Source organism: Clostridium sp. 10cd*, from assembly GCF_044336395.1.
In the GTDB taxonomy this organism is placed as follows: domain Bacteria; phylum Bacillota_I; class Bacilli_A; order Erysipelotrichales; family Erysipelotrichaceae; genus Clostridium_AQ; species Clostridium_AQ innocuum.
Window position 1 is genome coordinate 2,017,548 of record NZ_CP172347.1, and the last position, 57,671, is coordinate 2,075,218.

General features: G+C 45.1%; 55 protein-coding genes, 2 tRNA genes, 1 pseudogene and 1 other annotated feature (2 of these 59 cut by a window edge). Of the genes and pseudogenes, 47 read left to right on the forward strand and 11 right to left on the reverse strand.

The window, feature by feature from the left end; translation table 11 throughout:
• From ACG3M1_RS09895 to ACG3M1_RS09940, 10 genes are all read left to right on the forward strand, one after another.
• On the forward strand, positions 1-1,013 hold the 3' portion of the coding sequence (locus tag ACG3M1_RS09895) for a PTS system mannose/fructose/sorbose family transporter subunit IID (protein ID WP_008819448.1). It extends 622 nt beyond the left edge of the window; the window shows 1,013 of its 1,635 coding nt (coding positions 623-1,635); its start codon lies off the left edge, out of view; it ends in the stop codon at positions 1,011-1,013.
• A 27-nt stretch (positions 1,014-1,040) separates the two neighbouring features.
• Entirely contained in the window at positions 1,041-2,063 is a 1,023-nt protein-coding gene (locus ACG3M1_RS09900) for a dihydroxyacetone kinase subunit DhaK (protein WP_021420248.1), read from the forward strand.
• On the forward strand, positions 2,060-2,686 hold the full coding sequence (locus ACG3M1_RS09905; protein WP_008819446.1) for a dihydroxyacetone kinase family protein: 627 nt from the start codon (positions 2,060-2,062) through the stop codon (positions 2,684-2,686). Before ACG3M1_RS09900 ends, ACG3M1_RS09905 begins: the two co-directional genes overlap by 4 nt.
• On the forward strand, positions 2,676-2,948 hold the full coding sequence (locus tag ACG3M1_RS09910; RefSeq protein WP_008819445.1) for a hypothetical protein: 273 nt from the start codon (positions 2,676-2,678) through the stop codon (positions 2,946-2,948). Before ACG3M1_RS09905 ends, ACG3M1_RS09910 begins: the two co-directional genes overlap by 11 nt.
• Before the next feature lie 4 nt (positions 2,949-2,952).
• Positions 2,953-3,909 carry an alpha/beta hydrolase gene (locus ACG3M1_RS09915; RefSeq protein WP_395815365.1) on the forward strand — a complete coding sequence of 319 codons (957 nt, stop codon included), beginning with the start codon at positions 2,953-2,955 and terminating at the stop codon, positions 3,907-3,909.
• A gap of 4 nt (positions 3,910-3,913) precedes the next feature.
• On the forward strand, positions 3,914-4,777 hold the full coding sequence (locus ACG3M1_RS09920; protein WP_008819443.1) for a class II fructose-bisphosphate aldolase: 864 nt from the start codon (positions 3,914-3,916) through the stop codon (positions 4,775-4,777).
• 16 nt (positions 4,778-4,793) lie between these two features.
• Positions 4,794-5,294 (forward strand): PTS system mannose/fructose/N-acetylgalactosamine-transporter subunit IIB, encoded by a 501-nt coding sequence (locus ACG3M1_RS09925; RefSeq protein WP_055200621.1) that lies wholly within the window; start codon positions 4,794-4,796, stop codon positions 5,292-5,294.
• Between the two features lie 8 nt (positions 5,295-5,302).
• A complete protein-coding gene (locus ACG3M1_RS09930) occupies positions 5,303-5,605 on the forward strand; it encodes a cupin domain-containing protein (RefSeq protein ID WP_395815368.1) in 303 nt (100 codons plus the stop codon).
• Between the two features lie 277 nt (positions 5,606-5,882).
• On the forward strand, positions 5,883-6,203 hold the full coding sequence (locus tag ACG3M1_RS09935; protein ID WP_055200618.1) for a hypothetical protein: 321 nt from the start codon (positions 5,883-5,885) through the stop codon (positions 6,201-6,203).
• Positions 6,200-6,451: a hypothetical protein gene (locus tag ACG3M1_RS09940; protein WP_009269330.1), complete on the forward strand. Its 252-nt coding sequence runs from the start codon at positions 6,200-6,202 to the stop codon at positions 6,449-6,451. Before ACG3M1_RS09935 ends, ACG3M1_RS09940 begins: the two co-directional genes overlap by 4 nt.
• A 556-nt stretch (positions 6,452-7,007) precedes the next feature.
• On the opposite strand, the gene ACG3M1_RS09945 is transcribed toward ACG3M1_RS09940, so the two are convergent.
• Positions 7,008-8,672, reverse strand: coding sequence for an Rqc2 family fibronectin-binding protein (locus ACG3M1_RS09945; protein WP_055200616.1), 1,665 nt, complete (start codon positions 8,670-8,672; stop codon positions 7,008-7,010).
• A gap of 852 nt (positions 8,673-9,524) precedes the next feature.
• Here ACG3M1_RS09945 and gmk point away from each other — a divergent pair.
• Entirely contained in the window at positions 9,525-10,097 is a 573-nt protein-coding gene (gene gmk, locus ACG3M1_RS09950) for a guanylate kinase (protein ID WP_002608607.1), read from the forward strand.
• A 66-nt stretch (positions 10,098-10,163) separates the two neighbouring features.
• Here gmk and ACG3M1_RS09955 read toward each other — a convergent pair whose 3' ends face one another.
• The 3 genes from ACG3M1_RS09955 to gdhA form a co-directional block, all read right to left on the reverse strand.
• Positions 10,164-10,388: a hypothetical protein gene (locus ACG3M1_RS09955; protein WP_002608608.1), complete on the reverse strand. Its 225-nt coding sequence runs from the start codon at positions 10,386-10,388 to the stop codon at positions 10,164-10,166.
• 95 nt (positions 10,389-10,483) lie between these two features.
• The gene (locus tag ACG3M1_RS09960) at positions 10,484-10,753 is read right to left on the reverse strand and encodes a hypothetical protein (RefSeq protein ID WP_055200614.1); all 270 of its coding nucleotides are present in this window, start codon (positions 10,751-10,753) and stop codon (positions 10,484-10,486) included.
• 181 nt (positions 10,754-10,934) lie between these two features.
• Positions 10,935-12,266 (reverse strand): NADP-specific glutamate dehydrogenase, encoded by a 1,332-nt coding sequence (gdhA, locus tag ACG3M1_RS09965; RefSeq protein WP_395815371.1) that lies wholly within the window; start codon positions 12,264-12,266, stop codon positions 10,935-10,937.
• A gap of 187 nt (positions 12,267-12,453) precedes the next feature.
• Here gdhA and ACG3M1_RS09970 point away from each other — a divergent pair, with 187 nt between their 5' ends.
• The 8 genes and pseudogenes from ACG3M1_RS09970 (at position 12,454) to ACG3M1_RS10005 (ending at position 20,241) form a co-directional block, all read left to right on the forward strand.
• The gene (locus ACG3M1_RS09970; protein WP_009269328.1) at positions 12,454-12,681 is read left to right on the forward strand and encodes a FeoA family protein; all 228 of its coding nucleotides are present in this window, start codon (positions 12,454-12,456) and stop codon (positions 12,679-12,681) included.
• Positions 12,678-14,788 (forward strand): annotated as a pseudogene (feoB, locus tag ACG3M1_RS09975) (ferrous iron transport protein B). The gene ACG3M1_RS09970 and the pseudogene feoB overlap by 4 nt, the downstream one beginning before the upstream one ends.
• Before the next feature lie 207 nt (positions 14,789-14,995).
• Positions 14,996-15,469 carry an LURP-one-related/scramblase family protein gene (locus ACG3M1_RS09980; protein WP_008819434.1) on the forward strand — a complete coding sequence of 158 codons (474 nt, stop codon included), beginning with the start codon at positions 14,996-14,998 and terminating at the stop codon, positions 15,467-15,469.
• Positions 15,470-15,880: 411 nt separating this feature from the next.
• A complete protein-coding gene (locus tag ACG3M1_RS09985) occupies positions 15,881-16,507 on the forward strand; it encodes a cysteine hydrolase family protein (RefSeq protein WP_257339359.1) in 627 nt (208 codons plus the stop codon).
• Positions 16,508-16,509: 2 nt separating this feature from the next.
• Positions 16,510-17,991 (forward strand): nicotinate phosphoribosyltransferase, encoded by a 1,482-nt coding sequence (locus ACG3M1_RS09990; protein ID WP_008819432.1) that lies wholly within the window; start codon positions 16,510-16,512, stop codon positions 17,989-17,991.
• Positions 17,981-18,646 (forward strand): hypothetical protein, encoded by a 666-nt coding sequence (locus tag ACG3M1_RS09995; protein ID WP_002608617.1) that lies wholly within the window; start codon positions 17,981-17,983, stop codon positions 18,644-18,646. The genes ACG3M1_RS09990 and ACG3M1_RS09995 overlap by 11 nt, the downstream gene beginning before the upstream one ends.
• Before the next feature lie 179 nt (positions 18,647-18,825).
• Positions 18,826-19,188, forward strand: coding sequence for a TM2 domain-containing protein (locus ACG3M1_RS10000; RefSeq protein ID WP_008819431.1), 363 nt, complete (start codon positions 18,826-18,828; stop codon positions 19,186-19,188).
• Positions 19,189-19,200: 12 nt separating this feature from the next.
• Positions 19,201-20,241, forward strand: coding sequence for an SPFH domain-containing protein (locus ACG3M1_RS10005; RefSeq protein ID WP_009269326.1), 1,041 nt, complete (start codon positions 19,201-19,203; stop codon positions 20,239-20,241).
• Between the two features lie 190 nt (positions 20,242-20,431).
• On the opposite strand, the gene ACG3M1_RS10010 is transcribed toward ACG3M1_RS10005, so the two are convergent.
• Positions 20,432-21,319, reverse strand: coding sequence for an alpha/beta fold hydrolase (locus ACG3M1_RS10010; protein WP_002608620.1), 888 nt, complete (start codon positions 21,317-21,319; stop codon positions 20,432-20,434).
• 94 nt (positions 21,320-21,413) lie between these two features.
• Between ACG3M1_RS10010 and ACG3M1_RS10015 the strand changes: the two genes are divergently transcribed.
• The 9 genes from ACG3M1_RS10015 to ACG3M1_RS10055 all read left to right on the forward strand — a co-directional run bounded on the left by ACG3M1_RS10015 (position 21,414) and on the right by ACG3M1_RS10055 (position 31,643).
• The gene (locus tag ACG3M1_RS10015; protein ID WP_416329306.1) at positions 21,414-22,154 is read left to right on the forward strand and encodes an imidazolonepropionase; all 741 of its coding nucleotides are present in this window, start codon (positions 21,414-21,416) and stop codon (positions 22,152-22,154) included.
• 57 nt (positions 22,155-22,211) lie between these two features.
• Complete coding sequence (locus tag ACG3M1_RS10020) at positions 22,212-22,676, forward strand: DUF4352 domain-containing protein (RefSeq protein ID WP_008819427.1); 465 nt, start codon at positions 22,212-22,214, stop codon at positions 22,674-22,676.
• Positions 22,677-22,762: 86 nt separating this feature from the next.
• Positions 22,763-23,012 (forward strand) — a binding site (T-box leader).
• A 42-nt stretch (positions 23,013-23,054) separates the two neighbouring features.
• Entirely contained in the window at positions 23,055-24,089 is a 1,035-nt protein-coding gene (locus tag ACG3M1_RS10025) for a methionine ABC transporter ATP-binding protein (RefSeq protein ID WP_008819426.1), read from the forward strand.
• Positions 24,083-24,763 (forward strand): methionine ABC transporter permease, encoded by a 681-nt coding sequence (locus ACG3M1_RS10030; RefSeq protein WP_008819425.1) that lies wholly within the window; start codon positions 24,083-24,085, stop codon positions 24,761-24,763. The genes ACG3M1_RS10025 and ACG3M1_RS10030 overlap by 7 nt, the downstream gene beginning before the upstream one ends.
• Positions 24,764-24,933: 170 nt before the next feature.
• Positions 24,934-25,770, forward strand: coding sequence for a MetQ/NlpA family ABC transporter substrate-binding protein (locus ACG3M1_RS10035; RefSeq protein ID WP_008819424.1), 837 nt, complete (start codon positions 24,934-24,936; stop codon positions 25,768-25,770).
• Between the two features lie 186 nt (positions 25,771-25,956).
• Entirely contained in the window at positions 25,957-26,724 is a 768-nt protein-coding gene (locus ACG3M1_RS10040) for a hypothetical protein (protein ID WP_002608626.1), read from the forward strand.
• 41 nt (positions 26,725-26,765) lie between these two features.
• On the forward strand, positions 26,766-27,896 hold the full coding sequence (locus ACG3M1_RS10045) for an exonuclease SbcCD subunit D (protein ID WP_008819423.1): 1,131 nt from the start codon (positions 26,766-26,768) through the stop codon (positions 27,894-27,896).
• Positions 27,886-30,912: an SbcC/MukB-like Walker B domain-containing protein gene (locus ACG3M1_RS10050; protein ID WP_008819422.1), complete on the forward strand. Its 3,027-nt coding sequence runs from the start codon at positions 27,886-27,888 to the stop codon at positions 30,910-30,912. The genes ACG3M1_RS10045 and ACG3M1_RS10050 overlap by 11 nt, the downstream gene beginning before the upstream one ends.
• Positions 30,913-30,917: 5 nt before the next feature.
• Complete coding sequence (locus ACG3M1_RS10055) at positions 30,918-31,643, forward strand: NAD-dependent protein deacylase (protein WP_008819421.1); 726 nt, start codon at positions 30,918-30,920, stop codon at positions 31,641-31,643.
• Between the two features lie 209 nt (positions 31,644-31,852).
• On the opposite strand, the gene ACG3M1_RS10060 is transcribed toward ACG3M1_RS10055, so the two are convergent.
• The 3 genes from ACG3M1_RS10060 to ACG3M1_RS10070 form a co-directional block, all read right to left on the reverse strand.
• On the reverse strand, positions 31,853-33,451 hold the full coding sequence (locus ACG3M1_RS10060) for an ABC1 kinase family protein (RefSeq protein WP_008819420.1): 1,599 nt from the start codon (positions 33,449-33,451) through the stop codon (positions 31,853-31,855).
• Positions 33,435-33,737, reverse strand: a complete 303-nt coding sequence (locus ACG3M1_RS10065) for a phasin family protein (RefSeq protein ID WP_008819419.1) — start codon at positions 33,735-33,737, stop codon at positions 33,435-33,437. Before ACG3M1_RS10065 ends, ACG3M1_RS10060 begins: the two co-directional genes overlap by 17 nt.
• A 239-nt stretch (positions 33,738-33,976) precedes the next feature.
• Positions 33,977-34,052: transfer RNA gene (locus ACG3M1_RS10070), tRNA-His, on the reverse strand.
• Positions 34,053-34,171: 119 nt separating this feature from the next.
• Between ACG3M1_RS10070 and ACG3M1_RS10075 the strand changes: the two genes are divergently transcribed.
• Both ACG3M1_RS10075 and ACG3M1_RS10080 read left to right on the forward strand, forming a co-directional pair.
• Positions 34,172-35,017: a DegV family protein gene (locus ACG3M1_RS10075; RefSeq protein ID WP_008819418.1), complete on the forward strand. Its 846-nt coding sequence runs from the start codon at positions 34,172-34,174 to the stop codon at positions 35,015-35,017.
• Positions 35,018-35,062: 45 nt separating this feature from the next.
• Positions 35,063-35,809 carry a hypothetical protein gene (locus ACG3M1_RS10080; protein WP_008819417.1) on the forward strand — a complete coding sequence of 249 codons (747 nt, stop codon included), beginning with the start codon at positions 35,063-35,065 and terminating at the stop codon, positions 35,807-35,809.
• Between the two features lie 825 nt (positions 35,810-36,634).
• Here the strand turns inward: ACG3M1_RS10080 and ACG3M1_RS10085 are convergent.
• Positions 36,635-36,722 (reverse strand) — tRNA-Ser (locus ACG3M1_RS10085).
• A 458-nt stretch (positions 36,723-37,180) separates the two neighbouring features.
• Complete coding sequence (locus ACG3M1_RS10090; protein WP_008819414.1) at positions 37,181-37,774, reverse strand: hypothetical protein; 594 nt, start codon at positions 37,772-37,774, stop codon at positions 37,181-37,183.
• Between the two features lie 211 nt (positions 37,775-37,985).
• Between ACG3M1_RS10090 and ACG3M1_RS10095 the strand changes: the two genes are divergently transcribed.
• The 16 genes from ACG3M1_RS10095 (at position 37,986) to pyk (ending at position 54,682) form a co-directional block, all read left to right on the forward strand.
• Positions 37,986-38,396, forward strand: a complete 411-nt coding sequence (locus tag ACG3M1_RS10095; protein WP_002608636.1) for an SPOR domain-containing protein — start codon at positions 37,986-37,988, stop codon at positions 38,394-38,396.
• Positions 38,393-39,082: a RadC family protein gene (gene radC / locus ACG3M1_RS10100; protein ID WP_002608637.1), complete on the forward strand. Its 690-nt coding sequence runs from the start codon at positions 38,393-38,395 to the stop codon at positions 39,080-39,082. The genes ACG3M1_RS10095 and radC overlap by 4 nt, the downstream gene beginning before the upstream one ends.
• 96 nt (positions 39,083-39,178) lie before the next feature.
• Positions 39,179-40,015 (forward strand): rod shape-determining protein MreC, encoded by an 837-nt coding sequence (mreC, locus tag ACG3M1_RS10105; protein ID WP_008819413.1) that lies wholly within the window; start codon positions 39,179-39,181, stop codon positions 40,013-40,015.
• Positions 40,016-40,017: 2 nt separating this feature from the next.
• Complete coding sequence (locus ACG3M1_RS10110) at positions 40,018-41,109, forward strand: hypothetical protein (RefSeq protein ID WP_395815377.1); 1,092 nt, start codon at positions 40,018-40,020, stop codon at positions 41,107-41,109.
• Entirely contained in the window at positions 41,094-41,870 is a 777-nt protein-coding gene (gene minD, locus ACG3M1_RS10115) for a septum site-determining protein MinD (RefSeq protein WP_002608641.1), read from the forward strand. The genes ACG3M1_RS10110 and minD overlap by 16 nt, the downstream gene beginning before the upstream one ends.
• Before the next feature lie 260 nt (positions 41,871-42,130).
• Positions 42,131-43,240, forward strand: coding sequence for an AI-2E family transporter (locus ACG3M1_RS10120; protein ID WP_002608642.1), 1,110 nt, complete (start codon positions 42,131-42,133; stop codon positions 43,238-43,240).
• 307 nt (positions 43,241-43,547) lie between these two features.
• A complete protein-coding gene (locus tag ACG3M1_RS10125) occupies positions 43,548-44,123 on the forward strand; it encodes a peptidoglycan DD-metalloendopeptidase family protein (protein WP_002608643.1) in 576 nt (191 codons plus the stop codon).
• The gene (locus tag ACG3M1_RS10130) at positions 44,110-44,886 is read left to right on the forward strand and encodes a site-2 protease family protein (RefSeq protein WP_008819412.1); all 777 of its coding nucleotides are present in this window, start codon (positions 44,110-44,112) and stop codon (positions 44,884-44,886) included. The genes ACG3M1_RS10125 and ACG3M1_RS10130 overlap by 14 nt, the downstream gene beginning before the upstream one ends.
• A 112-nt stretch (positions 44,887-44,998) precedes the next feature.
• On the forward strand, positions 44,999-45,955 hold the full coding sequence (locus tag ACG3M1_RS10135) for a metal ABC transporter substrate-binding protein (RefSeq protein WP_008819411.1): 957 nt from the start codon (positions 44,999-45,001) through the stop codon (positions 45,953-45,955).
• A gap of 105 nt (positions 45,956-46,060) precedes the next feature.
• Entirely contained in the window at positions 46,061-48,646 is a 2,586-nt protein-coding gene (polA, locus tag ACG3M1_RS10140) for a DNA polymerase I (RefSeq protein WP_008819410.1), read from the forward strand.
• 8 nt (positions 48,647-48,654) lie between these two features.
• A complete protein-coding gene (mutM, locus tag ACG3M1_RS10145; RefSeq protein WP_002608647.1) occupies positions 48,655-49,485 on the forward strand; it encodes a DNA-formamidopyrimidine glycosylase in 831 nt (276 codons plus the stop codon).
• Entirely contained in the window at positions 49,482-50,075 is a 594-nt protein-coding gene (coaE, locus tag ACG3M1_RS10150; protein WP_008819409.1) for a dephospho-CoA kinase, read from the forward strand. The genes mutM and coaE overlap by 4 nt, the downstream gene beginning before the upstream one ends.
• A gap of 4 nt (positions 50,076-50,079) precedes the next feature.
• A complete protein-coding gene (locus ACG3M1_RS10155; protein WP_008819408.1) occupies positions 50,080-51,276 on the forward strand; it encodes a DnaD domain protein in 1,197 nt (398 codons plus the stop codon).
• A complete protein-coding gene (zapE, locus tag ACG3M1_RS10160; RefSeq protein WP_002608650.1) occupies positions 51,277-52,191 on the forward strand; it encodes an AFG1/ZapE family ATPase in 915 nt (304 codons plus the stop codon).
• 57 nt (positions 52,192-52,248) lie between these two features.
• Positions 52,249-53,211, forward strand: a complete 963-nt coding sequence (gene pfkA, locus ACG3M1_RS10165; protein WP_002608651.1) for a 6-phosphofructokinase — start codon at positions 52,249-52,251, stop codon at positions 53,209-53,211.
• 49 nt (positions 53,212-53,260) lie between these two features.
• Positions 53,261-54,682 (forward strand): pyruvate kinase, encoded by a 1,422-nt coding sequence (gene pyk / locus ACG3M1_RS10170; RefSeq protein WP_002608652.1) that lies wholly within the window; start codon positions 53,261-53,263, stop codon positions 54,680-54,682.
• Positions 54,683-54,862: 180 nt separating this feature from the next.
• On the opposite strand, the gene ACG3M1_RS10175 is transcribed toward pyk, so the two are convergent.
• Positions 54,863-56,314: an ISL3 family transposase gene (locus ACG3M1_RS10175; protein WP_008819210.1), complete on the reverse strand. Its 1,452-nt coding sequence runs from the start codon at positions 56,312-56,314 to the stop codon at positions 54,863-54,865.
• A 405-nt stretch (positions 56,315-56,719) separates the two neighbouring features.
• Between ACG3M1_RS10175 and ACG3M1_RS10180 the strand changes: the two genes are divergently transcribed.
• Positions 56,720-57,671, forward strand: the 5' portion of a protein-coding gene (locus ACG3M1_RS10180; protein ID WP_009269324.1) for a hypothetical protein. 113 nt of this gene lie beyond the right edge of the window; only the first 952 of its 1,065 coding nucleotides appear in the window; it begins with the start codon at positions 56,720-56,722; the stop codon falls past the right edge of the window.

A 57,671-nucleotide genomic window follows, 5' to 3' on the forward strand; every position in this document is an offset into this window, starting at 1 on the left:
TCTTTATCGCAGGCTTCTTCTTTGCTCAATATTCCGGTCTGGGAGCGGTACCGGGCTGTCTGCTTGGTATTTTTATTGCCTGGCTCTATACGATTTTTACAAAAAAGGAAACAGACAATGGAAGCCTGTTTGCGGATTTACTCAATCTCAAAAATGCGGAATCCAAGGCAACACATATTCTTAGCAGGAAAACCTTGAAAAAGGTTTGGTTCAACTGGCGCCTGCATGTCTGCCATGTGGATAATGTTGAGCGTTTACAGGCAATGGGGATGTGTTTAACCATGGCACCGGCATTGGAAGAGCTGTATCCGGATGACAAGGAAGAACAAATCAAAGGATTGAAACGACATATGCAGTTCTTTATCACAGAAAATATGATTGGTGGTATCATTCCCGGTATTATTACATCACTGGAAGAGCAAAGAGCGATACAAAAGCGGGATCAGGTGCCTGAAGATCAGCTGATTTCCGAAGATCTGATCAACAGTGTTAAAAACGGCATGATGGGGCCTTTTGCCGGTGTTGGTGATACCCTGAATTATGCGACATTGAAGCCACTTATCTCCACCTTCTTTATGGGCTTTGCGCAGCAGGGGATGCTGTGGGCACCCATTGTAGATGATATTCTACTCTATGTCATTCTCGTATCGGAAGGTAAATTCATGTTCAACATGGGCTATAAGCTGGGAACCGATTCAGCAATGAATATACTGCAAAATAATGCAGTGCAGAAAATCGTAACCTTCTTCTCTATTGTCGGATTGTTTGTGATGGGTACTATGGCAGCACAAAACGTCAATGTAGCTGTTATCTATGAAATTCCATACGGGGCAAAGGATATGATCAGTATTCAGGAGCTGCTGTTTAATCCGATTGCCCCGGGTATACTCTCACTTCTTGCAGTCTTTGGTGTTTACGCTTATCTGAAGAAAGGCGGCACCGTGTTAAAGGTTACGCTGGTACTGCTGGTAATTGCCATCGCACTTGGAGGTCTGGGTATTCTGGGTGTGTAATTCAAAAAGGAGGAAGCAGAATTGACTATGAAAAAATTTATCAATCAGCCGGAGCGCTTTATTGATGAAATGCTGTACGGGCTGTATGCGGCACATCCGTCGTATTATACGTGTGTGAATGAGGATGCGCATTGCCTGATAACCAAGCATAAAATTGCAGGAAAGGTAGGAATCGCAACAGGTGGAGGAAGCGGTCATCTTCCGCTGTTTCTGGGATATGTCGGTAAAGGAATGCTGGATGGCTGCAGTGTAGGTGATGTCTTTCAATCACCAAGCTCAGAACAGATGCTTGACGTCACAAAAGCCATTGATTCCGGAGCGGGAGTTCTCTATATCTTTGGAAATTATAACGGGGATATCTTTAATTTTCAGATGGCTGCGGAAATGGCAGAGATGGAGGAGGATATTGAAGTATGTCTGTCGATTGCCGGTGAGGATGTGGCAAGCGGTCCACGTGCAAAGGAACAGGAAAAAAATATTCGTCGAGGTGTTGCAGGCATTTTCTTTGTGTATAAATGTGCAGGTGCAGCTGCTGCGGAAATGCTGCCACTGGATGAGGTGTACCGGATTGCAGAAAAAACAAAGCTACTCGTGGCAACCATGGGTGTTGCTTTGAGCCCCTGCACTGTCCCAAGAATCGGTCATCCCAGCTTTACGATAGCGGATGATGAAATGGAAATCGGTATGGGAATTCATGGAGAAGCAGGGCTTCGCAGAGGAAAGATTTGCTCGGCGGATGATATCGTAAAGGAAATTGTACCGCCTGTTATGCAGGATTTGCAGCTGCGGCATGATGATGAGGTGTGTGTATTGATCAACGGTCTGGGAGCTACTCCATTAGAAGAACAGTATCTGATTACTGGGCTGGTACACCGTTTGCTAAAAGATGCGGGAATACGAGTTCATAGAACGTATGTCGGAGAATATGCGACATCACTGGAAATGACCGGCTTGTCTATCTCTTTACTGAAGGTTGATGAGGAACTGAAGCGATTGATGGATGCTGCGGCAGATACCCCGATGTTTAAACAGTTTGGAGAGTCAAAATGAAAACAGAGGGTATAAAGCGTGTATTCCACGCATGGAATTTGATATTTCAGGAGCATGTAGAGCAATTGACTGCGCTGGATTCTGCTGGTGGAGATGGAGATCTCGGTGTTGTTATGCGCGATGGATTTCGCATTGCGGATGAATTTGTCACGGATAGTGATGAACATGATATTGGTAAAATGATATATATGGCAGGAAAAAAATTTAACAGCATCGCCTCATCTTCCATGGGGACACTCATTTCCAGCGGCTTTATGAAGATTGGAAAACAGCTGAAAGGAAAAGAAGAACTGAAGGATGCTGAGCTTGCGGTATTGTTTCAGGCAATGATAGAAGGTGTCATGACACTCGGCGGTGCAAAAGAGGGGGAGAAAACATTTCTTGATGCGCTTTGTCCGGCACAGCGTGCCTATGCTGAGCATGTAGATGAAGGGAAAGCAAGAGCCTTGCAATGTGCTGTCACTGCTGCAAGAGAAGGTGTGGAGAAAGCTAAAATGATGCAGGCAAGGCATGGAAGGCTGGCATTCCGTCAGGAAAATTCCATTGGTATGGTCGATCCGGGAAGTGTAGTTGCTGCATTGTATGTGGAAGGAATACAACAGGGGCTCCGTGATGAAGAATAAGAAACTGCTGTTCGTTAAGCTGACAGGGCTCACACTTGCAATTTACTGGTTTATCAGCAAGGGGGGGACACAATCTGTAGACACCTCTTTCGGATTGCAGGAAAAACGAGAAGCATTTGATATGTTTGATGTTGCATCATCCTGGATGATCTGGCTGGTTATAGCATATCTAGTCTTCGTTGCTCTGCGCAATCTGTATTCGAAAAATGTTAGAAAACCAAAAAGCAATATGCAGAAAAAATATGCAAAATTAAGGAGATAGGCTTATGAAGCTGCAGGAATACCGTTTTTTAAGCGGAGATGGCGAGGATGAGCTATATGGTTGCGCATGGCTTCCAGATGGCCCGGTGAAAGGTTATATACAAATTTTACACGACCTATATGATCATATTGAGCGCTATATGCATCTGCTTCAGTTTTTTGCCGAACATGGTTATGCAGCCTTTGGACACGATTTGGTTGGTCATGGAAGGTCTGTATATAGAAACGGTCCCGGTCAAATCAGTGCAAGACATACCTATAGACACTTTATCGAGGATGCGGAAACAATGTTTTATCTGGTTGTTAAGGATGCCATGCCAAAGAAGGAACAGAAGAAGTCCTATATTCATGCATTGATCGGCTTTGGTTTCGGCAGTATGCTGGCAAAGCAGTATGCAATCATGACAAGCAATTGCAATGCATTGATCTTATGCGGTGACTACGGTTTTCCCTCTCTGTATAGAAAGGCAATGAACATATATGCAAAGGAATGTCGCAAAAAAGCGGATACGGAACCGGCTGGAAAAACGGAAGACTATATTCTCTCCCATTATGGCATTGATAATATGGATACCTTTCTTGAAGAGAGAGTATCAAAGCCTCGTGAACAGAAAAAGCTGAAACGTGACGCCTGCTGTCAGCTTTCTTACTCCATGCAGTATATGTTAAACAGAATTACACTGTGTTCTCTGTATATGACGGAAGACTGGATTTCACAGCTTCCCGAATATCTTCCGATTTTATTTATGAGCGGGTATGAGGATGTGTTTTCCAATTATACCCGTGAGTTGGATGTCGTCATACGGAAATTAAACTATGCCGGTGCAGAGAATATCTTTTATAAATATTATGAACACAAGAAGCATGAGTTGCTGTTTGAAGATGCTGCAGTGAATGTCATGCAGGACATGCTTAAGCTGATTCGGCGTCTGGAAGAACATAGCATAGAAAGGAAGGAATGAAATTATGTTGGTATCAATGTTGGAAATCTTAGAAAAGGCGAAGGAAGGGGGATATGGTGTTCTGGCACCGAATGTTTTTAATGAAGACTCTGTCAGAGTTTGTATAGAAGCAGCTGTTGAGCTGGATTCACCTCTTATTATTGATGTTTTGCCGGATAATCATAAGGATATTGTTTCCTTTGGAAAACTGATTTGTTCAATGGCGAATGAGGTACGGATACCGATTGCACTGAATCTGGATCACGGAGATAGCTTCGAAGCCTGTGTAAAAGCGATTTATGGCGGATTTACAGGTGTTATGGTGGACCGCAGTGCATTGAGCTTTGAGGAAAATGCACGGCAGGTCGCGGAGTTTAAGAATATCTGTGCACCTCTTGGCATCACAGTGGAAGCGGAATTTGGACAGATTGCGGATGGTTGTGACTACGAAGAAAAGCGCGATGAATATCTGACAGATCCTGTGAAAGCAAAAGAGTTTGTTGAGAAATCAGGCTGTGACTGTCTAGCGGTATCCATTGGTGAAGCACACGGAGAGTATACCGGAAAGGGACCGGATATTGATTTTGAGCGATTAAAGGAAATAAAGAACCTGGTGGATGTACCTCTGGTATTCCATGGCGGCTCATTCTCAGGGTTTGAAAATATTGCGGAATGCTGCCGAATTGGTACACAGAAGGTGAACATGGGGACTGATGCTTATAATTATGGACTGGATTGTCTGTTCCATGACGGGCGTTATCAGAACGGAGAGAATATTGGCGCAAGAATGGCAGGCGATATTATGTGGGCAGGCTATAAGGAGCGCGTGATGGATTATATGAAGGTAACAGGTTCTGTCGGTAAAAACTGGATCAAAATTGAAAACTAAGGAACGGTGATGAAAAATGGCACGCATAGGTTTAGTCAGAATAGACAGTCGTTTGATACATGGGCAGGTATGTACGCAGTGGCTGTACAGGACGAATAGTAAAAAGGTGTATATTGTTGATGATGAAGGTGCGAACAATTCCTTTTTGTCCAGCATTTATAAAATGGCATGTCCGGTAGGTGTTGAACTGGAAACGATATCGACAGAGGAAGCCGGAAAGAGATGGCAGCAGGATCAGTTAGGTGATCTGGAACCGATTTTCGTCCTGTTTAAAAATATGCCTATGGCCTACAAGGCTTATAAGGCAGGCTTTCGCTATGCTACCCTGCAGGTAGGTGGAATTGGCGGTGGTGTTGGACGAAAAAATATTGTCGGACCGATTTCGTTTGATGATAACGATGCAAAAATGCTGGATGAAATGTTCCAGGATGGATTGGAGGCTTATTTCCAGCCGGTACCGGATAATCAAAAGGTATCCTGGATTGATGTAAAGGCTAAGCATTACCCGAATTTATAAAGGAGATTATGATGAAAGATGTATACATAAGAAAGCCAAATGATAAGGAACGCAGGCTCTTGGAATCCTGTCCGATTTGGGAACATGAGCCTACTCAATGGGATGCGGAATATGATGAACGTTGTGAAACATGTCTGATAATCGAAGGAACAGCAGTTGTGAGTGGCAGTGACGGCCAGTCCTATGCGTTCACAAGGGGGGATCTTGTGACCTTTCGTCCGAATATGAGCTGTGTATGGAAGGTACTGGAGAAAATCCGTAAGCATTATCTATTTGATATGGATACAGACGAACATAGTGCTTCGTCATAATGGAGAACAGATGAATCTGTAAAAAAGAAGTAATAGCCCCTTACAAGAGGAAATTTACTTCTTTTTTTCAACAATGATGCCCGCACCCTGAAGCATATAAGAATTAATGAAAGGTCAAACACAATGCAAAAAACGATTCCTGTTTGGGTATATGACTGAATTGAGGATGTCTTTCTTACATGTTGGAAAGCTATACGTATGATGGCTTGTGAGAACCATTGCAATGTGGTATAGTATCTATATGCTTTTATAGTAATGTAAGAGGAGATGAAGCAGTATGCAGAAATCACAAAAGCTTACCGCATCGATTTTACTGGTTGCCTGTATCGCCTATAGCCTGTTTTTTCCTGATTCTGTCAATACGGCATTGGTCTTTGTTTTGTATACCTGTATGCTCATGTATCTTTTCAGCAAACGGGAGCTGCCGGTTCTCTCCCGTATGAAAATCATGATAGCAGCATTTATGTTCAGTATGCTGATGACGGCAGTGTGTATTGCTGCGGCAGAGCTGCTTCGCGGCTATTTCCTTTTTGATGGTGTTTTGATGGGCTGTCTGATGTTTCTGGCTATGGGAGCTGTCATCCAGACCTTTTTTTGATTTTGCAGGAATTTCTGCCGGATGTGGTACAGGTCGTGCTGCTGGTGCTGGCGGGCCTTTATCTGATTAACATCGGGGTCTTGAGTGCAATGATGTTTTCTACATTATCCAATATCGGGTTAACAGGCGCGAATACGGAGTATATATTGCCCTGGGATCTGCTGGGCATCGCATTGTGTATTGTGCTTGCTGAGGGGGTACTGTTTGCAGGAATTCACAGGCTGCGCCTGTATTTTCAGAGCCGATAACAGCATGTGATCATTAGGAGAACAGGTACTGCTGATTCTTTCTCTCAGGATATGGAAATCGTGAAAAAAACAGCTGCGCCGTACATGGAAAAGGATGAATTCGTTTTGCAGTTCAACTGTGTATCAAAGATTTCATCTGTTTTTCGTATAAGAAAAGCAGGAAGAAAATAAACCTGCTTAATATAGAATTGAAAAAAATAATTGAGATAATGAAATTGTATCCACAGAAAAGAGTATCCGCAATAGGTTTGATTTCCATGACAGAAAGCCAGGATGTATACTTAAGTTTTTTCTTACTTTAGGGTGTATGCAACAGGGAGAATTCAACTTCTATTGATAAAACCAATCGTGTTGAAGCCTCCCGTTTTAAGCTTACCCGCAATCGGGAAAGAAGCTAACATTATTCCAGTCTTCTTTTATGCAGATACTGGACCATTCCTCAGGTAAGAAGAAAGAACCCCATATCAGCATATACGGATACAGGGATGGGGAAAGCTTTTAGGATACAGGCATCTATGCGAACTTCTGTAAAGCTGTTGTTTCTGCCTTCATCCTTTTAGTGCTTTTTCTGTGTAATCAGATGTTCGTCGATCAGTTTTTGAATCTGTGCCGGTTCCGGATCGATATAAATGGTTTTGTAATTTGACAGGGAAACAAAGCTGCCCTTGTTTCCGGGAATCTTTTTCAACTGGCGAATCGTGCAGTAATTCACAGGAACACTGGAGGAATAGCGGGCGTTGCTGTACCAGGCGGCAAGCATGGCGGCATTGCGCAGAAGCTCCTCATCCGGCTGCTCACAGGTGATTACCACATGGGCTCCATGCACATCCTTGGTATGCAGCCACATATCGCTTTTTTTTCCCAGACGCCAGGTAACGTAATCATTTTGCAGATTGTTTTTACCAACATAGATATATACGTCATCGAATGCAAAGGTCTCATAATGTGGAAGCTCCTGCTTCTTTTTCTTTCGTATGCGGGTTTTAACAGCCTTGACATAGCCCTGTCGTGCCAGCTCCTCCCGAATTTCCATAGCATCCTGTACGGTCGCCTGTTCCAGCTGGACCTCCATGGATTCAAAGTAGCGGATTTCCTTTTCGCATAGGGCAAGCTGTTCCTGAAGGATAGCCTGTGCCCGCTTGCTCTTGTGGTATTTCTGATAATAGCGGTTGGCATTTCCCTTGATATCAAAGCGCATGTCCAACGGAATATGGATATCCTTACCAGTTTCAAAAGAGGGGAGTGTGACGGTTTCCCTGCGCTCGATACTTCCCATGTAGGCAAACAGTAAATCACCGTATTCCCTGTATTTATCGCAATCCATTGCCTCCTCCAGCGTCTGCTGCAGTTTTGGGTATTTTGAAGTATTCTTATGCAGCTCCTTGCGCACGGCACGAAACAGATCACCACTCTGCTGCTTGATGCGAACCTTTTCCTCCTTCTGGAAAAAGAGCAGATCCATACCCTTCATCAGCGGATACTGCCGTGCTTCCACCTCCAGATGTGTCAAAGGTATGCAGTGAAACTGGGTTTTGTCCTGCACGTCACTCAGATACAGTGTATCGGATGTACGAATCTGTTCCAGAATTTCATCGAAGTTTTCACCCTGCGCCATACGATACTGCACTTCTCTGGAAAGCAGCGGAGAAAACCCGTGAAACTGTTTGGTAAAGGATTCACTTGGATCTATTTTTTCATAATGATAGGGATCCTGCTTTCCGGTATGCGGTGCAGGCAGCTGATAAAGCGCTCCCGGATGAATGGTGCGGCGGTTGTTTTCAAACGGCGGAATGCGTTTTAAGGCATCCAGAATATGCCCCTCCTCATCCACCAGAATCATATTTGCATATTTCCCCATGAGTTCGATATAAAGATGCCGGTCATGGATATCACCAAGCTCGTCCCTTGCCTCGATCACCATATGCAAAATGCGATCCAGACCGACCTGATTCAGAGAACGAAGGATTCCTCCGTCAATCTGCTTTCGCAGCAGCATGAGAAAATTCCCCGGTGTCTCCATCGTGGTATATGATTCCTGAGTCAGATTGATACGGTTGTATACGCTGTGTAAGGAAATCATCAATCGTCGTGTTCCCTTTTGTGTCCGTATTGTAAACAGCAGCTCGGTATCGCTGATCTGTTGCAGCTTTGTTAGCTTGGCAGGCAGAAAGCTCTGCAGCTCTTTCTGTACCTGATGAAGCAGTAATCCATCTAATGCCATAAAATCACCTCGCTGCTCCATTATATCATACCAAAAGGGCATGCTGAGCGCTAACTTTCATATGTTTGCGGCTGAAAAATAGAGAATTGAGCATTATACTATAGGAAGAGACACATGTGCAGCTGCTTTATGGAATAGCGAAGCTTGAATACAATCATAAAATCGAAATTGCTTTTCTATCTTGTGAGGTTTTCTATTTCTTATACTGCTCTAATTTTTTTTAAGCTTTGTCTGCGAACTGTTTTTTTGATTCGAAGTGAATTCTTGCGTGATATGTGTGACTGTTTCCAAAATGGAATCTGTGTTTCTTCTTTCTCCAGATAGGATTTTCTTTATAATCTGTATTTTGACAGAATATATGCTACACTGTAAATACAAAAAAAGGAGAGGTCGGTCTATGAGAAACTATATAAATAATACATTGCATTCACATCTAATTCATCCGCAAAAGCCCCGGCCTTTCGGTAGCTCAACCGCTTGCTAGAAGCGTTTTTTCTTATGCTTTCATTCATTCCTTACAGTTATTAAATAGCTTTCAGCAGCTGAACACCGCTTGTCGGCGGTAAGGACTGCCTTGTCTTTGTCGCATCCATTCCTGCGTATGATACGAAACAGCAGGAACCTCTATATGCTAAATAGGTTCATAAAAAGCAAAACATTTGTCCAGATAAGGGAATTCACTAATGCTTTTTATGACTGTTAAGTGAAAAGATCAAGAAATGTGCAATCTTTTTTACGATTATAGCTAAAAAGTAGTTAATTTATTCAAAAAGCCTAAAAAAAACAGAAACACGTTTGACATACCCTGCCTGCACTAGTAAAATAAATGTAAGAATAGTAAGGGGTGTGCTCATGAAAAAAGGTTTATTGATTATTATCAGCGGACCAAGCGGTGTAGGCAAAGGAACTGTGCGTAATTGCTTTATGAATGATGAATCCTTAAAGCTGGCGTATTCCATTTCCATGACAACCAGATCACCAAGACAGGGTGAACAAGATGGCGTTGATTACATATTTACAACAAAGGAAGAATTTGAACAGGCGATCCATGACGGCGAGCTTTTGGAATGGGCAGAATTTGTAGGGAACTATTATGGTACTCCGATGTCACAGGTAGAGAAGCTGCGCAAGGAAGGCAAGAATGTATTGCTGGAAATCGAGGTACAGGGCGCTACACAGGTACGTGAAAAATGTCCGGAGGCGCTGACCATCTTCATTATTCCGCCAAGCATGGAGGAATTGGAAAAACGGATACGGGGCAGAAGAAGTGAGCCGGAGGAAATTGTACAGCAGCGTTTAGCCAAGGCAAGTAAGGAAATCAAAATGGTTAATAATTACAAGTACATCGTATGCAATGATGATCCGCAGCTGGCAGCGGATATGATTTCCACAATTATTAAGCGTCATATGGAGATTGACGAATAAACACACGATACAGTGTGTTTTTTATTGAATGAAAAACACAGCGTTTAATTTTCTGTGTTTTCTTCTTTAAAAGGGGAGTTTATCATCTTTCATCAGACCTTTTTTTCTTGCCAGCTCATGAAGCCATTGCTTTACCGGCAGCTTCCATTGTTCTTTTGGGGAAGGGATATTTTTCAGAAGTGATTTTGGTGATATCCCCAACTGCTTTGCCAATTGAATATCCCGGGTATGTAAACGGCAGCGTTTCTTTGCCTCTGCCCAGGCCCTATCTTTCTCTGTTGTATTTGCCATATTGATCTCCTTTTGAATAAAGCATAGCACAGTGCTCGATACAATGACAAGGAAAGAAGGAGTTTCAGATATTTAGAGGTTATTAAAAAATAATTTTATGGAAATCCGACATATTCCACATGCACAAAAAGAGTATACCGGTGACATTCGAAAACACCAATCGCATTCCCTGTATCATGGGCAAGCATTGCTTTTTGAAAGACATAATACGGTTTTCCAAAAGCAGACACGTGGATGCTGTTCATGTATACGGATAAATCCTTTGTGATTAGGAATGCTCGAAGCTTCATGGCACCGCTATACGTGCAGCATGTATATACCAGGAAGATAGCGATGATGATCCACAAAATGCGTTTCTTTTTCATATCTATCCTTTCTGTAAGTTCCGCATGGATGCTTACTTAGCTGTTAACAGTATAGCACAGATGACATAGAGAGTATTGAATGTCATGGAATCGTAAAAGGTTTGTAAGAAAAGAATAAAGAGTAAAAGGAATGGCTATAAGAAAAGCAGCTGTCTCATGACAGCCGCCTATCTTTTTTTACTTATACGATACCCTGATCAATCATGGAATCAGCAACCTTGATGAAGCCTGCAATATTTGCTCCGGCCATATAGTTTTTACCAAGACCGTATTCCATAGCAGTATCAGACACTGTACGGAAGATGTTTTCCATGATGTCCTTCAGCTTGGCATCCACCTCTTCAAAGGTCCAGGACAGACGAGTGGAGTTCTGTGACATCTCCAGTCCTGAGGTTGCGACACCGCCTGCATTGCTTGCCTTGCCCGGAGCATACAGAACATTATTTGCCTGTAATACCTCAATGGCATCCGGTGTTGTCGGCATGTTGGCACCCTCGCATACAGCGATACAGCCGTTTTTGATCAGCGTCTCCGCATCCTTCTTATGCAGCTCATTTTGTGTCGCACAAGGCAATGCGATGTCACATGGGGTATTCCAGATGCTTTCTGACGCATGGAAAGTCGCACCGGCAACCGCATCTGCATATTCCCTGATACGTCCGCGTTTTACTTCCTTGATTTCCTTCATCACATCCAGATTCACACCGTTTTCATCAACGATATAACCGCTGGAATCGCTCATGGCAATTACCGTTGCCCCCAGCTGTGTTGCTTTTTCCGCAGCATAGATGGCTACGTTTCCGCTTCCGCTGACAACGACTTTCTTGCCCTGGAAGGATGTGCCGTTCGCCTGCAGCATGGCCTCTGTGAAATAGCACAGACCATAGCCGGTTGCCTGTGTTCTGGCAAGAGAACCACCCCAGTTTAAGCCCTTTCCGGTCAGAACACCGGTGAACTCATTACGAATGCGCTTGTATTGTCCGAACATATAACCGATTTCACGTCCACCGACACCGATATCACCTGCAGGAACATCAGTATCCGGTCCGATATACTTGCACAGCTCTGTCATGAAGCTCTGGCAGAAGCGCATGATTTCCGCATCGCTTTTTCCCTTCGGATCAAAGTCGCTTCCACCTTTTCCTCCGCCCATTGGAAGACCGGTCAAAGAGTTTTTGAATATCTGTTCAAAGCCCAGAAACTTGATAATAGAGATATTTACACTCGGGTGGAAACGAAGTCCGCCCTTGTAAGGTCCGATTGCAGAATTGAATTCCACACGGAATCCTCTGTTTACCTGCAGCTTACCGCTGTCATCAACCCAGGGTACACGGAAGATGATCTGGCGCTCCGGTTCGACGATTCTTTCGAATACGCCTTTTTCGATATATTCCGGATGTTTACCTGCGACTTTTTCCAGTGACAGCAGGACTTCATCAACAGCCTGAATGAATTCTGCGTCATTCGGATTGCGTTTGACGACTGCTTCTTTAACATAATCTAGCTTAGCCATAGTAATTTCCTCCTTTAGCCTGTTTATATTATATACGCAAACCTTCAAAATGAAAATAAAAAAATGAATTTTTTCATTTGAATGAAAATATATTCATAAGAGATGAAAAATAGAACCGCGTTTCATCGTCTTTTTATGACGGTGTTTTTTCAGTATGCATACTATACTGAGAAACAGGTGATGAACTATGAAGCTATGTGATGCAGCAGTGGGAAAAACCATGGTCGTTACGAACGTCCATATGTGTAAAAAAGAGAAGGACCGCCTGTTTTATCTTGGGATATATCCGGGTATGCAGATACGCAAGCTGCGCAGTGCGCCAATGCAGGATCCGTGTCTGTATTTTGCGGCAGGTAATCAGCTGATTTTGCGTAATAAGGATGCGGCTTGCATCGAAGGGGAGGTGCTGGAATGAACTATCATGTGGCCTTTGTCGGAAATCCGAACGTGGGAAAGAGTGCGTGGATCAATGCGCTCAGCAATGCGGATTTCAAAGTTGGAAACTGGCCGGGGGTTACCGTTGAAAAAAAGAAGCCAATGTATGCTGGGGAGGAGACAGCTATCATATTATAGACCTTCCGGGTACCTATTCCTTGACGAATAATGGCAATGAGGAAAGTATAACGGCAGCATATCTTCAAAGTCAGCAGGTCGATTTGATCGTCAATGTGCTGGATGCGACCAATCTTCAGCGAAATCTCATGCTGACGCTGTTTCTGCGTGAGCTGCAGATTCCCATGCTGTTGATTTTCAATTTCATGGATGAGGTTAAAGACTATGGTATTCATATCGATACAGCAGCCCTTTCAAGACGCCTTGGAATGGAGATACTGGCGTATTCCGCCTTTGACCGCAGACATTATCGTGAGGTGCGTCAGGCAATTCAAAGGCAGGTGGAGCAAAGGACGGTGTTTTATCATCCGTTGCTGAATGAGGAAGAAGATGAAATCTATACATCGCTGTATACGTATATCGAACAGCATGTACCATCGCATGCAGAGGCTGATGCACGCCTGCTGCATCATCTTGCCATGGGCTGTATGCGGGAGGACGTGCTTGTCATGAAGCAACTGGAGGCCTGGCATATGGATCCGGTAGTGCTGCAGAAGCTGTGTCGGGATATGAACGAAGAGAACGTGCGCGCAGGGTATTGCCGTGCTGTGGAATCCCTGATGCACAATGTGGTACAGGATCCGAAAAAGCGATATGCGAAAAGTGAACGTATCGATGCTTTCGTATTGCATAAATGGCTGGGGCTTCCGCTGTTTCTGGTGGTCTTTTCCTTCCTTCTGCTCTTTGTATTTCAGGCGTCTGCGCCGCTTAATGCCTATATCGACTATCTGCTGCAGGATGTACTGGCACGCTATGTTTCCTTTGCTCTGCAATGGGCGCCGAGCGTCGTGCGGCAGTTTCTGCTGCAGGGAATATTGGCAGGGGTCGGCGGTGTGCTTGTCTTTGTGCCGCTGATGGCGCTTCTGTATTTCGTTTTATCGCTATTGGAGGAAAGCGGCTATATGGCGCGAATTGCCTTTCTGCTGGATCGTCTGATGAATACCTTTCACCTCAGCGGAAAAAGCTTTGTCTCCCTCATGCTGGGGTTCGGCTGCAATGTGCCTGCCATCTATGCGACCCGCACGCTGGATAACGAGCAGCAGAAGCGTCTGACAGCCTTGCTGGTGCCCTTTATGTCCTGCGGTGCCAGATTGCCGGTATATGTACTGTTCGCCTCTGCCTTTTTTCCGGATAAGGCGGCACTGATGATGCTGAGCATCTATGGAATCGGTATCCTGCTTGCTCTTGTACTCGCGCTGATCGCATCCCGCTTTCCGATTTTTCATGATGATGCGATGCTGGTACTGGAGCTTCCACCCTACCGTCTTCCCTCGCTGCGTGTTGTGCTGCACAAGGTGAGGGAGGAGGTGAAAAGCTATGTGCGCAAGGCGTGCGGCATCGTCCTATGGGCCATGGTGATATTATGGGGGCTTACCTACTTTCCGGGCGGAAGCGTGGAGGACAGCTATCTGGCTCAGGGGGCCAAGCTGGTACAGCCGATCTTTGCACCGCTTGGATTTGGCGACCGTTGGGAATGTGTTGCTGCGCTGCCCGGCGGGATTATCGCCAAAGAGACGATCGTCGGCTTTCTTGACACCGTGCTGCAGCCGGCAGTGCATGAGGAAGCTACTACTGTCAATATCAGCGAGGATATCCGTGATATTCTCTATAAGGGAGGTACTGCGTTAAAGGAAAGTGCCACCTTCTTTCTGCACACCGATGTAGCCGTCAAGCCGCAGGGAGATGCTCAGGTATCCCATATCCGTGCTCTATGGACTTCCAGGGATGCAGGAATCCGCTCCTTCAGCTTCATGGTATATGTCCTGCTCAGTATCCCCTGTATTATGACCTTGCAGGCGGTCTATCACGAATATGGGAAAAAGCTTTTGTTCCTAACTCTGACAGTTATGCTGCTCGTTCCTTATCTTGTCTCCCTGTTTATCTTTCAGTTCTTTTCCTTATTTTTATGAGGATCAATTAGATCTGTTTTCATAACAGTTCTTATCTGCTTTCGGACTATATCAAATCAGGATCAGCTGTATCTTCAAACGATATCCCTGATCCTTTTTTGCGCTGCTTTCTTTTCATAGCCGCCTATGAATGAAAAACTTCAGGGCTTCGTTTTTCTTTTTCTGCTGTTTCCTGTATAATGAAACAAAAGGAAGGGGAATGATTTTATGAGACTGTTATTCAAACAGCGCATGTTTACCTGGTTTGACAGTTATGATATATACGATGATGCAGGGCATACCATATATACAGTGGAAGGAAAGCTGTCCTGGGGACATCGTCTGGTTATCTATAATGCAATGCGGGAGGAAATCGGAGAAATACGGGAGGAGGTATTTACCTTTCTTCCACGCTTTCGCATGTATATGAATGGAAGCTGTATTGGCTTTATCGAGAGGGAATTTACGTTTTTTAAACCAAAGTATCACTTGTCCTGCAACGACTGGAAAATCGAAGGAAATTTCATGGCATGGGATTATGATGTCATCAGTGAGCAGGATGGATGCATCATGCATGCCAGTAAGGAAATTTTTCACCTCACAGATACCTATGTGCTGGATATCCGACAGGATGGACACGCGTTGTTATCACTTATGATCGTTCTTGCCATTGATGCGGCAAAATGCTCGGGAAACGGGTAAGAATGCGCAATCTGCATGTTCATCCATAAACAAAAAAGTAGTGCGTAGGCATGGCAGCGGAGCGTGGATGAGGGATCCTTCGAAGGGATCATAGAAGCAGGAATAAGGATTTTACAGGAAGGAAACGGACATTGATAAGTGGATGTGAAGTAATCGGTGATTTGTAAAAGAAAAAAGGATTTGTAATGCAAGGCGTGTGGAAGAGAAACAGTATACTGCATATAAAATGGCAGGAACCTGAAAATACCGTATCCGGCAGTTTTTCGTCTATCAGAATTTTACAACTGTTATACGAATGATCAGCAGGCCGTAAGCTTACAGGAAAATGAAATTTTGTGTATTCTGTTTCAAATTGAAGAAAAAAAGACTATAATAAATATCGTATAGGTAAAAGTTTAAAGGAGATTCCCTATGGCTAGAGTAAGTAAACAGTTTTTAGAAGCATATAAGCCTCTTTCCACGAAGGAGCTGAAGGATCCTGTTATATTCGTTGTGGATATGATCGAAGGCTTTGTACATGAAGGAGCCCTGCATGATGAGGAAATCAATGCGGCAACCGTGCATATTGAAGCCCTGATATGTGATGCAGAGCAGCGGGTTATTTTTATTGCAGATTCCCATCCGCCAAAGACGCGTGAATTTAATTCCTACCCCTCTCATTGCGTCATCGGTACGAAGGAAAGTGAGGTTATTCAGGAATTACAGCCGTATGTGCAGGAGCTGATGCGTAAGAATTCTACGAATACCTTTACGTGTCCGGATTTTCAAAGCTTTTTAACGGAGCGTATGGACAGTTATCGTGATATCGTCATCACCGGCTGCTGTACCGATATCTGCATTCTGCAGTTTGCGTTATGTCTGAATGCATGGCTGAATGAGCATAATAAGACAGACCAGCGGATCATCATACCGCTGAGCTGTGTGGATACCTATCATATTGAGGGAGTGCATGATGCTGTATCCTGCAATGAATTCAGTATCCGCAACATGGAGGCAAACGGTATCTGTATCGTTTCCTCACTGGAAAGAGAGGATTGATTATGAAAAGTCTGGATTATAAATTTGATTTTCGTGATGAGCGGAACCTTAGTCTGGTCATGGATTTTTATGAGCTGACTATGAGTCAGTGCTACTTCAATTCCGATCATAAGGATCGTGTTGTCACCTTTGACCTGTTCTATCGCAGAAATCCGGACAGCGGCGGCTATGCGGTGTTTGCGGGGCTGGAGGAAATTATCGGATATATCCAGAATCTGCATTTTGAGGATAGTGATATTGCATACCTGCGTTCGCTGAACCGCTTTAATGATGAATTTCTGGAATATCTGCGGCATTTCATTTTTACCGGTGATATCTTTGCGGTGAAGGAAGGAACACCGGTGTTCCCGTATGAACCGCTGATTCGCGTAAAGGCGAAGATTATCGAAGCACAGCTGCTGGAAACGGCAATGCTGCTGTGTGTCAATCATCAGACCCTGATTGCAACAAAGGCAAAGCGTATCGTCAAAGCAGCGCAGGGCAGAGCCATTATGGAGTTTGGCGCCCGTCGCGCGCATAACTTTGATGCAGCGAATTATGGTGCCAGAGCTGCCTTTATCGGCGGTGTGGCAGGTACGGCAACCACCTATGCCGGACAAAAATTCGGTATGCCGGTTCTGGGAACCATGGCACATTCCTTTGTACAGTCCTTTGATTGTGAATATGATGCATTTCTGGCATATGCAAAAACGTATCCCGACAGCTGTACGGTGCTGCTGGATACCTATAATACCTTAAAAAGCGGTCTGGTGAATGCGATTCGTGTGGCGAAGGAATATCTGGAGCCAAACGGCTATCGTCTGCAGGGTGTGCGCATCGACAGCGGGGATATGGCGTATTTATCCAAGAAAATCCGCACGGCACTGGATGCGGCAGGAATGGAGGACTGTAATATCGTAATTTCGAACTCCCTGGATGAATATCTCATCCAGTCCCTGATATCACAGGGGGCGCAGATCAACAGCATGGGGGTTGGCGAAAATCTGGTTTGCAGTAAATCCGCGCCGGTATTCGGCGGTGTGTATAAAATGAGCTCTATTTTTGACGGGGATACCATGATACCGAAAATCAAGGTTAGTGAAAATGTTGAAAAGGTAACAAATCCCGGCTATAAGGACCTCTACCGTATTTACGATAAGGAAAGCGGCAAGGCTGTTGGGGATCTTATGACCATACACAAAGAGAGCCTTGATCCGAATCGTGATCTGACCATCTATCACCAGATGAACAGCTGGAAAAACAAGACGATTCCAGGCGGCAGCTATGTTTTGCGTGATTTACTGGACCCGATCTTTCTAAACGGGGAGCTGGTGTATGAGGTTCCGGATCTGCAGGAAATCCGTGCGTACAGTGAACAGGAATTTTCCTGTATGTGGGATGAGATTCTGCGCTTTGAATATCCGCAGACCTACTATGTCGATCTCAGCAAGCAGCTGCTGGATCTGAAGCTGAAGATGCTGGAGGATGTAAAGCATGCAGGATAAGCTGAAGCGCCGTGAGATTCTGCTGAAGAGAATTCTGTATATCTGTGCGGCTGTTTATATTGTTACACTGCTGTATGCGTTTTATCACAATTATACGGTCAGGGATATGAATGCACTCGGTATGACCTTCGTCGCTGTGCTGACGCCCCTGATTGTACCGGTTGCCTTCAAGCTGCTGCATTTCAAGCCGGTGTATGAAATCTACATCGTGTCTACGATCTTTACGTATTTTGCCTCCCTGATTGGAAGCAGCTATCACTGGTATTCCTACCTTGGCTTTGATAAGGTCCTGCATTTTTCCAGCGGCTGGTTCATCACAACGCTGGCGGTGATTCTGTATTTCTATCTGAAAAAGACGAATGAATTTCCGGATAAGAAGGATTATCATGTATTTCTCGTCTTTATCAATGCTGTGAATATCGCTGTCGGTGAAATCTGGGAATTCTATGAATATGCCATGCTGATTTTCTTCAACAATGACTGCATCAATCATTATTCACAGGGCGTGCATGATACGATTACCGATGTCCTGTGTGCCACGGTGGCAGGGATTCTGCTTACGCTGCTGATTATGCGCTATCACAAAACAGGAAAGGGAAATTTCTTCACCAATGTCTATGAGAAATTTTATGAGCGCAACATTGCGGGGAAATAGACAGGATCTGACAATATTCGGTTAACCGGGGTATGCTGCATCACAAATATGATGACAAAAAATGGAAGCGGATGAAGGCTTCTGTTTTTTTTAGCTGCCATATGGAAAATGCCTGATGAAAAGGAATTGCACAGCATACGAGTTCCCTGTATAATAGAATAAGGTAAGGAGAGATCGCTATGAAATGTAAGCAATGTGGTGCAGAAATTGAAAACAGCAGATGCTGTCCGTACTGCGGCAGTGAGAATGCGGATTATGATGCAGCAGCGGATGCAATACAGCAGGATGAAGCAAGACAGAATATACCCGGACAGGGGAGAGGACGCGAGGTTTATGACAGTGATAAGAGTAAAATGGTTACATTTTTGTTAGCCCTGTTCAGCGGTCCCCTGGGGCTTCATAATTTTTATACAGGAAGATGGGGACGTGCATTGTTCTACATGGTAACCATGGGATTTCTTATGTTTGGCTGGCTCTATGACCTGTTTATGATCGCAACCAATAAGTTTAAGGATGCAAACGGTGATTATATTGTACGATAGGAGGATGCGCTAATGGGATTCAGTGATCTTTTGATGGGGCAGTTTATCGATGTAATTGAAAATGATAAGGATATGAGTCACCTGATCGTTTTGAAATATCAGAGAAACGGCCGTGATAATGAAATCAAGCAGGGGGCAAGGCTGATTGTCAGAGAAAGTCAGGCTGCGGTGTTTATGAGCAAGGGAGAGCTGGCGGATGTGTTTTCCGCAGGCTCCTATACGCTGAATACGGAGAATATGCCGATTCTATCCACACTGCAAAGCTGGAAATACGGCTTTCGATCACCGATAATCAGTGATTTGTTTTTTGTTAGCTTAAAGGCACTGACAGATAATAAATGGGGAACGAGAAATCCGTTTATCATAGAGGATCCAACCTTCGGCGTGGTTCGGGTACGCGGCTTTGGAACATTCTCGCTGCGGGTCGTAGATGTTGAAAAATTCATGCGGGAGCTGGTCGGCGTTCAGATGATTTATCAGACAGATGATGTGATCGAGTTTGTTCGTTCGATCGTGATTGAAAGCCTGATTGATGTGATCGCCGAAGAAAAAATCCGTGTTGTTGAGCTGGCAAGCAAGCTGCGCGAGATATCCGAAGCTGCCAGAGACAGTGCGAACGAGAAAATGGAAACGATGGGAATCAGCCTGCTGATGATCAATATTGAAAATATCTCACTGCCTGAGGAGGTTGAGAAATTTATTGATGAGCAGTCCGGAATCAATCTTGTTAGCGGGAATATGCAGAATTTTCAGCAGTGGCAGCAGTCGCGTGCAATGCGGGATGCAGCGCAGCAAAGCCAGGGTATTGCGGGTATCGGTGCAGGCTTTGCCTTTGCCCAGCAGATGAATACCACGGCAGCACAGCCTCAGGAGCCGGTTGTTAAGGAAGTGATCCGTATCAAATGTCCCAACTGCGGAGAGCTGAACAAGGAGGATGCGAAATTCTGCTGTGAATGCGGAACGTCCCTCATCACGAAGAAATACTGCCCGCAGTGCGGCGGGGAAGTGGAGACCGACAGTAAGTTCTGCAGTACATGCGGACAGAAGCTGTAAACGAAGAAAGCGTTGACAGAAGTCTAGCGCAGAACCATAGAAGAAAAGGAGTGTTTTTCACGCTTGGCAGCGTAAGGGAAGCACTCCTTTTGTGTACAGGTAAAATCAGTAACTCTTTCTCAGTGGGAATCGCGGTATGGTAATAAAATGAATATCGTGGAGAGTTTGTTGATGAAAGCCATGAAGGAAGCTATATTTTCGCACCGGCATCTGCTTGACAGCTATCGGTATGCTGCGATTCATCAGTCTGCACGCGAAGCGGGTTCAACGCCGGCTCCTGTGATTGCTTTTCACGCTCTCTGCGCTTTTTCTCCTCCAGTAGGGCCCCCATGATATCCTCTGCCATCACCGGTTCGTTATCCGGCAGGAGTACGCCCTCGAAAAACAGCTTCATATTCTGATAGCATGTCCAGCTGACCTCCGGATCCATCAGCAGACGATGATGCCCGTCATGTAGAAGAATCAGCTTTTTGCGGCTGTGTGGAATTTTATTGTAGGCCCACAGGGAGCTTTTTACAGAAATGACCTCATCGGCATTCCCATGAATGATAAAGACCGGACACTCCACAAAGCCGATATATTTCTTCAGGTTTTTTACCAGCTCCGTAAAGGCGCCGTAAAAGGCACGCGGGAGCTGGATTTCCTCTTTCTTTTCATTTCCCATCAGTGAGGATGCGGATTTTGTAAGGACACCGGTGATTATATCAACATTCATATAGCTGAATGCGGGAGCCAGCAATAGAAGGCGCTTTACGGGGCATACAACAGCCAGGTAGGAAGCAATCACACCGCCCATCGAGAAGCCGGCAAGATAGATATCTCTACCGCTGTCTCTATAGGAATCTACGACCTCCTTCGCTCTGGAGACCCATTGCATCCAGTCATGATCCTGTTCATCAAACAGATCATACATGTCAAACTGTATGATATCAAAGCCGTCCTGTTTACCCCAGGCAGCGAAATTATCAAATTCATTTCTGCGTCTTCTGCCATAGCCGTGTATCGTGATGATCACAGGCTTTTGTACGGCAGGCGGCAGTTCTTCTTTCTTTAACAGATGTTTCAGCCAATCCAGCATATTTCTCACCCTTTCTGTTTCAATTATACCATAATTCTTTTCCCATTCGACGCTTTTTGACGTATAATAAAAGAAGTCAATGTGAGGGATGTCCGTGAAGAAACGAGCTACGCTGCTTATCATAAATCTGGAAAAGATCTACACGATGGATATGGTCAACAAGCATCCGCTTGTTTTTCAGCACGCCTTTATCGCCATCCACCATGAGCGGATTCTGGCGGTCGGCTGCGGCAGCTGGCGGGAATATGCGGATAAGGATACCCGGATTCTGGATGGCAGAGGTCATATTGCAGTACCTGGCTTTATAGAGGTAGAGGCGCAGCTGAGTACAGCCTCCGAACGCGATGGTCTGCGCAGACAGCTGGAGGAGGGTATGGCGTATATGCGAAACGGGACGCTGACACTTGCCTGCAGGGGTGGCGGTGCAGCAGCCCTTCGTGAACATCCCTGCTTTGAGATACTGGATGCAAACCCTGCGTGCATACCGGTTATGTATCCGTATGCAAGCCTGTTCCAAAAAAACAAGAAGCGCCTTTGCCGCTTTTGTATCAGCGCAGCCGGAAATTATGCGATTCAGGATCAGCTGTGTGCAGCACAGCTCATGGGGATGGCGGAGGTCTATGATGCATGGACATTGCTGCAGGCACTGACTGTATGGCCTGCAAGAGCACTGGATCGCGGCGAGCTTGGACATATCCAGCGAAATGCACAGGCGGATATCCTTTTGTTTGCTCACACGGATATCCATGCACTCTTTCATACGCTGGGCAACCGATACCTGGCACAGGTTATAAAAAAAGGTATTCGCTTCTTTCCGGATATTCTTGTTTCATGAGGAAATTCGACAGTTTTCCTTACTCCTGTCATATAGTATGGTAGAGAGGTGAAAACTATGGAAATCATTCAACATGAACAACAGAAGCATAATATTCTTCTGACATCGGATTATTGTCCGAATCAGGCGATGATCAATGAATTTCAGACCATTTTTTTTACATGCAAGCTGCAGCGGATCGAGCTGTGTGAAAAGGAGCTGAAGGATTTTATCGTCGATGACGGTGCCAGATTTCTTATGCTGCATGTGACGATACGAAATATAACCAATGAGATCCTGACAATGTATAAGGATGACTTCATGATAACCTTTGATAATGAGGGGCCGTTTGAGGCTGAGGATAATTTCGGAATCCGCAATCAGCTGTCGGACGAATATGCCCTGAAGCCGCAGGAGGAAATCAGTGGCTGTCTGGTGTTTATCATCTCCTCCTCGGCGAAGAAAATCATGCTGAGCTATACGGAGTATTTTGATGATGAAAGTGAAGGCAAGACCTATAAGCTGAAATATAAAATCGGCTGATTTACAGGAAAAAGTTTCATAAAAAGAAAAAAAGAGAAAAAGACTTGACGATTTGATTAAAATAAAGTAACATAATGGGCAGATAAACAATGACGTAGAAAAGAAGAGTAGGCACGTAGGCTTTTAAAGAGAGTTTCCGTTTGGTGAGAGGAAATAAAGAGGAACTGCTGAAAATGGTCTTGGAGTCGCGCAGTCGAACAAGGTAGACTGCGACGTGTTCGCCCGTTACAGCGATAGGGTATAACTTTCCTTCAGGAAAGCGTACTTGATGAGGTTTCCACTGTGAGGTGGGAATAAACTTAGGTGGTAACACGAAATTCAGCTTTCGTCCTATGGGATGAAGGCTTTTTTATATGTAGAATACAGGAGGAAGAGGACATGATCAGATTAGAGCATGTCAGTAAGACATTCGACAGCAGGGCGGGGAACGTGCATGCCGTGCAGGATGTTACACTGACGATACAGGATAAGGAAATCTATGGAATTATCGGCTTCAGCGGTGCCGGCAAATCAACACTGGTACGCTGTATCAATCTGCTGGAGCGTCCAAGCAGGGGAGCAGTCGTGATTGATGATCAGGATATCACAAAAATGAAGGATAAAGAATTAAGAGCGATGCGCAAGAAGATCGGTATGATTTTTCAGCATTTCAATCTGATGCGCAGCCGTACCGTCTATCAGAATATCGCATTTCCATTAAAGGGAAGCGGATTAAGCAAGGCGGAGATGGATCAGAAAATTCGCAGATTGCTGGAGCTGGTGGATCTCAGCGATAAGGTCGATGCTTACCCGTCGCAGCTCAGCGGCGGACAAAAGCAGCGCGTGGCGATTGCGCGGGCACTGGCGAATGATCCCAAGGTGCTGCTGTGTGATGAAGCAACAAGCGCACTGGATCCGCAGACGACCAAAAGCATTTTAAAGCTGTTGAAAAGGGTGAATGAGGAGCTGGGAATCACCATCGTATTGATTACGCATGAAATGGCCGTTATCAAGGAAATCTGTGACCGTGTGGCGGTTATGGAAAACGGATATGTTGTGGAGGAGGGAAGCATTATCGACATCTTCTCAAAGCCGCAGGCAGAGGTAACGCGCAATTTCATCGCTTCAACCAGCAATGCCCATCGTGTGCAGGAAATGCTCGATGCCGGTGCCAGTGTGACGAGACTGGAAAAGGGACAGCGCATGGTGAAGCTGAACTATGATTCCGTCAGCACAAGCAAGGCGCTGATTTCGGAAATATCCAGACGGTTTCTGGTGGATACCAACATCATTTTCGGAAATGTGGAAATTATCAAAAATACACCGCTTGGTGATTTGATTGTTATCCTAAGCGGGGAGGAAGCACATATCGATCAGGCACTTGCCTATCTGAAGGCGCATGAAGTAGGCGTGGAGGTGATGAAATCATGCTAGAGCTTTTGAATCAATTCGTACCGAATATCATGGATAAGCTGCCGGATTTCTGGACAGCAATTCTGGAAACCTTCATCATGCTGGGAATCGTCGGAGTGATTTCCTTGTTGATCGGCACCCTGTTCGGTGTCATTATGGTCGTAACCAAAAAGGAAGGTATCCTGGAGAATGCAATTCTTTATTTCCTGATTGGAAAGGTGATTGATTTCTTCCGGGCCATCCCCTTTATCGTACTGATTTTTCTGATAGCACCAATGACCCGTGCCATTGTTGGAACGACCATCGGATTGCGGGGAGCCATGCTTCCACTGGCAGTCGGTGCCATCCCCTTTGTGGCCAGACAGATTGAAAGCGCGTTATCCGAGGTGGATAACGGACTGATCGAAGCGAGTCAGGCAATGGGCTGTTCTCCGCTGGAAATCATATTCCGCGTATATCTGAAGGAAAGTGTACCGGGCATTATCCGTGCAACAACGATCACGCTGATCACGCTGATTGGCTATATCGCCATGGTAGGAGTCGTTGGCGGCGGCGGACTTGGTGACTTCTGTATCCGTTATGGTTATAATTCCTTCCAGTTTGATGTGATTTATGTGTGTGTTGCAGTGCTGCTGCTGATTACTTCACTCATTCAGGGAATTGGAAATTTTGCGATTCGTAAAACCACGCATTGATGTGGTAAGGGAGGGACACTTGTGAAGCACATGCTGAAGCAGAATTGCCGGATCTGTCGAATGTGCAGCTCACAGATTCGACAGAAATAATCCGGAGCCAGATGTGTGTATGCAGATACACAGGCTCTGGCGCATAAATTAAAACAATATAGAAAGTTGAGGGAAAGAACATGAAATTAAAAACATTGGCAGTTGGATTATGTACGATTGCACTGCTGGCAGGCTGCGGTGCAAAGGGCGATGATGCCAAAAGTGAAAAAGAGGACAAGACGATTCGCATCGGTGCGAGTGTAACACCGCATGCGGAAATTCTGAAGCATGTGAAGCCGGCACTGGAAAAAAAGGGCTACAAGGTTGAAATCGAAGAATTCACAGATTATGTAAAACCGAATCAGGCACTGGTCGATGATGAGCTGGATGCGAATTTCTTCCAGCATAAGCCGTATTTGGTCGACTGGGCAAAAAAGGCTAATGTCTCAGACAAACTCACAAGCGTGTTTGCGGTACACTTTGAGCCGCTGGGTATCTATTCCAACAATCATACATCATTAAAGGAGGTTGCTGACGGACAGAAAATTTCCGTGCCGAATGACCCTACCAATGGCGGACGTGCGTTGAAGCTGCTGGCAGATAACGGAATTATTACTCTGAAAGAGGGCAAGGGTGTCGATGCGACGAAGCAGGATATCAAAGCATATAATAAAAAGGTGGAAATTATTGAAATGCAGGCAGAAACCTGTGCGACAAGTCTTCCGGATGTTGATTTTGCAGTTGTTAACGGAAACAATGCCCTGAATGCAAAAATCAGTGACAAGGTGCTGGTGACGGAATCCAAGGATAGTGAGGCTGCGCAGACCTATGCCAATATCATTGCGGTACAGACAGCTCACAAGGATGATGAGAAAATCAAGGATTTGATTGCGGTGCTGAATACCGAAGATGTAAAGAAGTTTATCGAGGAGAAATATAACGGGATCGTTGTACCACTGGTACCGGTAAACGAATAAAAGAAGAGAGATATAGATGCTGGATTTATCGGTATTCTATATCTTTTTCTTTTCTCTGCCTGCTGATGAAATGAAATTGTAAGTGTTTTCTTTGTGTAAAATGATGTGATTTCCCATGAATATGACAAAAATCAGTGGCTTTCTACTATGGAAAACAGTATAATAGAGAGTACATAAGGAGGGCATATGAAAAACATTAAGACATATCTGAAAAAGAACGGCTTTTTTGTTTTCTTGCTGACTGTCATACTGTTGATTATCATTGCCTTATCCGTCTATATCTTTGTAAATACGCAAGCGCAGCAGGAACCGGTGAAGCCGGTGGTGACAACACCGGAGCCTGCACCTGCAAAGACAACAGCGGAAATCACGCAGTTTGAAGGAGAATATCGAAAGGATTTGCGATATATCGATGTCACCTGGAGCTATGAAAAGCATTCTTCCACAATCAACAGTGTAGAATTGTACATCAACAATACGTATGTTGACAATGTATCGGACTACAGCAGCTATCAGATTTCAAAGGATGCATACAATTACGCAACCGGAGAAAATGTGCTTCGCCTGATTCTGAATTTATCAAATGGAAAGACTGTGGAAAAAAAGACAAAGGTTTTTGTTAATTATGTAATCAGTATGGAGCAAAGCGTAAGGCAGGTTGGCAATGCCACGGAGGTAACACTGAAATATCAGTATGATAAAGTGCATCCTGTCGATGTGCCGAGCATCTTTATAACCGATGCCAGTATCGTCAGCGGGGAAATTAAGTATATCGGCACACAAACCAAAACCAGAGATGGCAGCGTGTATGCGGAAACGACCTATCAGATCAACTGGCCGGAGGCAGTGGTCACCTATCAGCAGTTTGATGTCCGCTGGTCCTTTAAGGATATACAATACAGTAAGGATTTTCTGGCAGAAAAAGGAAAAGCAGTGGAACAGGCAACGGAGTAGGGCAGATAAATCTGCCCTGTTTTCAGGTAAGGAGGACAGGAATGAGAGTATTACATACGGCAGACTGGCATTTGGGAATGGATCTATATAAGGTGACGCTGATGGAGGATCAGCGCTGGTTTAAGCAGCAGCTGAAAGCGATTATCGAGGAAGAATGCATCGATGCCGTGCTGGTGGCGGGAGATGTGTATGATACGATCCTGGCCAGTAAAGAGGCGATTGAATTATATGATGATATCATGTATATGCTGTGTATGGAGCTGAAAAAAAAGGTGATTGTAATTGCCGGTAATCATGATTCGGCAACCCGTCTGGCATCCCTGTCAAGGCTGCTGGAGGGGATGGGGCTGTATATCATCGGAAGTCTGAAGGAAAAGGTGAAGGGAATCCGGGTGGATGACTGTATGATATACCCGATTCCGTATTTCCATGTGGAGCAGGTAAGAAAGGTCTACCAAAAGGACGTGCATTCACAGGCGGAGGCTTTCAGCTGTATTTGTACGGATATTCTTTCTACGGCAGACCATGCATATCGGCCGATTGCCATGGCGCATGCCTTTCTGGCAAATGCCGAGGTATGCGAGAGTGACCGATTTGCGAATGTGGGTGGAGCGGAGCTGGTTCCCTCCGCTATATTTGACGGGTTTTCCTATGTGGCCATGGGACATCTGCACCGCCGTCAGCATGCCGGTGGGCGTGTTTGGTACAGTGGCTCACCGTTGCCGTATTCCTTTTCGGAGGCTGATCAGCCCAAGGGTGTGCTGATTTATGACAGTCAGACGGATACGGTAACAAAACGGGATATTCAGCCCCTGCATCCACTGCAGGTATGCAAGGGAAGCTATGCGGATTTAAAGGAGAGAATGCTGAAGCATACAGTGCCGGATCATGCCTATGTGAAAATTGAGGTCACGGATTTGCCGGTATCCTATGAAATGCTGGATTACTTTCGACAGGGCTATGAGAATCTTCTGCAGCTGAGTGGAAAAAGCATGGAGCAGGAACAGACGAATATCACGATACGATTACAGGATTTGGAGACGATATCCGATTTGGACATTGTACAGCAGTTCTTTCAGGATTATTATGGGGAAGAGCTGAGTGAAGCAGCGAGGCAGCTGTTTTTACAGGCACAGCAAAAGCTGGAGAAAGAGGAAATGTATGCGACCTGAAATATTGAAGCTGCAGGCCTTTGGTCCTTATGTAAAACAGCAGTGCATCAATTTTCATGTATTTGACGAACAGCATCTGTTTCTCATACAGGGGGAGACAGGAAGCGGAAAGACGATGCTGCTGGATGCGATGACCTATGCGCTGTATGGGAAAAGCAGCGGTTCTCAACGGGAGGATCTGTATAGTATGCGCTCCCGTTTTGCCGAGGTGCAGGATGCGACCGTCGTTGATTTTCAATTTCAGCTTCATCAGCGAACCTATCGGTTTGTGCGAACGATTACGATGCGTAAGAAACGCAATCAAGAGCTGACTCCTCAGATGCAGATTGATGCCGGAGAAATAGTCGATGGGGAATTTGTACCTTTCTTTGAAAATCCAAAGCTGAAAAATGTTGAGGAAAAGGCGGTGGAGCTGCTGGGTTTGAGTTATGCGCAGTTTGTACAGGTTATGATCCTGCCGCAGGGGAAATTCGAGCAGCTCTTAACAAGCAAAAGTGAAGAAAAGCAGGAAATATTGAAAACACTGTTCCAGATGGAGCGCTGGACCGGAATCAATCAGGTTCTCAGCGATACCATGAAGCAGAAGCGGGAACAGCTGGATATGAAAAAGCAGCGCAGGGAGGCATTGCTGAGCGGAATAGAAATGCAGAGTCCTGAAGAAATCACAGTATGGCTGAAGCATGCCGGAAGCACGCGCAGAATACTGGAACAGGAGGTAAAGCAGAAGCAGGAGTTGCTGGAGCAAATCAAGCAGGAAGCAGCACAGCAACGACTGAGAAAAGAACAGCTGACACTTTTGCAGCAGGCAGAGCTGGACTGGGAGCGACTGCTGCAGCAGGAAGAAGACATGAAGCAGCTCTATGTTTATCTGGAAAGACAGAAGGAGCTGATAAAGGTGCTGCCGGAATGGAATACATTGCAGCAATGCCGCAATATATGGAAACAGCGCGTCGATAACCTGCATGCTGTGGCGAAGCAGCATGAGCTTCTAAACCAGCAGAAGCAGGCAGCCCCGCTATGGCAAACGCAGCTGCAGGAGTATAAGGGGCAGGAGCAGAATCTGCGTCAGAAGCTGCATGAAGCACAGGAGCTGCGCCCGCTGGTTCAACAGCTGCAGCAGCTGCTTGTTAAAGACAATGCTCTGCGGGAATTGCAGGATAAACAGCAGCAGCTGGTGGAGCAGAAACAAAAGCATTGCAGCGAGCTGAACAGCAACAAGGAGCAGCTTCGACAGAAAATAGAGACAGCTCAGCTGACACTGGATGGACTAGAGCATGCTGCGCAGCACTTTGCGGTATGGAGGCAGGCGGATTACCATGAGCTGCAAAGAATCCAGCTTTCCGGTATGCTGAAGGCTGAGGAAGCCGAAGAAAAAGAGCTGATTCTGCAGATAAAGCTGCGGGAAGAGCAGCTGATACCGCTGCAGCAGGCCTATGATGAGGCGATGCGTACCTATCTGAACAACAGTGCGGTACAGCTTGCGGCTTTATTAAAGGAGCATGAGCCCTGTCCTGTATGTGGAAGTACGACGCATCCCGCACTCGCTGAAACGAAGGCGGCGTATCAGGATGTTGTGCAGCTAAAGCAGCTGCAGGAACGTTTGGATCAGGAAAAGGAAGCAGTGCAGGGAATACAGCAGCAGCTGGAGCATGTGCGATTATCCATACAAATGAGACTTACTGCCATGCAGGAGCATCAGAAAGCCATACAGACTCTTTTGCAGCAGCCGTTTTCCCAGACGGAATTTACCAGACTGCAGCAGAAACAGCAGCAGGCTGAACAGCTGAACCTGGTTCTTCATGAGCTTCTGCAGCAGCAGGAGCGATTACAGCAGAAGCAGCAGGAGGAGGATGCCGCATTGCAGCAGCTGCAGCAAAAACAGCAGGAGCTGCATACGGAGGCTTTGTTGAACGATCAGCAGAGAACAGTACTGCAGGACAGTATTCCCTGTGAGCTGCGCAGTCCGCGGGCGCTCAGTGACTGTTTGCAACAGCTGCAGCAGGAGCTCGACCTCACAGTCGCACTGGTGGTAAAGCAGGAAACAAGGCTTCGACAGCTGGAAATCAACCTGGCACAGCAGCAGCGGGATCATGAGCATGCACAAAAGGAAGAGCAGCAGGCACAGCAGGCACAGCAGGCTGCAGAAATATCTTGGCAGGCAGTGGCACAGAACAGGATTCAGGAGGAGGAAATGCAGGGGCTAAAGCAGGAGGATCTGCAAAAGCGGGAACAGCAGCTGCAGGAATATGCGCTGAAAAAGGAACAGCTGAAAACAAGGATACAGGATCTTCAACAGCGCTGTGCTGCGATTGCAGAACAGAATCTGGAGGCATTGCTGGCACAGCAGGAGCAGCTGATGCAGGAGGTGGAGCAGCTGCAACTAAAGCTTGCGGATATTACGACACATGAAGCGATGTATTTACAGGTGCAGGCCTCCATCACGCAAATTCAGAAGGAGCTGGATGTTGAAGAGCCTGCATTTGTAGAGCTGGCTCATTTCGTCAGAGCCATGCGTGGCGATAACGGTATGGGGATTGAACGATATGTTCTGGGAATCATGCTCGGCAGCATTACGCAGCAGGCAAATCAGCTGCTAAAGCTTGTTCATAATGGACGCTATCAGATTTTCCGCAGTGATGAGGCGAGTGGCAGAACACGAAAATATGGTCTTGAACTATCCATATATGACAGCTATACCTGCAATACCCGCAGTGTCGTTTCCCTGAGCGGCGGTGAGAAATTCCTGGTTTCGCTTGCGCTGTCACTGGCATTATCCGCCGTTGTACAGGCAAGAAACGGCGGTATTCAGCTGGACACCATGTTTATCGATGAGGGCTTTGGAACGCTGGATGAGCACAGCATAGCAGATGCACTGGCTGTATTGCAGATCATGAGCAGCAGTCGCGGCTATGTCGGTATTATTTCCCATGTTGAATTGCTGAAGGAAAATATACCGGCCGGTATTCTGGTGGAGAAGAGCAGAGAAGGCAGTCATGTACAGATCAGAAAGGTGTGAAGCATATGTATGATGAACTAAAAAAAATACTGACACAGAGTGACAATATCGTTTTTTTCGGTGGTGCGGGTGTCAGTACGGAAAGTAATATTCCGGATTTTCGATCACAGAGCGGTATTTACAGTAAGAAGACCTATCCGTATCGTGCAGAAACGATGATCAGCAGTGAGTTCTTTCATGAACATCCCGAGCAGTTTTATGATTTTTATTTTCATGAAATGGTCTATGAGCGGGCACAGCCAAACGATGCGCATCTGGCGTTGGCAAAGCTGGAGGAAATGGGAAAATTAAAGGCAGTTATTACGCAGAATATTGATGGTCTGCATCAGAAGGCCGGCAGTCACAAGGTTTTGGAGCTTCATGGCAGCATACACCGCAATCGCTGCCAGCGTTGCCGTGCAGAGTATGATCTGCAGGAAATGCTGAAGCAGAAGAAGCAGGTGCCGCGGTGTCCGAGCTGTAACGGCATCCTGAAGCCGGAGGTTGTATTGTATGGAGAAAGTCTGGATATGCAGGTCATGGAGGAGGCGATCCTTTTCCTTTCACAGGCAGATGTGCTCATTGTCGGAGGAACCTCCCTTGTGGTGTATCCGGCAGCCGGGCTGCTTCAATATTTTCGGGGATCAAAGCTGATATTGATTAACAAAGAGGAGACTGCGATGGATCATAGAGCGGATCTGGTTATTCACGACGCTATTGGAAAGGTCATGAAAGAGGCAGTTTTGGTATAAAGTAAGGAAATCTGAAAAACAGCTTTGGCGATAAGCTGTCGCATACTATCAAAGTAAAGTCTGTCACAATTCCTGTGTTCTTTCTTACTTCGGGGTGCTTGCAAAAAAGAGAATTCGAATGCTATTGATAATATACAATAGTGTGGAATTCTCTTTTTTTATGTATTCACGATTGTGTAAAATCCGATTCCTGTACAGCTTTTTTATGCTTACCGGCGTTTGTCCTTTAACACGGTATACAGCAGCCACATGCCCAAAAATACGGCGGTCATATAGCCGATAAACCCAATGGCGGGTATACCGAGCACCTTGGGCGTCATATCGGTTGTACAGATCAGGGAGCTTGCCATGAGCAGACCGCAGGATACGATTCCGACAACCAGCTTATTGACCATGTGATTGATGGTTTTTAAGGGTACGCTGGAATCCATGATTTCCAGATTCAGCTTGATGCGTCCCTTGGTGATCATCCGCATGAGCTCACTGAACTGGATAGGAATATCGAGTGTGCGCTTTCCGGCCTCATAGAGCTTTCTTCCCGCATTTACCGCTTCCTTTTTGGCATCCAGTTTTTTGAATATATGCTCGCTGACATGGGCTGCCGCTATCTGAATGATATTCGTCTTCGGATCCAGCAGCGTCATGGTGCTTTCCATGGTTACGAGTCCTCTTGCCAGCATGCTGATGCCTTTCGGCATGGATATACGGTGCTTGTGTGCAATGGTAAAGACCTCCTGAATCGCATCCCCCAGATTGATCTCATTCAGGTCCATATGGATATATTTCTTCATGAAGATTTCCATATCGTCATAAAACAGCGTGTAATCAATCCGGCCGTCGTGAACTCCCAGCGTCAGGATGACATCGACCATCAGCTCGGTATCATTGCTTCCAATGGCCTGTACTGCCTTTTTCATAAGGTCCTTGTCGCTGCGCTGCAAGGTTCCCATCATGCCAAAATCAATCCAGATGATCTTTCCATCCCGTATGCGAAGATTTCCAGGATGCGGGTCAGCGTGGAAAAAGCCGTCGTCCACGATCTGCTTGATGTAGTTCTCTGCCAGCTTGGAGGCAATTTCCCGAAGGTCATAGCCGCCTTCCTCCAGTGTTTTGCGATCGTCAATGACAATGCCGTCAATGTATTCCATGACCAGCACCCGGCTGGTCGTGTAGGCCTGCTCAATCAGCGGCGCACCGATATAGGTGATAGACTGATGATTCCGGGCAAATTCCATGGCAAAGCGCGCCTCATTCAGAAAATCCATTTCCTGCTTTGCGGTAAACCAGAATTCATCCATCACGATATTGATATCGATGACGCTCCCCAGCACCTCACTCAGACGCAGCAGCTTTCCAGCTCTACGAATCAAGGAAATATCCCGTTCCATCATCTCATAGATGTAAGGACGCTGCACCTTGACAACGATTTCTCTTCCATCGAGCAAAGAGGCCTTATGCACCTGCGCAATGGAAGCGGAACCCAGCGGTATACGCTCAAAGCTGGAGAATACCTCCTGCATGGGACAGCCGTATTCTTCCTCTATGACGCGCTGTACATCTGCAAAGGGCAAAGGTGCGACATTATCCCGCAGCTTGACAAGCTCCTTGCAATAGCGTTCACTGAACATATCCTGCCGGCTTGCCATGATCTGTCCGATTTTAACGAAGGTAGGACCCAGATCTTCCAGAATTTCCCGAAACTTAACCGGATCAACTCCCTTTGTGATATGATGCTTTTTCAGAATTCCCAGAATCTGAGCAAGCCGGCGTTTACTGCTCAGCGTTTTCGCTTCATTCGGATTGCTCATTCTCCATGCCTTTTTCGAGTTCTTCAATATGGGCCTTCAGCATTGCAAGGTCGTCCCTGCTGATCTTTTCCAAATCCTTGCGGATGCTTTCCGTATCAGCCGGAGTTCTCAGCTTTTCCCGAAGGTCATGCTTCAGCTCCTCGTTCAGAATTTTACCCTGTTCAACTGTTAATTCACCTTTTTTCACAAGAGCATCAATTACGTCCTTTGATTTTTCTGCTGTAGTGGCAACGGCACCAATGCCTGCCAGCATGATTTTCTTAATATCCTCACTGATGGTATTCATAAAAAATGCCTCCTTTTATTTACATTTATTGTAACACGTTTTCTGTAAAAGTATGAATCTTTTCTGTGAAAAGAATTTCTACGTATGTGCTGCCTGCGATACACGCTTGTGGATGGATTAACAGCTATTTGCGAATCCGGCACTTATCTTCACATAGTCTGCCTGTGTCTTCATTATCGTGGGGTAATCAACTGTCTATATAAAAAAAAGAAGTCAATTGACTTCCTGATTGTTTTCTATGGGGCGACTGATGGGAATCGAACCCACGAATGACGGAGCCACAATCCGTTGTGTTAACCACTTCACCACAATCGCCATAGCGTTCCTGACGTTTTATCAGGCGAGTTATATTATAGCCTATTCATTATGTTTTGTAAATACTTTTATTGAATTTTTTTGTAGAAATGTTATAATGCCTTTTAAGGAGTGATTCCATGAAAAAAATAGCGTTGATGTGTGATTCCAGCGCAGATATTACCAAAGAAGAGGCTGAAAAGCTTGGGATACATGTTTTACGGATGCCCATTACCATAAATGGAAAAGAATTTATCGAGGAAGAAACAATTTCCGATCAGGATATTATCGAGGCACTTGGTCAGAATAAGAGTGTTAAAACGGCACAGCCGATCATCGGTACGATGACACGTATGTGGGATGAACTGCTGGAAAGCTACGATGAAGTATTTTACATACCGCTGACAAAGGCTTTATCCGGCACCTGCCGTGTTGCGATGGGGATAGCGGAACAATCACCGTATCAAAATCGCGTGTTTGTTTTGAATTCTGATTTCGTGTGTTATCCGGTTGTTCATATGCTGTTAACCGCTCGCGATATGTTTGAAAAAGGATATACGTGTGTACAGGCAAAGGAAAAGATTGAGCAGGAGGGTGAGCTGTTTGCTATTCTGATTCCGGAAACTCTGACCGCATTAAAAAACGGCGGACGCATTTCGCCTGCTGCCGCAGCGCTGGCAGGATTATTGAAGATACAGCCATTGCTGAAGGTGGAGCATGGGGCGATTGATCTGGTTGACAAGGTGCGAACCCTGAAAAAAGCTTACAAGGAGGGAATCGAGGTTGTTTTAAAGGATATCGATCCAAAGGAATATGACTGGATGATCATTGATGCCTATAATCGAAAGGTCAGTGATGAACTGAAGGCAGCATTGGAGGAGGCGTGCGGACAACCGGTTGAACAGCGGATTTTCAAGTCTGTCATCATGTCACATACCGGACCGGGAACCATCGGCTTTGGAAGAATTAAGAAAATTCGTTATTAGAACTCAGGCGGACTGAGTTTTTTCATAAAAACCAGGAGGGAATGTATGGATGGACATATTACATTAAAGGGGAATTATCACAAGGATGTGCTGGATGCTTTTGTGGAGCAGGCGCAGAAAACAAAGCTGTCACAGCTGGTGATTCTGGAGCCTTCCAGTATGTTTCTTGAGTGCGCTTCCTTATATAAAGAGGTTAGGGCGACATATCCCTGCCAGCAGGAATGGTATCAGGCGCAGAATATCTGTTCCATTATGGACTATCATGCGTTCATAGATGCGATGCGCAGGGAATCGTTTCCAATCCCTGTGAAATTTGGTATCTGTGCCGATTATTTTACACAGCATGAAATACTTTTATCTCAGATGAAGGCGGCCTATTCCTATGATTGCTTTGTGGGATGTATTCGCTTTATTGACAATATTGCATATTCCTGGGACCCGCAGTCAAAGGAGATGCTCTGGGATAAATACAATGCGGCATTTTTATACCGGCGCTATTATGAAATGATGTATGCATTGATCACCTCCCGTTTGTTTGACGGAGTGAGCGGCTTTGATAATATTCATCATATGCAGATGAAGCCGGGATATTCCCTGCAGCATACCTATAACAAGCTGGCGATGCTGCTTGCCCTGCAGCATATGTATGTGGAGGATGATGCAAGGGATGTGCTCAGTGTGCGGGGAAGCAGCGGAAGACTGAGTGAGGCATTTCGTGAAATATGCATGGCAAAGCATATACGTATCGTCCCCTGCAGCTATGCGGAAAGACCGGAGGAAATGTGTTACTGATCTTTTTGATACCGGCAGCTCATGCTGCTGTTTAATAGGGCTGCTATGCATTTGATTCAGGTGAACAATTTAGAAAAGTATGATACTGCTTATGCAGGGGATCCGTTTGCTTTCCTCTTTTCAAGCATGCAATTCACATTCAAGAAAGAGTTCCTGATGTCGATTATCAAGCTGAAATTCATTTTGTATATAGATCAAGGAAACCATAAACCGAACTCACAGCGCCAGGGCACACAGGAAATAGAAGATCAGGTCTAAGTTTGAAAATCGTTTACGGGTATTGGAAAGTGATATAATTTAAAAAATTATTATAACAATTCAGATGATGCAAAATAGGATCATTCAGTTTGTGAATGGAATAAATTTTCAAAAGATTTTGCCAGGATCAAAGAAATGCTCGATTCACGACAAATGGAAGGCTGCTACTATTCTCTGGAACGTTGTTAATGAGTCATCATCACCTAACATTCATTCCTATGATTTCGTTTCGTCATACAATATAAGGATGTAGTATACAAAATTAAGAAATTATATTAGGTTATCAGCGATTCGTCATCAGATAGTAATCGCTTTTTTTTCGGAAAGGAGTGTTACATGACACTTCTTAATTATCGAAAAAGCGTAGCAGTGCTTTTGCCTGATACCTTGTTTATAGTTACTGTGTCGGTTATTCATTTTTTTGTATGCTGTGCGGAACATAAATTCGATATGATTATCTTGTTTTCTGATAACAGCATGCCTGTGTTTTGCATAAGTATCTTTTACCCTGATTTTCAGTCAGCGTGAGCATAAAAAAAACGTCCCGTATGGGACGTATATTATCAATGGCGGAGAGCATGAGATTCGAACTCACGGTAGCTTTCACTACGCCACCTTTCCAAGATGGTGCCTTAAACCGCTCGGCCAACTCTCCAAGGTTACCTCTATTATTTTACTTATTTTCAAAGAAATGTCAACAATAAATTGTATAATTTCCTATTTTTTTGTTTATTCAAAGCTGCTGTTCGCCCGTTTTATTATAAGTATAGCTTTGATAAGGAAAAAAATACCGTCTGGCAGTAATCTCATACATAAAGGAGTATCCTCTATCGTATCCCTGAGCGATGCGTGATGACTGTTCAAACAGGGAGAAGTGATGTTCTTAAGTATACGGTATTGTGATTCCTGCTCTGCTGCTTAATACTACCTCCATTTTGTACTATGTATGCATTCGAAATCTACATACTGATAGAGAATCTATACAGCGGTATGCAGATTCCTTCATATTTGTTAATCTGCATATTAGCGCTTATCGTTTGTGCGAATGGCTTTGGCAACCCGGAAGAGGTCTGCTTCAAATAAAAAACAGAAGCTTTTCAGGGCTTCTGTCCGTTACTGCTCCTGCAGCAGATTGAGATTTGCACTCAACAGCTTTTCCAGCTGCGCATTATCACTGCTCACCATCCAGACATCCTCTGATTTCTTCAGCTGTATCTGAACATCCGTAGTTTTCATGACATCTGTTTTCTGCAGACTTTTAAAGAGAACAGTTGCGATGGCTGCTTCGGTTTCCGCATCGCTGACATCCTTTTTGCTAAGCTCCTGTACCTTCTTCTCTGCCTGCTCCATACCGGATTTCAGAGTTTTTGAGAAATCGTACTGCTTGATTTTCACTGTGACAGTTGCCTGATTGTCCTGGATGGTTTCCTTGCCTTCCTTATGCTCAAAATACATCATTTTCTCATATGTCTGCTTCTGCAGCTTTTTGTCAACAGAATCCATATAATCACTGTCATCGACTGAAAATGCTTTTATATTGAAATCCTTCCAGTCACTGGAAGCTTTTACCGCATCACTGTCCTGATTTTGAATGCCGTTTAAAAAGGCTGCCGTCGTTTCCGCAGGGGACCGTGGTGTTTCTTTTTTTGTACAGCCGGATACAGTACAAAGACACATCAGTGCAAGCAGTGCAATCCATTTTTTCATATCGGTACCTCCATATGCGTAATTGTACCACAGCTTTCTGCTTTTTTGATATCTGTGATTGGAAATAATAGAAAGATTTACATGAATTAGCGGATTTTTTAGGAGTTTCCCGATTTTAAATCGTATAGATATAGTGTAAGGAGGTGTTTTATCCTTTCCTGTCGAATGAGGTATGTGTCAAATGCGGGATGCATATGGTTAGGGTGAGGTGATGCATGTGGAAAATAAACGGCTGATTATGCTGTTCGGTATTCTGTTTTCCGTGGTATTCTGTCTGATGTATTATGTGCTGTTTTCCTTTACGCTGGGAAAAGCGAATGATGATAAGCGAACGCTGTATATGAATCAGGTGGGATTATATGAAAAGGCACAGAGTGTGCAGGATATGCAGGAAAAGCTGGAAAAGGAAGGTCTGAAAAGCTATACGATGAAGCAGGATAAGCTGACGGCTGTCGTCTGCGGTGTAAGCAGTGATGAAAAGGAAAGTCAGCAGGTTCAGCAGAAGCTGAAAGCGTTGAAATACAGCTACATTCCGAAAGATGTTACCGTAGAGAATTCCGATGTGGTCAAACTAATTGATGAGCAGGCATATGACAAGGCACTGGAAAGGATTGGAAAATGAAAGTAAAGGAATTAAACAAGGAGGAGCGTCCAAGAGAAAAGGCGCTGCAGCACGGAATAGCGGCGCTTTCCAATCGGGAGCTGCTGGCTCTGGTATTACGCAGCGGCACGCGTTCCATGTCCGCACTGGAGCTGGCAGATGAGGTGCTGAGGCACTGGAGCTCCATGGGGGATTTGGGAAAGGCGAATATGCAGGAGCTGATGGGACTGTCGGGAATCAAGGAGGCGAAAGCCATTTCTCTTCTGGCGGCATTTGAGCTGGGACGCAGAATCGCCTTTGATGAGGTGCTGCATGCACCGGGCATCCATCATCCGCAGGATATTCTGGAATGGGTCAATCAGCAGATCGGCTTTGAACAGCAGGAGCATTTTCTCGTATTGTTCCTCAATCAGAAAAATCAGCTGATCAGCAGCCGCGTGATGTTTGTCGGCACCCTGACCAATGCGAGTGTGCATCCCAGGGAAATCTTTCGGGAAGCGATGCAGCTTGGCTGTGCGAAAATCCTATGTGTCCACAACCATCCGTCCGGTGATCCGCAGCCATCCTCGGCGGATATCTCTTTGACCAGAAGTATTGAGGAGTGCGGCGTCATGACGGCGATTCCACTGATGGATCATATTATTGTCAGCCGCAATACATATTTCAGCTTCGCACAGAAGGGACTGCTGCAGCCGGGACTTTCCTAAAGTTTTCTTAAGATTTTGACAAAAACCAGATTGTCATTGAACTATTTTTCTTTCCCCTATATAATATATGGGAAACATGAAGAAATAGGTGAGAGCATGTCAAAATTGAATCGTTTTCAAAAAATAATCTTAGGCGTTATCGCGTTCTTTGTGATGATAGGTATCCTTTTAAGGAGTATGAGCGGCTCTGTAACAAGCAATATCGGCTATGATGTAGTCACGATGCTGAAATATGCACTGATTGATTATCCGACAGAAACCGTAAAAAATCTGTTCAGTGATTTTGCAAACCTATGGAGCGTGAATGAGGAAAATGACCGGCTGCGCTATGAGCTGAGCAAAAATCCTTCCTACAAGGCAAAGTATGTCAATGAGAAACAAAAAAATGCAGAGCTTGAGGAAGCATTGGGCATCAAAACGAGTGATGATACATATAAACGGACATGGGCGAAGGTTATTCTGCGTGATCAGGCTACCTGGAACAATGAGATTACCATTGATAAGGGCAGCAAGGAAGGCATTAAGGCCGGTATGGCAGTAGAAAGTACGAATGGCATGGTTGGAAAGATCAAGAGTGTTTCCGCTCATACCAGCGTTGTCAAGCTGCTGACCAGTGAAGATAAGCTGAATTCAGCATCCATTAAGATTCTGCTGGATGAAAAGAAAAGCTCTCTGGGTGTTTTGCAGAGCTATGATGTCAAGCGCGGCTGCTATATCGTTTTGCTGTTTGATGACAGCAGTGAAATCAAAAAGGGAATGCAGGTCGTCACAAGCGGCAAGGGCGGCGGCTATCCAAGCGGACTGCTGATCGGCACCGTGGACAGTGTGCAGGCGCTCTCCAATCAGACCGGACAGACCATCTATGTTCGGCCAATTGATGATTTTCAGACGTTCTCAATTGTTAGTGTCATCGTTGAAAAGGGAGATGAGTAGGCATGGCGCATATCGTCTTTGTCATCATCTGCTTTCTGATCGATGAAATACTTACCGTGATTTTTCCCAACAGCTATCTGATTAACGATCTGCTGTTCATACCGAATCTTGGCTTCTGTGCCATGGTGCTGACAATTCGTAAATTCAGTTTTCTGGATTCCTGCCTGTTCGCTTTTGGCTGCGGTATGATTTACGATTTCTGTTTTGCGAACACGTTTCTGCTCTATGCGATTATTTATACCGTCATAGCGTGTCTGCTGCAGCTGTGGAGCAAGCATATGACGGAGACGCTGATTGAATCGCTGGTTCTCTGTATTGTGACAATTTTCGTCAAGGATCTTCTGATATACTGCTATATGAACTTTCAAAGAATTACCAGTATGTCGCTGATGCTGTGGGCGGAGCGTTATGAGCTAATGACCTTGCTCGCTAATGCGATTCTTGTCATGGTTATTGTATTCCTCATTCGTATCAAGGACGACTATCTGGAAATGAAAGCACTCCGTATACGAAAAGGGGAGAAGGTCGAATGGTTGATTAAAATCAAAGGAATAAACGATACCTATCACATTTATGCGCAGTATGATGATGCATCTGCGTTTTTCCAGCAGCTGAAGGAAAGACTCAAATTCTGTCAGAATAAGAACGGACAGTATTTTGAGGCTTTTTTTCATATCGAAGGCTTGAAGCCGCAGCATCTGCAGGAGCTGTTTCAGCTTTGTGCAGATTGTCACACCCTGATTGCCGGCATCAATGAGCTGCCGCAGGAAAAGTCAAGGCGCATTCTGGAACAGGAGCTGCGGGGTGGAGAGCACTACCGCTTTCATGAGCCGCTGCTTTTGCTGGGCAATATCCGTAAGCAGGCCTTCGTGACAAGCAGTGAATCGCTGTATGTACTGGGCAGTGTGCAGGGCAGTGTGGATTTACTGCATGAGGATTGCGTGCTGGCGGCTTCGCATATCGATGGAAATGTGCGGATATGTGATACTCATTTCCAAAATATGACATCCTTTGCGCCCTGCAAAGTCTATTATGAGAACAGACATTTGGAAATGAAGGAATATAAGGAGGAGAGAATGTGGGAGAGGCAATAGCAATTACTTCCGGAAAAGGCGGCGTTGGAAAAAGCAGCGTCTGTATCAATATGGGCATGGTCCTGGCGCAGAAGGGCTACAGGGTTTGTCTGATCGATGTGGATTTGGGCTTGAAAAACCTGGATGTTATGCTGGGGTTGGAAAACCGTGTAATCTATGATTTAAAGGATGTGATGGAGGGGCGCTGTACCCTGGCAAATGCGATGATTCGTGATAAGCGTCAGGATAATCTGTACCTGCTTCCGGCATGCAAAACGATACATATACAGTATTTCCACGGTGAGGATTTAAAAATCGTCGTAGAGGAGCTGAAAAACCAGTTTGATTACATACTGCTGGATACACCGGCAGGAATCGAAAGCGGCTTTATACATTCGATTGCCTGTGTGAGCAGAGCAATTGTCGTAACGACACTTGATGTGACGGCATTGCAGGATGCAGACCGTATCATCGGTATTCTGATGAAGGAGGGAATGGAGCATATTTCCTTTATCGTCAACCGCATGAACGTACATCATATGGATCGGGGTATCAGCGTTTCGCTGGAGGAGGCGAAGCAGTGGCTGTCCATCGATTTTCTCGGCTACGTATTCGATGATGAGAATATGATGCGCTCCAACAATCATGGCAAGCCGATCGTATTGCAGCGGGAAACGCAGACCTACAGCTGCTTTGACAGCATTGTCCGCCGTATGCTGGGACAGCGCTGTCCGCTGCCGAAATATCGTGAAAGGAAATTTTTGCAGAAGCTGTTTGGATGAACGGTTGTCTGCTGAGGCTTATAGAGGCTTCTGACTTGCATTGCAAGGTGAGTCAGAAGCCTTATGCATTCTGCAAGGAATTCTGAAGCTGAGGATATCCGGTATACGCATCGCTGGATGGCAAAGCAGTTTCGGCAGAAACATCATCATATGTCACAATGCACGGCAGGCAATATCCCGTCAGAATTTGTTCAAGCTTGCTTCGCTGGTTTTTTTTCCTTCGGCATGGTAGAATAGAAAAGTGAAAGTATGGTGGTGTTATGTTAAAAAGATTTCTGAAAAAAATAGATCAGAGGTTTTCTATTTATACCCTGTGCAAGGTGATCTGCGTGTTACTGATTCTGTTCCTGCTGATTAAGACACAGGTTGTATGGGGAAGCTGGTACCGGATGCTGCGATCCATTCTGCAGCCGTTTATCATCGGCTTTGTCCTTGCATATGTGATGCATCCTCTTGTGGAATTTCTGGAAAAGAAGGGGATACCGAAGAATTTTTCCATCATTGCCATATGGGTGTGCGTACTGGTGTTTCTAATCGTGATGCTTGTTATGCTGATGCCGGTACTGTATGATAAAATCAATGAATTTATGACCAGCATGATTGACGGTGTTGTCTGGATTTCCAATAAGATCAAGACTCTCGGAAATATGAAGGATTTCTCACTGGTAAACAGCATCACCAATAATATTGTCAATATCCTGCAATCCTATGATGACTGGGTTCCGCAGCTGGTATCCAGTCTGCCGGGACTGATGAATACGGTTTTGAATGTCGTTACGAACGTTCTGTTCTCTATCATCATTGCAATCTATATGCTGTTTGACTTTGAGCGCATCAAGCGCGGTCTGCGGAAATTTGTTCACCTGTTTTTCAAAAACAGTGATATATATCTGCATGAAATCGATCAGAATGTCACTGTATATCTGAAATCCCTGATTATTCTGATGTTGATTAAATTTATTGAATACTCTGCCTTTTATTTTATGATCGGACATCAGGACTGGCTGATTATCGGCCTGCTGACATCGTTTGGTGTCATCATTCCCTACCTGGGTGGTACGATTGCCAACAGCATCGGTATTATCACAGCACTGACACTGCCGCCGAGTAACATCGTGGCTTTGATTATCGGTATCATGATCTTATCCAATGTGGATGCCTATGTCATCTCGCCTCTGGTTCATGAAAAGCGCAGTGCCATGGGGCCGCTGATTACCTTATTCGCTGTGTTCGCAGGGGGTGTCATCATGGGAGCTGTTGGGATCATGGTGAGTGTACCTGCAGCGATCGCCATTAAAACCGCTATCGAGGTTTATGAGCAGAAAACGGACCGCAGGCTGTACGATAATGCTGTGGAGCCGGACGTATAAAAAGTAAGCGGTGAAGTGCCTGCCGGCATTACAGAAATAAGGGTACGCAATATACATATAACCATAGACCTGTCAGTTGCACTGGCAGGCTTTTTTATCTTGTGGGAAAGATAGATTCGGGAAGGTGCGGCCAACGACATTTGCGGTTTATGCCTCTGTGTTCCTGATTTTCTGCCTGAATAATCTCAGCATTCCTCATACCAGTTCCATTTCGCTATACAGCACGTGCAAAAGCACAGACTGGAAAGCGGCTGCGGCACTTCTATTTCCAGCAGCGTGCGCATATAGTGTTAGCAGGAGGGATGATATGGACGATTTAAGAAGAGTTAGAAAACGAATCAGAGGCCGAAGATTTGACGGAGCAGGGGCGCAGGAACAGAAGCAGCGTCCGTTCATCCTGTTTCGTATGATCTATCATGCGGTCATGCTCATGATGTGCATCTGTGTTGTCGTACTGGCTCTGCTGCTCAATCAGAAGCTGAATCTGGTAAAAATGCCTGCCGTGATACAGCAGTTCCATCTGGAGGATCTGGGAAGCTGGCTGCCCTTTGAAAACTGGTTTTCACTGAAGGAGGAACCGGTTTCCACATCACCGGTGTATACACTGCTGAAGGACGATCATTATTCCAACGGTACCAATCAGGCACGCAGCGGATATGCCGGTGTCGTGCTTCATGTGCAGAAGCAGGCGGATAAAAAAAGCAGCGTCACCGTAAAGCAGGACAATGGTGCAGTGGTAACCTATGGAAATCTCAATGAGGTCAAGGTAAAGCAGGATGACCGCATTCTCAAGGAGGCTGTTCTGGGGACGGCTGACAGCTATGTAACCATCAACGCATTGAAGGATAATGAGAAAATCAAGGTGAGCGATGCATTTTCATAAGCTGCGGATACGGATATCTCTGCTTTGGCTGCCGTATCTGCTGATGCTGCCGTATCTGCCTGTAGCCCGTCTGATCGGATGGATCTTTATCATGCTTACCATTCATGAGATGGCACATATGTTATGTGCCATTCTCTTTCATTACCCGATTGAACGAATCAATATATACCCCTTCGGACTGGCGGCAACCATAACGCATATCGGTCACGGCTCTTTGGTGAAGGAAATTCTCATTATTTCCGCAGGTCCGCTGATGCATGTTCTGTTTCCATCCCTGTTTCAATTCTGTGTGGCAAAGGGGATCCTGTCACCGTCCTTTGCATCCTATCTGCATACGATCAATGCTTCCATTCTGCTGTTTAATCTGCTGCCGATCTATCCGCTGGACGGAGGACGGCTTATGCAGACTTTTTTTCACTGCTTTTTACGCTTTCGTACAGCGGAATATGCAACCCTTATTTGCTCCCTTATTTCCATCACAGCTGTTTTTTACTTTCATTTGCTGCAGGGAGTGAGTGCTGTCATCGTACTGATCTTTCTGATTCTGCAGATTTTCCTGTCCTGGCGCTCGCTTCCCCTGACACAGCTGCAGTTTTTTCATTATCGCAGGCTGCATCCGGTAGCTTATGATCCGATCCTGAATGAATCCTTCGATTTATACCGCGGTCGAAGGAATATCATAAAGTACGGCAGAGGCTGGATTGATGAGAAAGACTGGCTCAGGCAGCGCTTCGGCAGCGAGAAAAACAGTAGGCGTCCGTAAAGAAATGTGATATACTCAAAGGGTATGCGGTACCCTTATGGCAGGTGCTGTAAAGACTATTGTACCACAGGGGCATGTAATGGTATAATGGAACGCAAGGGAGGCAGGATCTATGAAGATAAAACTATTTCTTGTATCTGTTCTGGCGCTGTTTCTTGTCAGCGGCTGTGAAGAGAAAAATCCAAGCATTGCCACAACCGTATATCCTGTACAGTATCTGGTGGAAAGAATCGGCGGGGATGATGTAACCGTGAGCAATATAACAGAAAATACGATGATTCAGCGTGCGCAGATCAAATCCAGCTTTCAGGATATATTGAAGGACAGCGATGCCCTGTTTTATATCGGTGGTTTGGAGCCGTATATGGATTTGTATGTGGACGATATCCGGGATACCGGAGTGGATATGGTGGATCTTGCGACCAAGAGTGCAATTTATAAATTTGAACGCTATACCTCAACAACGATTGACGGCATTACGGCAGGAACGGAAGGCCCGTATTACGAAGGAGAGGAATTTGCCAATCTGGATACCTATGATGCAGACCCCATGCTTTGGATGGATCCGGTAGCGATGACCAGCATGGCGAGTGATATTCGTGACTATCTGGTACAGAAGTATCCGCAGTATAAGGACATTTTCGATGAGAACTACGATGCTCTGGAATTGGATCTGGCCCGGCTGGAGGCAGACTTTCAGGCTATCCCGGACGGTAAGATGAACATCAGCTTTGTTTCCATGACGCCATCCTTTGGAAACTGGCAGAAATCCTATGGCATTAAGGTATATCCGATAACCTTGTCCAAATACGGAGCACTTCCGACAAGCGATCAGCTGGCAGCTATGAAAAAGCGTATTAAAAGCGATCATGTGCGATATATAGCAATCGAACAGAATCTGAGTGAGGATATGGAGAAGCTGCAGCAGCAGCTGATTGATGAGCTGGCACTGATACCTGTGAATTTGAACAATCTCTCCAGCATTTCAAGTGAAGATAAAAAGGCCAGCAAGGATTATCTGACAATTATGTACGATAACCTGAAAGCACTGGAATCGATAGCATCCTAAAGGTCATAACCGGACCTTTTTCTTTTGAGTTGGATAATTTATCAGGCATCCTTCTTCTAAGAAGCGAAAACTGTGGTAAAATAAGAACGTATGGAGGAACCCCCAATGAAAAAACTTTTACTGATTGATGGAAATTCCATGCTGTTTCGTGCATACTACGCGACAGTATATGGAAGAATGATGAAAACGAGCAATGGTGTGCCGACCAATGCAGTATATGGCTTTATTACGATGATCAACAAGGCGCTGTCCATGGTGGAGCCGGATGCGGTGCTGGTCGCATGGGATGCAGGCAAGTCGACCTTTCGGCATGAGACGTATACCGAATATAAGGGAACCAGAAAAGAACTGGATCAGGAGCTGATCGTACAGTTTCCGATTGCCCGTGAATTTCTGGATGCCTATGGCATGAAGCGCTATGAATGCGAGGGTATTGAGGCGGATGATATCATCGGAAGTATGGCAAAGAAATATCCGGATGTGGAAATACATATCTTATCCAGTGACCGTGACCTGCTACAGCTGATTGATCCGACAACGGATGTCTATCTGATGAAAAAGGGTATCACGGAAATGGAAGTCATGGATGAGGCAAAGCTGAAGGAAAGCATGGGAATCGTACCCTCACAGATTATTGATCTGAAGGCACTGATGGGAGATACCGCGGATAACATACCGGGCGTGAAGGGCATCGGTGAAAAGACGGCACTCAAGCTTTTAAGTGAATATGAAACCGTGGATAATGTGTATGCACATATCGATGAAATCAAGGGCAAGCTGAAGGAAAAGCTGGAAACGGATAAGGAAAAGGCATTTTTATCCAAGTATCTAGCGACGATCAAGGTGGATGCCGAAATTCCGCTCCCCTTTGCGGATATGATGCTGAAGGAGCCGGGGGAAGAGCTGCACGATTTCTTTGTGAAATATGAAATGAAGAGCTTTGTAAAGGAAACCATGGATACCAGAGAGGTGAAAAAGGAAGGCAGCCGCACGATTGTGAAGCAGATTTCGCCTGATCTTTTACAGGATGGGGCACTGGTGTATGCCAATGTGGATAATGAAAGCTATTATGATGCACAGCTGTATGGCTTTGCCATCAGTCTGCAGGATCGCACCGAGTACATAGAGCTGTCAGACGCCTTGCAGGATACAGCATTTCTGGAATGGCTGAAAGAAGAAAACGGCAAGGCGGTATATGATGCGAAAAACTTCTATCACGCCCTGCATAAAAACAACATTCCCTTTGCGGATGTTACATTCGATGTCATGATTGCGGCATTCCTGGTGGATGGAACGCTGTCGGATTACGATAAGCTGGCGGAGAAGTATCAGTTTGACCGCAGTCTGTTAAAGGATGATGTATTCGGTAAAAAGGGCAAGGGAAAGCTGGTGGACAGTGACGAGGCTGCCCGCTATGCCATGGCGCAGGCCGATTATTTACAGGATCTGGTTGCCAAACTGGATACAGCGTTACGGGAAATGGAAATGAAGGAGCTGTTTACTACCATTGAAATGCCGCTGACGCATGTGCTGTACGCGATGGAAAAGGAAGGGGTTGTTACCAGCCTTTCCACTCTGGATGAAATCGCAAAGGCGACCAGTGATAAAATCGATGCCCTGAGTGCAAAGATATACGAGATTGCCGGTATGGAATTCAATATCAATTCTCCGAAGCAGCTCGCCGGTATTCTGTATGATGAGCTTGGCTTAAAGGCAGGAAAGAAGCGCAGCACTGCAGCGGATGTACTGGAAAAGCTGGCATCTCAGCATCCGATGATTCCGCTTCTGCTGGAGCATCGCAAGTATCAGAAAATCTATTCCACCTATGCGGTTGGCTTAAGCAAACACGTTTTAAAGGATGGTAAGATTCATACGATTTTCAATCAGATTCAGACACAGACCGGCCGCTTGTCCTCCTCGGAACCAAACCTGCAGAATATTTCCGTGCGGGATGAGGAGGGAAAGGAGATTCGCAAGGCGTTTGTCGCCAGTGAGGGACATGTGCTGCTGTCTGCGGATTATTCCCAGATTGAGCTGCGTATGCTGGCACATATGGCGAATGAAGAGGTGATGATCGATGCCTTTAACCATGGCATTGATATTCATACAAAAACGGCGATGCAGATATTCGATGTGGAACACGATGCCGTGGATGCCAATATGCGCAGGAGTGCGAAAACGGTAAACTTCGGCATTGTTTACGGACAGAGCGATTTCGGATTGAGTGAGCAGCTGGGCATTACCCGCAAGGAGGCACATGCCTTTATTGATAAATATTTTGCATCCTATCCGAATATTAAAAGCTTTATGGATACGACGATAGCATTTTGCGAGGAGCATGGCTATGTGAAAACGCTGTTCAACCGCCGCCGCTATATCAAGGAAATCAGCGATAAGAATTATATGATGCGGGAATTCGGAAAGCGTGCGGCTATGAATGCACCGATTCAGGGAAGTGCTGCCGATTTGATCAAGCTTGCCATGATTCATATATATAAGAAAATGCAGGAGGAACAGGTGAAATCCCGTATGATTCTGCAGATTCACGATGAATTGATTTTTGATGTCTGGGAAGAGGAACTGGAACAGATGAGATCCATTGTCGAGGAGGGCATGCAGCATGCGATGAAGCTGCGTGTACCGCTGATTGCCGAGGCGAATATCGGCAGGACCTGGTATGATGCAAAGTAGGTGATGATATGCCGGAGCTTCCAGAGGTAGAAACAGTTGTCAGAACATTGGAGCATCAGCTGGATCGTGTGATGATTACCGGCTGTGAGGTGTTCTGGAATAATATTATAGGCTATCCGGATGCAGCCACCTTCTGCAGGGATATCGTTGGAAAGACGATACAGGGATATTACCGCCATGGAAAGTATATGCGTTTTGACCTGGGGGATATGGAATGGATCTGCCATATGCGGATGGAGGGGAAGTTCTATGTGCAGCAGCCGCAGGAGCCTTATGATAAGCATGTTCATGTGATTCTGCAGCTAAGTGACGGACGGCAGCTGCGCTATCACGATACAAGGAAATTCGGCAAGATGTATCTGTATGAGAAGCGTGCGGATGTTTCCTCCTATCCGTGCTTTAAAAATATCGGATATGATGCCTTTGATGAACGTATTACGGCAGAGTGGATGTACCACACGCTGCATAAGAAAAAGACCGCGCTGAAGGCTGTGCTGCTGGATCAGCGCTATATCGCCGGTATTGGTAATATTTATGCGGACGAAATCTGCTTTGCCATGCATATGCATCCGGAAACGATGATCAATCATTTGCGGAAAAAGGACTTTGAGGAGCTGATCTATCATATCCGTCGAATTCTAAACGGTGCAATACGTGCCGGAGGAACGACGATTCGCTCATATACCTCCCAGCTTGGTGTGGATGGCCGCTTTCAGCTGAAGCTGAAGGTACATGCAAAGAAAGGAGAGGCATGTCCGGTTTGCGGGACGACGATCAAAAAGATTGTCGTCGCAACACGGGGAACCTGTTTCTGTCCGACATGCCAGCGCAGAAGATGAGAACAATTGGACTGACCGGAGTTATGGGAGCCGGAAAATCGAGTGTGATTCGGATATTGCAGGAGGAGGGCATTACCGTGCTGGATTGTGATGCCGTGAATGCACAGCTGCTGCAAAAGCAGGAGGAAGGCTATACAGCGCTGATTCAGATGTTTGGAACCGATATTCTGAATGACGAGGGCAATATCATGCCCCAGCGGATGAGTGATCTGATCTTTTGTGATCCTGAGAAAAAAAGACAGGCAGAGGGGATTTTGCATCCACTGATAAAGAAACGTATTTTTGAAGAGCTTGCATTACATGCAAAGGAGGCTATTGTCGTTGTGGAGGTGCCGCTGCTCTTTGAGGTACACTGGGAGGATGCCTTTGATGAGGTCTGGGTAGTGGCCTGTGATGAGGAGCTGCTGTTATCCCGTCTGAAGCTGTATCGCCATATTTCCAAAGAGGAAGCGCTGCGCCGCTTACGGCATCAGCTGCCGCAGCAGGAAAAAATAAAGCGTGCAGATGTCGTTTTTTACAATAACAGCGATTCGGCAAGTCTGAAAAGACAGATTTGTGATATACTGAACATGAAGAGGCAGTTGAGGTGAGCGTGTGAACAGAAAAGAGGATAAATGCCGTATTGAGGTACAGGGCGAAATGACAGCGGAGCGCTATGCTTCCTTTACCATGCTGTATGTTCCCCTGATCGGCAGCGATGCAGCGGCACTGTATCATACGCTGGTCAGCATCGGTACGAGAAATCAGAAGATTCGCAATCATATTCTGATTCAGACTATCAGTAGGCTGAGCATGGAAGCCATGGAGAAAAGCCGGCATGTGCTGGAGCAGTATCTGTTGGTGAAAACCTTTTATGATGCTGCGAAAAACAGCTATCTGTATCAGGTGTTCATGCCCAAGGACGGCAATGAATTTCTCAGACATGAGGTGTTCGGACGTCTGTACCTGAAGGAAATGGGGAAGGATGTATATGAGTTCAACAAGCTGAGCTTCGCCAAGCCCTGTGAGGATAAGTCGGCGTATCAGGAAATCACCATTCCCTTTGTGAATATTCTGAAGGAGGACTGGCAGGATGTGCAGGAGGAGGATTTCCGCAAGCTGAAGCCGCAGCAGGATCTTCTGCATCACAACGATATCCCTTTAAGCTTCAATTATGATCGGTTTTTAACCGGTCTGCCGCAGATGGTATTTCCCTCCTCTGCCCGCAATGAGAAGAATCTGCGGATCATCGGGGAGCTAGCGACGATTCACGGCATCGATGAGATTACCATGCGCAAGCTGGTTTCCCAGAGCATGGATTTGAAAACCAATACGCTTAACGTGGAACAGCTGAAAAAAAAGGTGCGCAGCTGTAAGTCGGAATTTCATGCCGAGGAAAACAAAGATCCCTATCGTTTTCCACCGGTTCGCTTTCTGCAGAACCTGCAGCATGGCGTGGAGGTCAGCCGCAGCGACAAGTATCTGATTGAAGCGCTGATTTCCGATTTCAAAATGAAGCCGGAGGTTGTCAACGTATTGATTGAGTACGTGCTGAAAATGAAAAATCAGCAGTTTCCGAAGGCATACGTTGAAAAGGTGGCAAGCACCTGGGTGCGTCTGGAAATCGATACGAGTGAAAAAGCGCTGGCGCATATTCAAAGCGAGACGGAAGAAAAGGGAAGTCGCCGCAAGCCGGTTCAGAAAAAAGAGCTGCCGTCCTGGTATCACAATCAGGAGGAAATCAAGGTGGATGTGGAAGATTTTGATGAAGATGAGCTGCTGCAGAAGATGAAGAAACTGAGAGGTGAGTAAATGGAGAAATTATCATTTGCATTTACACTGAGCGAGGAACAGAAAAAAAAGAAAGAGGCGCTTGTTGCGCGGCTGATGAAAAACGACCATGTGCTTGCCTGGCTGAAACGCAATGGCTGCGACGAGGACTTTGTGTGGAAGCACAGTGGGAAATTTGCAGACTGGACAGCTGTGATGGATAAGTGTGAAGGCTGTCACGGATTAGATTTCTGCCGACAGCCGGAAAAGGGGACACGCGTCGATCTGTATCTGGATGGAATGCTGATGAATCAGATATCGCATTGTACATACTATAAGGAACAGCAGAAGCAGTATGCACATCGCTGCTTCTATAAGCAGATGGATATGCTGGAGGATTACCTGCTGGTGGATGTTACGTGCCTGAGCCTGCAACATGAGGCTGTTGAATATAAGACAGCAGTTGCGAAGGTTATTGACCTGTTAATGAATGAACATCCGCAAAAGGGTCTATACTTATGGGGAAAGCCCGGAGCCGGGAAAAGCTGGCTGGCGGCCGGCATGTGCAATTATTATGCCAAGCAGGAAAAACGTGTGGCGTTCGTCAATGTCCCCAAGCTGATTTCCGATTTGAAGCTTTTGTTTCACGAGCCGGATGCCATGGAGGCAAGGCTTCGCAGTATCCGCAACGCAGAGGTTGTCGTGTTTGATGATATCGGCGGTGAGAGTGTTACGGCCTGGAGCCGGGATGACATTCTGCTTCCGTTGATGGATGCCCGTATGGAAAAACGGCGCCTGACAATATTTACGAGCAATTATTCCATGGAGGAGCTGAAGCAGCGCCTGTGTGCGGCAGCAAGTAAAAGCAGTGAGCCGGTAGCGGCCGAGCGGCTGCTGGAACGCATCCGTGCCTTGTCTTGTGAAATATTTATAAAAGGCGAAACAAGACGAAAATAATGCTAGTAAAAATTGTAATATAATGGTATCATAGTAACCGTGAATGGAGGAATTTTTATGGTAAAACGTATTGGTGTTCTTACTTCCGGTGGAGATGCACCTGGAATGAATGCTGCAATTCGCGCCGTCACAAGGGTTGCACTCAACAGTGGAATCGAAGTCTTTGGTATTTACGATGGATACAAAGGAATGGTGGAAGGCTATATTGAGCCTTTGACAAAAGCCAGCGTCGGTGAAATCATCGACCGCGGCGGAACGATTCTAGGGTCTGCCCGACTTCCCGAATTTAAGGATATTGAAGTGCGTAATAAAGCAGTTCAGCAGTTAAAAAAACGTGGAATTGAGGCTATCGTAGTCATTGGTGGTGATGGTTCTTACCGTGGTGCACTGGCACTGACGGAGATGGGAATCAACTGTATCGGATTGCCGGGTACCATTGATAACGACATCACATGTACAGACTTTACGATAGGGTTTGATACAGCTCTGACGACAATCGTAGAGGCAGTCGATAAGCTGAGAGATACATCAAGCTCACACCATCGCTGTTCGATTGTGGAAGTTATGGGAAACCGCTGCGGGGACCTGGCGATCTGGTCAGGAATTGCATGCGGTGCTGAAATTGTCATTACATCCTCTACAGGCTTCGAGGAAGGTGAAGTGCTGGAGAGACTGCGTGATTTTGATTTAATCAAGAAAAAACGTCATGCAATTGTAGTCATTTCAGAAAAAATTACAGATGTTCACCAATTTGCCAAAAAGGTAAGTTTAAATACTGGATTTTCAGGTAGAGCCACGGTGCTTGGCCACGTTCAGCGTGGAGGATCACCGACACCGACAGATCGAGTATTGGCATCCCGTATGGGAGAAAAAGCGGTGGACCTGCTGATGCAGGGTGTAGGAGGCCAGTGTGTCAGCATTAAGGACAACCAGATTGTATCGGTACCGATAGAAGAGGCGTTGAATATGCCAAGAGAATCTCGCAAGAGATTGCAGAATTTATTCGACAGACTGGTATAGAAGGTTGCTTCTCGCAGTTTTTATTAGGTGATTAGGAAAGGAAATTAACATGTTAGCAAACAGAAAAACTAAGATTATTTGTACGATTGGCCCTGCTTCCGAAAGCAAGGAAATGATGACGAAGCTCGTCGAAAACGGAATGAACATCATCCGTTTAAATTTCTCCCACGGAGATTTTGAAGAACACGGGAACCGTATCAGGAATATCCGTGAGGTTGTTAAGGAAACAGGAAAAAATATCGCAATTCTGCTGGATACAAAGGGACCGGAGGTACGTCTGGGAGAATTTGAGAACGGCGTGGAAACGTATGAGAAGGGCGATATGGTTACCATCGTTCGTGAAAAAATATTAGGAACACACGAGAAATTTCACATTCAGTGTCCGGAAATCTTCGACGATGTTGAAGTTGGCGGAACCATTCTGATTGATGATGGGAAAATGCGTCTGACCATTCTGGAAAAGAGGGAAGGCGAACTGAAGTGCCGTATTGAGAACCCGGGACAGCTGAAAAGCAAGAAGGGTTGTAACCTGCCTGGTGTGAAGCTGAGTATGCCGTTCATCTCTCCGAAGGATGACGCAGATATCCGTTTCGGATGCCAGATGGGCGTGGATTATATCGCTGCATCCTTCACAAGAAGAAAAGAAGATATTCTGGCAATCCGTAAGATTTTAAGAGAAGAAGGAAAACCGGATATCCAAATCATTCCGAAGATTGAAAACCAGGAAGGCTTCGACAATCTGGAAGAAATTCTGGAGGTAGCGGATGGTGTCATGGTAGCTCGTGGTGACCTTGGTGTTGATGTTTCCTTTGAGCTGGTACCAATCTATCAGAAGAAAATCATCAAAACAGCAAATGCCATGGGAAAACCTGTTGTTACTGCTACGCATATGCTGGAGTCTATGCAGGGGAATCCAAGACCGACGCGTGCAGAGGCGAGTGATGTTGCCAACGCCGTGCTGGATGGAACAGATGCAATCATGCTGAGTGGGGAATCTGCTGCAGGTCTGTATCCAATCGAGGCTGTACAGACAATGGATCGTATTGCGAAGGCGATGGAGCCGACCATTCCGTTCAGAGACCGTTTGAAGGCAAGCATCAAGACGAGCCAGAGAACAAAGAATGATGCGATTGCTATTTCAGTAGCGGATACGGCTATGGCACTGGATGTTGCGGCTGTTATCGCGTTTACACAGAGTGGTACCACAGCAAGAAGAATTTCAAAATTCCGTCCGGAGGCACCGGTTATTGCTGTTACCTTCGACGAAAAAACACAGCGTTCTCTTGCTATGAACTGGGGAGTTACGACTGTTCTTTCCGAGGTCGCAAACAACCAGAACAACGAGTGTGAGCTTGCTAGAGCAATTGCGAAGGAAATGGGAATCAAGGTTGGTGAAACCATCATTATCGTTGCCGGATATCCGGTAGGAAATGGTGCTACCAACACAATGAAGATTATTGAAGTAAAATAAGAAGAATAGGCTATCCAAATTTTTTAGGGGTTTTCGCCAGAAATTTGGGGGTCAACTTTGGGGGAGAGAAAAAATAAAGGCTAAAAATTAAGACCCCTAAAGTTAAAATCAAGAGAATCAGTGAAAAAACATTCTGATTCTCTTTTTTTGGTTATGCTTCTGTACAAATTCTTAATCTCTTTATTCTTTTACTTTATATTTACCACGTTTCTTTCCAACATAGCTATGTACTTCATTAGATGATTTGGGCGTATTTCTCAATGCAGGTCTATTTCTGGTAGACCATAAGATTCGATTTCTAGTATAATTAAAATTAGAGGAACCTCGTGAGTTTCTCTTATAATCTTTCGGCTTTCGGTTGAATGATTCCATAGGTCCATTGGATAAACGTGCATAGTAACGCTCATTATCCTTTGCACTACGTCTTGATACCTCAGTTATAGTAAATGAGCGGGCAATCTCATGCTTATATTTATCAAGGTATTGTGAGAAAAGACGAGGAATGTAACCTCTGAGAGCCTTAAATTCTTCAATCATTTTTAATAATTCTTGCATTACTTCATCTTCAGAACTAAAGTGAGTATTATTGAATCTAATATATTTTTCTTTCACATCTCTGATTATATTGAACTTAGGATCTAGTGAGAGAAATAGTTTTTCAATAGTATATGTATCTGCGTACATTCTAAGAGAGCTGTGGTAATACCTTTTGTCAGAGTAATTGATATTGTCTTGATTCTTCAAAAGCACCCAGCGATATTTTCTAAGCAAGATAACTTCTTGTGATTCCTGAATCGTTTTATTGTCTCTATTGGTGTCATGATTTTGTTTTTCAAGCCTTTTAAGATCTCTATCTTTATATGCTTTCATTACTGAATTGATATAAGTATTAATCAATCCTAATAAATATTTAACAACATGAAAACTATCTAAAATCGACACAGCATTTGGAAAGAAATGCTTGGGTAATTCAAGATAAGGCTTATATGCATCAGAAATAATATAACGAACATGTTTTCTTTCTTCGTATGGAATGGAGAAGAAGTAGTTTTCAATGGTATGATGCCATCGGTTATGCAAGATGTCAACAATCTCTCCAGAAGTAAAGTCCATAAGAATCAAGGCATATTTCTCTTTTTCAGAAATATCAATATGTACTTCATCAACGGAAAGAAACTCAGGAAGAGTTAAACGTGGCAAATCCACGTAAGCAGTGAAAAGATCGTGAACTTGAGTATCAGATAAATTGAATTGTCTGGCAATAGATGCGGTAGAACGATCAAGGTCTTTCATAGCCTCTAAAACTAGTAGAGGAGTAATATCAGAGGATTGTTTATAACGCTGAAAGAATGGGAAATCTTCATTAACATATGTGGAACAGTTAGTGCATTTCCACTTTCTTTGGCTCACGATAAAGATGATGCAAGTTCCGTCTTGTAAGACAGGGTGTTTGATTTTGCGCTTATAAATACCTTTTGAGTGCATTCTGCAAGAACAATTAGGGCAATAAGACGGGATAGATGGTCGAGAGATATATACATACTTGGTATCAGCGATGATTTCAACATCGTTGATGATAATAGAACCATCATCGGGAATGTTTAATAATTTAAATAGATAAGAATGATCCATGATTACCTCCTTCACAGAAGCATAACCAATAGAACATTATAGAAAAAGAAACAGATGAATGCCACCTGTTTCTTTTGGGATTTATCCCCCTAAAGTGTCCCTCAAAGTTCAGACCCCTAAATTGACCCCTAAAGTTTAGCCCCCCAAATATTTTGGATACCCGAAGAATACCGGGCATGAGTGATCATGCTCTTTTTTTGCGTTGCAGCTGCGTGTTTTTTGCCTGAAATTTGCGTGGGAACTGCACGGTGTTTCATGGTATTATACTAATGTAAAGAATTGAAGGAAACATGAGCCTGTCGTGTTTCTTTTTTTTGAAAGGAGGTTGTAAGAATAAAAGAGGTATTGCGTCTCATGAAATCTATAGTATAATGATTACGTGGGAATGAAATGGAGGAAGAAGATATGAAGAAGAGTTTTTTTTCAGCAGGCTTGCTGACGACACTGTTGCTTATGGGCTGTTCATCCACGCCGGTATTAAAAAGCGGGGAGATTGAAATACCTGTGCATAAGGAACTGGATTTGTCTGCGTCCTGCTTTTTTGATTCCGTTGACAAGGCAGATAAGGTGACGGTAAAAAGCGGGAATCTGGATATTCAAAAGCTGGGAACTTATTCAATCACCATTGCTTACGGAAATGAGGATTATAAGCTGAAGGTGAAGATTGTTGATAAAGAAAGACCGATTCTGAAATGGAAAAAGAAGCGTTTGATTTTCAAGCTGGGTTCAAATCTTGATAAAGTGAATGATGCCATTCGCGATAATGCCGTTATCACGGATAACTATGATAAGAAGTTTCAATCGTTCGCTGGACTCAAGCGGATTCCAGAGTCTGATAAAGAAGTCGTTTTCGATGTGCAGGTTAAGGATAGCAGCGGCAATCTGTCAGAGAAAAACAGTCTGCTTGTGCAGTTTACAAGCGATGGTAAGGAGAAATCAGGGTTAAAGCAGGAGCATGCTTCCGCAGAGGTTTCCATCGATACGGGAAAAGCAGCAAAAAAGGATACAAAAAAGAAAGAGAAAAAGAAGGATAACAAAAAGAGTGAAAGGGCTTCAGAAAGTAAGGGTGCAGATAAAACAGATACAGAAACAAAAGTGCAGCAGCCTGAACAGAGCCAGGCATCATCTTCTACATCAGGTAACCAGAGCAGTGATAAACCGAAGGATGCGAATCCAAAGCCGGATTCATCGCAAGCAACAAGCGGTAATGCTGCGGAGAAGGAGCCTGTGTATCCGCCGGAGGAAAAACTTCCTGTTATGACAGTTGATAATTTTCCATCTAATTTATTAGGCAACAGTGGACGTGTTTTTGCAACATATGATGAGGCATATGCATGGGCGAATGAACAGGTAAAGT

Bases quoted from the DNA above. Each gene is read 5' to 3' on its own strand.
- ACG3M1_RS10120 (WP_002608642.1), top strand. From the start codon at position 42,131: ATGTTAAAAAGATTTCTGAAAAAAATAGATCAGAGGTTTTCTATTTAT.
- mreC (WP_008819413.1), top strand. From the start codon at position 39,179: ATGTCAAAATTGAATCGTTTTCAAAAAATAATCTTAGGCGTTATCGCG.
- ACG3M1_RS10020 (WP_008819427.1), top strand. From the start codon at position 22,212: ATGGAAATCATTCAACATGAACAACAGAAGCATAATATTCTTCTGACA.
- ACG3M1_RS10035 (WP_008819424.1), top strand. From the start codon at position 24,934: ATGAAATTAAAAACATTGGCAGTTGGATTATGTACGATTGCACTGCTG.
- ACG3M1_RS09995 (WP_002608617.1), top strand. From the start codon at position 17,981: ATGCAGGATAAGCTGAAGCGCCGTGAGATTCTGCTGAAGAGAATTCTG.
- zapE (WP_002608650.1), top strand. From the start codon at position 51,277: ATGGAGAAATTATCATTTGCATTTACACTGAGCGAGGAACAGAAAAAA.
- ACG3M1_RS09985 (WP_257339359.1), top strand. From the start codon at position 15,881: ATGGCTAGAGTAAGTAAACAGTTTTTAGAAGCATATAAGCCTCTTTCC.
- gmk (WP_002608607.1), top strand. From the start codon at position 9,525: ATGAAAAAAGGTTTATTGATTATTATCAGCGGACCAAGCGGTGTAGGC.
- ACG3M1_RS09930 (WP_395815368.1), top strand. From the start codon at position 5,303: ATGATGAAAGATGTATACATAAGAAAGCCAAATGATAAGGAACGCAGG.
- ACG3M1_RS10135 (WP_008819411.1), top strand. From the start codon at position 44,999: ATGAAGATAAAACTATTTCTTGTATCTGTTCTGGCGCTGTTTCTTGTC.
- ACG3M1_RS09910 (WP_008819445.1), top strand. From the start codon at position 2,676: ATGAAGAATAAGAAACTGCTGTTCGTTAAGCTGACAGGGCTCACACTT.
- ACG3M1_RS10175 (WP_008819210.1), bottom strand. From the start codon at position 56,314: ATGGATCATTCTTATCTATTTAAATTATTAAACATTCCCGATGATGGT.
- ACG3M1_RS10055 (WP_008819421.1), top strand. From the start codon at position 30,918: ATGTATGATGAACTAAAAAAAATACTGACACAGAGTGACAATATCGTT.
- ACG3M1_RS09915 (WP_395815365.1), top strand. From the start codon at position 2,953: ATGAAGCTGCAGGAATACCGTTTTTTAAGCGGAGATGGCGAGGATGAG.
- ACG3M1_RS09970 (WP_009269328.1), top strand. From the start codon at position 12,454: ATGAAGCTATGTGATGCAGCAGTGGGAAAAACCATGGTCGTTACGAAC.
- gdhA (WP_395815371.1), bottom strand. From the start codon at position 12,266: ATGGCTAAGCTAGATTATGTTAAAGAAGCAGTCGTCAAACGCAATCCG.
- ACG3M1_RS10010 (WP_002608620.1), bottom strand. From the start codon at position 21,319: ATGCTGGATTGGCTGAAACATCTGTTAAAGAAAGAAGAACTGCCGCCT.
- ACG3M1_RS09905 (WP_008819446.1), top strand. From the start codon at position 2,060: ATGAAAACAGAGGGTATAAAGCGTGTATTCCACGCATGGAATTTGATA.
- ACG3M1_RS10130 (WP_008819412.1), top strand. From the start codon at position 44,110: ATGCATTTTCATAAGCTGCGGATACGGATATCTCTGCTTTGGCTGCCG.
- ACG3M1_RS09920 (WP_008819443.1), top strand. From the start codon at position 3,914: ATGTTGGTATCAATGTTGGAAATCTTAGAAAAGGCGAAGGAAGGGGGA.
- ACG3M1_RS09925 (WP_055200621.1), top strand. From the start codon at position 4,794: ATGGCACGCATAGGTTTAGTCAGAATAGACAGTCGTTTGATACATGGG.
- ACG3M1_RS09945 (WP_055200616.1), bottom strand. From the start codon at position 8,672: ATGGCATTAGATGGATTACTGCTTCATCAGGTACAGAAAGAGCTGCAG.
- ACG3M1_RS10040 (WP_002608626.1), top strand. From the start codon at position 25,957: ATGAAAAACATTAAGACATATCTGAAAAAGAACGGCTTTTTTGTTTTC.
- ACG3M1_RS10090 (WP_008819414.1), bottom strand. From the start codon at position 37,774: ATGAAAAAATGGATTGCACTGCTTGCACTGATGTGTCTTTGTACTGTA.
- ACG3M1_RS10060 (WP_008819420.1), bottom strand. From the start codon at position 33,451: ATGAGCAATCCGAATGAAGCGAAAACGCTGAGCAGTAAACGCCGGCTT.
- ACG3M1_RS10045 (WP_008819423.1), top strand. From the start codon at position 26,766: ATGAGAGTATTACATACGGCAGACTGGCATTTGGGAATGGATCTATAT.
- pyk (WP_002608652.1), top strand. From the start codon at position 53,261: ATGTTAGCAAACAGAAAAACTAAGATTATTTGTACGATTGGCCCTGCT.
- ACG3M1_RS09955 (WP_002608608.1), bottom strand. From the start codon at position 10,388: ATGGCAAATACAACAGAGAAAGATAGGGCCTGGGCAGAGGCAAAGAAA.
- ACG3M1_RS10075 (WP_008819418.1), top strand. From the start codon at position 34,172: ATGAAAAAAATAGCGTTGATGTGTGATTCCAGCGCAGATATTACCAAA.
- ACG3M1_RS10025 (WP_008819426.1), top strand. From the start codon at position 23,055: ATGATCAGATTAGAGCATGTCAGTAAGACATTCGACAGCAGGGCGGGG.
- ACG3M1_RS10110 (WP_395815377.1), top strand. From the start codon at position 40,018: ATGGCGCATATCGTCTTTGTCATCATCTGCTTTCTGATCGATGAAATA.
- ACG3M1_RS09960 (WP_055200614.1), bottom strand. From the start codon at position 10,753: ATGAAAAAGAAACGCATTTTGTGGATCATCATCGCTATCTTCCTGGTA.
- ACG3M1_RS10095 (WP_002608636.1), top strand. From the start codon at position 37,986: ATGCATGTGGAAAATAAACGGCTGATTATGCTGTTCGGTATTCTGTTT.
- polA (WP_008819410.1), top strand. From the start codon at position 46,061: ATGAAAAAACTTTTACTGATTGATGGAAATTCCATGCTGTTTCGTGCA.
- mutM (WP_002608647.1), top strand. From the start codon at position 48,655: ATGCCGGAGCTTCCAGAGGTAGAAACAGTTGTCAGAACATTGGAGCAT.
- ACG3M1_RS10065 (WP_008819419.1), bottom strand. From the start codon at position 33,737: ATGAATACCATCAGTGAGGATATTAAGAAAATCATGCTGGCAGGCATT.
- ACG3M1_RS10000 (WP_008819431.1), top strand. From the start codon at position 18,826: ATGAAATGTAAGCAATGTGGTGCAGAAATTGAAAACAGCAGATGCTGT.
- ACG3M1_RS10080 (WP_008819417.1), top strand. From the start codon at position 35,063: ATGGATGGACATATTACATTAAAGGGGAATTATCACAAGGATGTGCTG.
- radC (WP_002608637.1), top strand. From the start codon at position 38,393: ATGAAAGTAAAGGAATTAAACAAGGAGGAGCGTCCAAGAGAAAAGGCG.
- ACG3M1_RS09980 (WP_008819434.1), top strand. From the start codon at position 14,996: ATGAGACTGTTATTCAAACAGCGCATGTTTACCTGGTTTGACAGTTAT.
- ACG3M1_RS09935 (WP_055200618.1), top strand. From the start codon at position 5,883: ATGCAGAAATCACAAAAGCTTACCGCATCGATTTTACTGGTTGCCTGT.
- ACG3M1_RS09900 (WP_021420248.1), top strand. From the start codon at position 1,041: ATGAAAAAATTTATCAATCAGCCGGAGCGCTTTATTGATGAAATGCTG.
- ACG3M1_RS10030 (WP_008819425.1), top strand. From the start codon at position 24,083: ATGCTAGAGCTTTTGAATCAATTCGTACCGAATATCATGGATAAGCTG.
- ACG3M1_RS10125 (WP_002608643.1), top strand. From the start codon at position 43,548: ATGGACGATTTAAGAAGAGTTAGAAAACGAATCAGAGGCCGAAGATTT.
- ACG3M1_RS09990 (WP_008819432.1), top strand. From the start codon at position 16,510: ATGAAAAGTCTGGATTATAAATTTGATTTTCGTGATGAGCGGAACCTT.
- ACG3M1_RS10050 (WP_008819422.1), top strand. From the start codon at position 27,886: ATGCGACCTGAAATATTGAAGCTGCAGGCCTTTGGTCCTTATGTAAAA.
- ACG3M1_RS10005 (WP_009269326.1), top strand. From the start codon at position 19,201: ATGGGATTCAGTGATCTTTTGATGGGGCAGTTTATCGATGTAATTGAA.
- pfkA (WP_002608651.1), top strand. From the start codon at position 52,249: ATGGTAAAACGTATTGGTGTTCTTACTTCCGGTGGAGATGCACCTGGA.
- coaE (WP_008819409.1), top strand. From the start codon at position 49,482: ATGAGAACAATTGGACTGACCGGAGTTATGGGAGCCGGAAAATCGAGT.